This is a genomic window from Nitrospiraceae bacterium (assembly GCA_035623075.1).
In the GTDB taxonomy this organism is placed as follows: Bacteria; Nitrospirota; Nitrospiria; order Nitrospirales; family Nitrospiraceae; genus DASPUC01.
This window is the reverse complement of record DASPUC010000030.1, coordinates 1-57,671: the sequence shown is the minus strand read 5'-3', so window position 1 is coordinate 57,671 and position 57,671 is coordinate 1. Positions and strand designations below refer to the sequence as shown.

The following is a 57,671-nucleotide window of genomic DNA, read 5'->3' as shown; positions in this document are numbered from 1 at the left end:
TCCACCGGCATTGTCTGTGATCGGACCATAGGCATCGATCGCCACGACGATCCCAGCCATCGACAGCATCGACACGGCAGCTACGGCGACACCATACAGGCCGCCTGAGGCCGCGCCTCCGCAAATCCAGTAGCTTCCCAGAATCGCGGCGGCAATCACGACCACCGGAGCTGATGTCGCCTGCATCCCCACCGCAAGGCCTGCAATGATGTTGGTCGCATGACCAGTCTCGCTAGCCTTGGCAATATCCTTCACCGGCGCGTAGTTCTTGGACGTGTAGTAATCGGTAATAAATACCAAGGCCAAGGTCACAACTAAACCAAGCAGTGCGGCAATGTAATAGCTCACGCCGCTCACGCCCCCGACACCGTCCATGATTTTTGTCGTAATCGGGAAGAAGGCCACGGCCGCGAGACCGCCAGCCACAAAAAGCCCCTTGTACAGTGCCGGCATAATCTCACCGCCCGGGCTCACCTTCACGAACAGAATGCCAATGATTGTCGCAAAGATGGTCACCGCACCCAGAGCCAGGGGATAGAGAACCGGTGAGCTCTGACCTTTGAACAGAGTAAAGGCGAGCACCATCGCCGCGACCGTCGTGACGGCGTAAGTTTCAAAGAGGTCCGCCGCCATTCCGGCGCAGTCACCAACGTTGTCGCCCACGTTGTCCGCGATGACTGCCGGATTCCGTGGATCGTCTTCTGGAATCCCCGCTTCCACTTTACCGACCAGGTCGGCGCCCACGTCCGCCGCTTTGGTGTAGATGCCGCCGCCGACACGGGCAAACACAGAGATCAAGCTGCCGCCGAACCCGAGGCTCAACAATGCATGGATTGCTTTTTCTTGCCCTGCGAATTGAGCCGCGATCATATAGAAGCTGGTGATGGCCAGCAATCCCAGGCCGATAAGCAAGAGGCCGGTCACCGCCCCTCCGCGAAAGGCCACGGTGAGCGCGGCGTTCAGCCCATCATGCGCTGCTTGCGCAGTTCGCACATTCGCGCGAACCGCGATGATCATACCGACATAACCGGCGATCGCCGAGGCACCGGCACCGACGAGGAATCCGACCGCCGTCAGCATACCGAATTTGTCAGAGAAGGCGCCTGCCCCCCACAGGATCACGAACAAAACGGCCGCCACGATGCCGACGGTTTTGTATTGACGATTCATGTAGGCGCTAGCCCCCTCCTGAATCGCCTTGGAAATTTCCTGCATTTTCGCGTTGCCGGCGTCGAGCTTGAACACCCACATGGCCAAGTACAGGCCATAGGCAATGCCGGCCACGGCTGCTATCAATGCAAACGTCACAATCGCTGAGTCGCTCACGAGAGTCTCCTCCTACAGGTTGAGGGGCTTTTTATATCGCACAGTTCGCCTTGGTTTCCCTCATTAAAGTACATTAATCAAGAGGGAAAACCGCAGGGTGGTGCTGATTCAGCAGAAGCTAACTAGCCGAAAAGTCTGGTCATTCTATACAGCTACGTGCGGAGGTGCAACACAAAATCGAGAGGGACTCCTGATCAACCTCATGCGCGGGGAGGCTCACTCACGGCCTCTGAGGACCCGAGGTGGATCGGTCTATCGTGCCCTGGGTGAATGTGCGATGCTATGACACGGATTCAGATAGGAAAGTTACAAGGTGGAGTAGAGCACAGTGGCCCGAGCTTTGACGACGGAGGGGGGAGGGATTTGAAACCCTGATGCTGCCGACCGCCAGATTACTACGCGCTGAGGATCATTTAGCCAGTCACATCATTGATCTGGTTGACGAGCTGCTTAATGTCATTCAGGCTCCATTTATCGACCGTCGGATCGCCGTCGATGTTCCCATTGGCCGTCGCGGTGAACGAACCGGCGACACCAGCAGCCGGTACCACAGCACCGCTTGCAGGCCCGACCGCCTGTTCCGGCTGAATTGTTCCCCCAACCGTCGACGAGCCTGCAAGGCTGGCGAACATATCTAGGCCTTGGGCATCTGTTGAGGCAGCTGTTCCTGTGACATTCGGGCTTCGGTACGTGTAACGGTTGCTGTCGGAGGCCACGTTAAAACCGATCGTGGCAAAGTTCGAGTAGAAGTTGTTCTCCCCGAACCACGCCGTCTCCGACACGAACACCCCGCCCAGGTTGGTCCTAGCTTCAGCCTGGCGGGACCGGGCCTGGTAGGCCAAGAAGTTCGGGACGGCAATGGCCGCCAAAATCCCGATGATCGCGACCACGATCATCAATTCAATCAGGGTAAACCCCTTTTGTGCCTTCAACTGCTTACTCATTACTCTGCCACCCTTATTGGTGCCTCTCTGACAGTCCGTGGTTTGTTCTGTTGTCCGCTCTATAAACCCTGAGACACGTGCATAGATTACGACCTTAATAAATATGGGGGCATGTATCAGCACCTTCGATGCCAGGAAGACTTGTCCAGAGCCATCGCTCAAAACAAACGCTAAATCAACGCGTTCGGAAAAATCAACCCATCATTATCCCTCATTTCCCACCGCGCTCATACCGTATTCTGCTTAGAAATGCCAAAAATTGGCATCTCCACTGAGAGGTAGGTTCTCACAATTTTCTCGGTATTAAAGAGCGGGGTTTTTCTCCGGTCGCAATGCAAGGTCCCGTACAGCCTTGATAGATACGCTGGACAATTCTTCAGGGTACCGAGCGTATTGAGTGCGAAACCTAGAGGTTCATGGGGTTCCAGGTTGAGTACCTGTTGCTTAGTCCAAGAAATCTGAAGAAGGAGTCTTGGTGTCCGCGAATTGCAGATTCGCGGCTTTCAATCGCTGGTCAAGCCTTTTTCAGTTTGGAATGTTCAATTACCCTCCGGATCTATCACTATGGATTCGGGACATTTCAAGCGGTTCCTAGTCACGATCTAACGGCTCACAAGGAACTGATTTTGAATTAGCCAGTTCGATAAGCCAGATTTTTAGGGTTCAGCAACCTCACTTTAAGTTTTCCGCAAGTAGATCAATCTGTGAAATCCACCCTTTGATCTTTGCAGGGTCAGTATTGCCGCGCAGAATTTCTTTTCCAATCTGTAACTCATTTCCCATGGCTCTAATTCGACTCATCTCGTTCATTATTTGGTCAATAGCCTGCCGTACGGTCTGATTCTTCAACCACTTTCTTAACCGCTCCTCCTCAGGCGTATAAAAAATCAGTTGGGAATCCATTTCAGAGACTTGAACTCGGGGCCATTCTTCTGCAGTGGACCCGCCAAGGCGCTGCCACCAAGGCGCCCGATCACCATTAGAGATACTAAACGTAAATTGCGTGATGACCTTGCATACGAAAAGCAACTGGTCCGGACCATCACTGCCTTGTCCTGGTACGGGACGATACGTCACATAGTAATCACGGCCGTTATGGCGAAGGGAGCATACATAGTTTATGAGAAAGGACGGATCGCGATAGCATTTCCCCCCGTAATCACTTGCTAATTGCTGGAGACATTGAAAACGTCTGCGTTGTTCGACCCAGAGCCCGCCGAAGATACGAGCCGCTACAACAACGAGCAAAGATGTTATCAGTATCTCAGTCTGTGTCATTGATAGCAGAACATACTTCTAGGGTTTGTTGTTGACCTACTCTTCTCACATAACGGTCGGCCTGATATTACGCGGAGTTGCGCGATGAGTTCTAGATGGGTTATTGAACCTGGCCCATCCGGCCTCAGAGGAAAGCCGGTTTACGCCAATAATCGACTTTGCTATAGTGCGCGGCGACTCAGAGAGCCGCGAGATGGGCTTAGAACCGAACTATATTATTATTGATGGACAGACCTTCAGCAAAGCGAAGCTGGCGTTGGACAATCACGTGTATAAAAGCTGTCAGATCGACGACTGTGATATTTACTACAGCGGTGGGCAATACGAACTCATCGACACTCACATCACAAATTCCCGTCTCATCCTGAATCATCCAGCCAAGGGCATCTACTCCGCCCTCCAAATCTTTAAGATGAAGTCTCCGGGATCACGCATCATTTTTGAGTGACCCGCGGGCGAGTGGCATGAGGCTAGTGGTGAGAGGGATAGGATCTTCGCGCGAGACTCCCCGCTCCGGGCCTCTCGCCCCTTGCCCCTAGCCTCTTGCTTGTAACTGTTATTTAATCGGAATGTTCTCGGTATATTTGACGATAGTAATCGGTTGGAACACGGGGTCCTGTGACCCCTTAGGCGATTCAGCTTCGACGCGCTGGAGGAACGCCGCAGGTCCACTGATAGCAGCATAGTTGAGCGAGATCTCCACATCGAAGCTCTTCGTGTCCTTGGGCGTCGGGAAAGTGAAGGTTTCGACGCGCGTTTCTTCCGGCTTCAGGACCGTATCCTCCACCACCTTCACCGCCTCGAAATCGAAGTTCGTCTTCTGGCCCTTGGCATCCTGATAGACCCGTCCGTAGACGCGCTTGTCGGTAAAGACGGTCTTGAGGTTCTTGCCTTTGATATCGAGATCCAACACCACACTGGCCCAGGCCGGATGAGTCGTGGGCAAATTGTGCGGAACCAGGCTTTGAACCTTGACGGTCAGCGTCGTCTTGTCGCCGTCGATCTTTGTTTGGACGTCTAGCTTGGCCGCTTCCTGCCGCAACTTGCCGATGCGGCCGGGAAAGGTATGGTTGGCGACTTTGCGCTTGCTCTCGCCGTTCGCCGACTCCCCGATCTGCTCCGGCATGTGGCACGATTGGCATTCCTTGCCCGACTTCACCGCTTTACTCTGGTCCCAATTACCCAGGAGATCGTTGGTCTTTCCCAGATTCGCCGCACTCGGCACTGATTGATGACAGTTCAGACAGAGATCCGATTTGCGGAACAGATCCAGATCCATCGATTGATGTGCCAGGTTCTGCACGAAATCCTTATACGGCCCATAGAGCACCTTGCTCCCGACGTCGTATTTTGGTTCCGGCGGGTGTTTGGCGCGATCGACCTGTTTGATCAAATGGCACTGCGCGCAAGCCACTCCATCGATCGCCGGCTCGCCGGATTTGACTTGATCGAGAAAAAGCTTGGCATGATCGGGAAACTCGCGGACATGCGGCGCGTGGCAGCGAAAACAGAGGGCGTTGTCCTTCCCTCCAGAAAACTGGACATATTCATCGAGGGCCGTACGGAAGGCCGGGGAATGAATCGAGCGGGAGAGGGGCGACGTTTCCCACTCCTCGAACACCCGCTCGTGACACCGCTTGCACTTGCTCGAATTGGGAAAGGCCTTCTCGACGGTCGCCTGAGACTTGGCCGGTTCTTGTGCAAAAAGACCGGTCGAAACCAGATGTCCACCGACCAGCAGAGACAGCACGATGGCGGTTCCTACCGCAACTCTCACACGTCGAGATTGACTGACGATCACGCCGCTTCTCCTTACGTTGCCGCTACAAGGTTTTGGCTCGATAGGTCAGCACACGCGGTTGGGTATAGTCGTCGAGAATGTTCTTTGCCGCATCCCGTTCTTTGTCGTTCGCCAGTGTCGCCAGATACTTGTCGCGCAATGCAGCATCCGGCGTTGGGATCAAGGCATAACTCAGGACAGCCTCGACCGTCGCCGCCGTGGCCCCGGCAGGGATTGCTTGTGAGAACGGGACCTTTCTTGTATTTCCGCCTTTGATGAACGGATCGGGAATCGGCCCGCGCAGAATCTTGTCGTAGGGCAGTCCAAATTGCTTCGTCTCCTGACTCAAGACCTTGCCTTGAGCGTCTTTGACCGTGATCGTGAGGAAGAATTGCTTCAAGACCGGATCACCGTCCGGAAAACTGTGGGGCAGGCTTCCCACTTTGACCAAGGCCTTGCCTTCGACACCCGAGGCGGATTTGGTCGCATCGATGTCGACACGCGGCATCCATTCCGCCTGAAGATTTCTGTTCTTGAGCAGAATGCCGGGAATCACGACGCCACGGAACCAATGCCGGCCGATGGATCGCGTCATCGCGCCGCGTTTGGACGTCGAACTGCCGGTCGACGGCTCCATGTGGCAATCCTGGCAGATCGTACCTTGCAGAATTTCTCCCGGAATATCCTTCTGCGTCACGTCCTTGACCTTATCGAAATGACAGGAGGCGCAGTAGTTTGCGCCGCGGAAGAGGTCGGATTGCGTGGCCGGGTGGACGAGATTCTCTTCCGGATCTTTGTACGGGCCGTAGATCATCTTCCCTGGCTCAATTTTGAACGTTGGAGGAGGACTCGGCGCCGACTCAACTTGCTTGATCAAATGGCAGGAGGCGCAGCCGATCCCTTCGATCTTTGGTTTTCCAGCTAACACCTGCCCGACAATTTTTTCAGCATGCTGCGGAAATACCGTCGTGGAAGGCACGTGGCAGGACAGGCAGCGACGCCGCTCCTCGGCGGTCGGATTCGTCTGCATCCAGACACCCAGGACGGTGCGGAATACCGGAGACTCCAGCGAGGTGCCGTGCAGCAGCGCGGCATCGACCCGACCGAACGTCTTCAGATCGGGCGTCTGCTCCCGCATGCCCTTCCATTCTTCATAGTGCCGGTCATGACACTGTTTGCAGTCTTCCGACCGAATGAAGACTTTTTCGATCTCTGCTATCCAGTCGGCCGGTGCCTGACCGTCAGCCTTCTGCGCAATCGCGGACCCATGGTACAGGCCATTGACGGCTACCACGATGGCGAGAAAAAGTCCGACGGCTAAGCGGTGTCTGATGCGCATGGATCGTTCCTAATCCCGCTTACACCCGACGAAGTGAAAGTTGACACCCCACCCGACCGGATCGCCCGGATCGGCGGGCTCGTAGGTCCCGAGTGTAAAGTTACATTCCTTCATCGCCACCTTGATCGATCGCCCGAAGTCGATCATGTTCTTGATTTCTTTCTTATCGATTTCCTTAATGACCGATCGCACCTTAATCCCCGCATAATCGGCTCGAGAATTACCAATTACCTCAAATACCGCGACGCCCTGAGGTCGCTGCAGCTTTAACTCCTTCTGGATCTCTTCATCGACTTCCCCCACGATGACCCCGAATTCTTCGCCCAGTCGAGTCGCCTCTTCGACCGTCATGGGTTCCTGGTCGGCCGCCCATCCGTCAGCGGGCACACCTCCTCCCACCATCATAATAAGTGAAAGGCCAACGCACATAAAAAAAGCCCTCCTGTGGCGAAGGGCTTGCTGTCGTCGATCCGTCAAACCGATCTCTCCTCCAATGCCGGCGAGTACTTTTTTACATCACACCAAGAAACCTACAGTTTCGCAACCGGATCGATCACCAGCTGAAACCACGGCGCCACGGCCTTCTGCCCGTTCCGCTCCTTGTTCTCCCCATTCCAGACTGCAAACGACACCGTTTGGATTCGGCCGGGAATCAACTTGGCTTCGTTTTCCTGCTCGTCGCTTGAGAGCGGCCGCCGCATGACGACGTGCCAGACACCGTCCTTCCACGTGGCCTTGCCCTGCACCCGTCCCTGCTTTTCTTTCGTCGTCAGCGTACTGAACCCGCCGCCGATGAGATCCTCCACCGACGAGATCCGGCGAGGGATGACTTCGAACGTGCGTACTTCGCCACTTTTCTTTTCTCCGGCTCGAGCCGCCCGTCGATCGATGTCGCTCTGCCAGTCCGCCTTCCAATGCCAAATGTTGATGTAGTGATCAAGTTGGCCCATGCAAAAGAACGCCGGCGCATCGCCGAGTGGAAGTCCGATCGCGACCCCGTCTCGAAAGGTCCCGGGCGTCAGACGGTCGTTCTTTGTATTGTCTTGCCATTCCAGCAGAAACGCGATCTCGGTGCCGTTGTGCAACGACCGCACGGTCAGGGCACGGGCGGTCGGTTCCGGCCAGACCGGCCTCGTGATGACCTGACCGCTCAACGGAAGGGTCATCGGTGGCACCTTGGACCAGGCCGCATCTTCTGGGGTTGTCGGCAACTCCCCGTCAACGAGCTGCGACCGGATGATCATACCCTCTGAACTTACCAAAGGAATACCGAGGCCTCCCAACACACCTGCCACACTCAGAAGGGAGAGAAAGAAGAGCCAGAGGGGACGAGAACGGTTAGCCGTCGTCATGCGCACCATGCAGGGCCCTCGGATGACCAGTGCCTATGTCGCGAGAGGTTCCGCCTATCACACACGAGGCGCGAGACCGAACGGGACAACCGCCGGCGACGCTACCAGAGCTTCACGCGACGAATTTTATTTTCACCCCGTTCGCAGACAAAGAGATGTCCTTGAGAGTCCAGGGCGAGCCCGACCGGAGAGTTCACCACCGCCTCGACGCCGAGCAGGCCATCACCATGTTTCAGCGTACCGGCGGATTCTTTCGCCACAAATCGGGCGGCTCCGCAGCCACCCATGTTCTTGTCTTCATAGCCGCTGTCGCCATTACCAGCGACCGTGGTGATGACACCGGTCTTGGCATCGACCCGCCGGACACGGTGGTTCATCGTATCGGAGATATACATGTTATCCTGGGGGTCGAATACGACGGCTTCTGGCGCATGGAGCATCGCCTTCGTGGCCGGCTTGTTGTCGCCGTCAAAGCCGTACCGGCAGACGCCTGCAACGGTCGAAATGATCCCGCTTGGGATGTCGATCTTGCGGACTCGATTGCTGCCTTTGTCGACGACGTAGACATCGCCTTTGCTGTTGACGGCAATCCCCACAATGTCATAGAGCCTCGCCTCCGAAGCCGACTTGCCGTCGTCCAGATACATCGAGAGGTCCAGCCCATCTGAGCAGACCGGCATCAGCCAGCCGTGGTCGTCGGTGAAATCGATTCCGATCGCATCACCGGACAGAACAACGAGGTTCCTGGCCACAAGCGGCTGTTCGCGGGCATCATCCTCCGCCGTCCACGCGCCGGCAATCGTCGTGACCAGACCCGTCCGCGGATCGAACCGACGAACCCGGTGTGCCTGGGTGTCGGCGATGTACATCACGTCGTTGCTGTCGAAGGCGATGGCGGCCGGCCACGTCAGGTTGATCTCGAGTGCGGGACCGTCCCCATTGAACCCATGTTGCCCGGTTCCCACTACGGTGGTGATGATGCCGGTCTCGCGGTCAATTTTACGGATTCGATTGCTGCCGGAGTCACAGACGTAGAGATCGTTGCGGGAGTCGAACACGAGATCGAGCGGAAGGTACAGGCCCGCTTCTCCGCAGGGACCGTCGTCCCCGCTATAGCAGGTCTCGCCGATGCCGGCGAAATTGTGCAGTGTGCCTTCCTGGAGATCGATGCGTCGGATGCGGTCGGATCCGGACTCGGCAAAATAGAGCCATCGCTCCTCTTTGTCGAGCGCGGCGTGATGCGGCAAGGGAATCCCCGCCTTGACGGCGCGTTTACCGTCTCCGGTGCTGCGGGCCTTCCCGTTGCCCGCGAAAGTTTCGATGTACCCCGTCGCGAGTTGAACGTCTGTTTCCATACCTTCCGATCCTCGCTTGTGGCCCGGAACCTATCCTCGCGAGGCCGGTTGGGCGGTCGCGGCATGCTGCTCGACAACAGGAGCGGCTGGCGCCGGTGCAGCCGGTATCGCCTGCTGAGGCGTGGCCGCCGTCTGCTGCTGGGCCGCCTGAGCTTCAGCTTCGATCGCATCGGCTTCGTGCACAGACTTCTTGAAGCCCTTAATGGCCTTGCCGATCCCTTCACCCAGTTGCGGCAGCTTGCCCGCTCCGAAAATGATCAACACAATGACAAGAATGAGGATCAACTCTGTGAAACCAAGACTCCCAAACATGGTATACTCCTCCGTCTGTAAATCAAGATGATGCGCTTTCCTTGGCCCGTTTTGCAAATCGATCTTTGAGCCGCTGCCTGGTCTGTTCAGCCTGCTCGAACATCTTGCACTTGTCGTACACGTTGATGAGGTTGTAGTAGGCCAGTGGCTCGTCCGGATTTTGTTCGACGGCGTCTTCCATAACTCGGATGGCGAGATCCGTCTTTTTATGGTTGAGTGCTAAATCCATCAGCTTGAAACTGGCCTCCAGATGCTTCGGGTCCAGTTCCAGCGTGCGGAGATAGCACTGAATCGCCATATCGATAGTGTTGTAGTCCGACACCTGCGGATTATCCAACTCGACATAAACGCCCGCGATGTTGTACCAGGCGATCGGATCGTCCGGTGTGATTTCCACGAGGCGTTCGTAATAGCTCTTGGCCTCCAAGTACTGTTTCTTGTCCGCATGAAGCCGTCCGAGGTTGAACAGGGCAAGCACGTCATGCGGGAAGACTTCAAGCGCATGTTTGAACTCGGCTTGGGCCTCGTCCGCCATGTTCTTCGTAGCGTAGATCGTACCCAAGTTCGAATAGTACATGGCGAGTGAGCGATTCATTTCCGCCCGCAACCCCTCCGCCATCTCGATGGATTTCTTGACTTCGACGAGGGCGTCATCCAGCCTTCCCTTGCTGAAATAGAGTTCTCCGAGCCGGCAGCGCGCTTGAAAATCGTCCGGTTCGGCCGCCAGCATCTTTTCGAGTTCGGCGATTTCTTCATCCGGCGCCAGCGGCATATCGCCGGGATCGACTGCTGCAGGGCTCGGTTCGTGAGGAGTCGAGGCTGGTTCGTTCATACGTGATCCTATTCCAAGACGGTTACATTATACATGTCCGCTCACCAGTGTGTCGGGAGTCCCCATCATCGACGCGCTCGAGGCTGGTGCGGATTCCACCGACTCTCGTTTGACGCGATCCATCGTCAAGAGCATGACGCCCAGAATGACCATGAGCGTCAAGTTTGAATACAACAGTGCATAGCCTGCGATAAACATCAGACCGATCCCGTACCCGGCCAGACGGCCCATGGTCAGCAGCTTGATCACTGTATAGGACCAACAAATCAACCCGGCCATATAGAATGCAAACGGCAAGTAGAAGGTGTACCCCATCCCGAATTGAAAAATCCACCCGATGCCTCTTGCGCCGCTTCTGATATTTGCTGCCATCGCTGAATTGTAGTGGTCGAGAAGATAATCCAAAACCAGCATCCCCACGAAGATCGACGCGGCGGTGGTCCAAAACCAGATGGCGCGGTGCCGTTGACGCTGATTGCGCGAGCGAATCGAGACCCCCTGTCCATACGCCCAGAATACGAGCATGCTGGACAGAACCATGAGGGCCTCGCCGGCTCGATGTGCTTCGTAGACCATGGGTGGCGCAGCGACCGTGCCGAGAAAACTATACGCCGTCGAGACAATCTGGTAATACAACCATCCCCCGATCCCGAACAGATACGTGAGCCCCATTGCACGGTGAGACCATTCTTCGTGTGTGGACAGATACTCCGTCATAAGACAAATGAGCGTCACCAATGCGACCAGATTATAGAGAGAGGACCCCAGCATCGTCGGCTGGACGAAGAGAAACCCCACCGTCAACAGAAGCAACAGCGCAATACAGGGAACCGTGATCTTGTCGAATCCGTTCATGCTCCGTCCGACTGATCGGTTGAGAATCGCAACACCCAGGCCGAGAAAGAGCAAAATCGCCACTGCATTCAACAGCCACTGCCCGATCTCTGTGAGCGCCGTAAACGTTGGAACAATCCATCCGTGTTCCGCCGCCAATTTGCTGAGATGCATCCCCAGACGTGACACGAGGCGGTAGAGGACCAATTCCAGGAACGAGATCAGTAGCACCAGCTTGATCGTATATTGGAACAGGAGGGTCTGATCCCCCAATTTTCCAGTCACCCGTTCGCTGGCCGCTGTGAGTGCTGTCACGAGGATCTCCTGCTTATGGGACTAACACATCGTCCCAATCGACGAACACGAGGGGCTACACCGCCCGCTTAGGAACCGGCCGACTGTGCCACAGTCACCGGCTGTGCCTTTGCACGCGCAATGTACAGAAGGCCATCCGCCATCGAATAGTTGAACGGCAACTCGCATACGACCTCACTGATTTTTTCATACACATGCTGGTAGAGCCGTTCAGCCTGATCCGGGGTCATTCCCTCCTGCACCTCGTAAAAGAATCCTAAACTCAAATCTTCCGCGGCGGGCCGCATAATCCGACGAATTCCGTATCCGCCGGGGTCGCTCATAATCGGAGCTTCCTTCTCCAAATCGAACAAGCAGGGCTGACAGGAGAAGCCGTACGACTCGTTGAGCCGCTTGTTCTGCACGATAAAATTCATCGTCTCGAGGGCCTCCTCTTCCTTTTCCGTCGGGAATCCCACGATGATGTAACAATGGACGGCGATGCCGAGATCGACACAGTCGTCCGAAATGCGGCGGACCCACTCTTGTTTGATCCCTTTTTTCATGAAATCCATGATCCGCTGGTTGAACGATTCGAGACCAAAGACAATCTTGAGACATCCGGCATCCCGCATCGAAGCCAGCAGGTCACGCGTCAGATGCTTTTCGAACCGCATCTCGCAGGTCCATTTCACATCAAGCTGCCGCTCGATCATCTGCTGGCACAACCGCTTGGTCGGCGACAGCGCGAAACATTCGTCGGTAAAGAAGAAGAATTGCGCCCCATAACGCTGTTTCAGCCATTCCAACTCTCCGACGGTGCGGGCCGGTTCCTTTTGGCGGAAGTTCTGATGATCCAGGGTGAGCGCGCAAAACGCGCAATCTTTGTAGTAACAGCCGCGTGAGAATTGGACCGGCAGAACCGGCTCCGGAGATAAATAGCGGTTGAGTGGAAAGCCGTCGTAGTTGGGGGCCGGGAGTTGGTTGACGTTCTCCGAATAGAACGGCTGGTTCACGATGATCTTGCCGTTCTGGCGATAGATCAAGTTCGGCACCTTACTGAAGTCTTTCTTCCCGGCCAGTTGATTCACGAGCTCGAGCAGCGCCGTTTCTCCTTCGAAGACGATGATGTCGTCGGTCAAATCAAAGAGATTCTGGCAGCGGCGCAGGTTATCCACGAGCCTGGTGAAAATGCTTCCTCCGATCGTAACATGGACCTCCGGTGCACGTTCCTTGATGAGGCGGCAAAGCGTGAGGCCCGGGATGATCTGGGACGTCGCCGTAATGGACACTCCGATTAAGTCGGGATGGCCTCCGAGGATCGAGGGTAGAAACGACTCACGAAACAGGCTGATATAGGGATTTTGGCTCTCGTCCCGGATCACTGTCATCAGATCCTTGGACGAATAGATGGAATAGGTGCTGAATTGATTGTCGACGACCGTCATGCGGGTGGGAAAGTACAGCGTGGAAATCAGTTCCAGCCATTTATCGATCAGAAACAGACTTTCGCGGTAGGCCTCCATGTCATAGAAACCTTCACCTCGCAGCGTCTCTTTGGCTGGCTCGATCCGATCGATCAAATAGGGGAACCGGTCCAACGACTCCACGATGCGAGCGTGATGCTCCGCACTTCCTGGCCCTGTCTCCCCGGTCCGCTCATGGTCCAGCGCCCGGCGTTTCTCTATCAGCTGTTGATAGAGATCAGCTCCATAGGACCGAGTCAGAACATGATCCAACAATTCGATGCCGAGGTCCCGCTGGGAGACACCCGTGACCCCTGATTGCTTGAGAAATCCGGTCAGAGAGGGAAGGCTGAGGTACGGTTGGGACGGGTGCCAGGTAGGGGGAAAAAGCAGAGACACTTTCATAGGAAATCTCTACCGACCAGTATGAAATATAAGACGAAATTAAGATATAGACCTTCCATGGCTTATACACTCCGGAAGGCGCGAAAATCAACCCTGACCGTCTCGTTGGAGGCTTCAGGGCATCACTTAATCGACAGGGATGCCTCTACCTCCAAAAATAGGTGAAAAAAAAAGAAATCCCCCGGGATCGACCGTCACTCGCGCGACCGCAACCCCAGGGGATTTTCTTAGCTACTGTTGCCCTCGTCCCGAGAGACGAGAGGTGGTTTCGTCAACCACCTGTCTGCTCGTTATAGCTTGAGCGAGAACCAGGTGGAGAGCGCCTTCATCCCATTACGCTCGATGTTGTTACCATCCCATACGGCGAATGCAATTGGTACCGTCATGCCGCCCTTGAGCTGGACGTCGTTAGCATCACCGGTCTCCAGTGATCGCTTGACGACCACGCGCCAGGTTGGGCCGGAATACCCTCCGCCCTTGACGGATCCTGCCGGTTCCCACACGCCGTTCCCGATTACGTCTTGGTGAGCCTGCGTCGTGAGGGTGCTGAAGCCGTTGGCATTCAGGTCCTCGACCGAGCTCACGCGCAACGTCGGGTCAGACATGATATTGCCGGACCAGATTCCGGGATTGAAGGGTCCGAGGCTGCGCCCAATCCGATCCGGATAGGTCACACCGCCCGCAGGCTCTTCAAAGTAATAGTCCCAGAAAATCCCGGGATATTGATCGTCGACGTCCCAAATCCCGGCGCTGTCCTTACCGAGATCCTTCTGCCACTCCGCGTTCCACCGCCAAATGTTGGTGGTCCCGCCGGATTGGCCCATGCATTGGAACGGTGGCGCACCAGAGGTATTGACCGGGAACATGATGGCAACCTGGTCGCGGAAGTCCTGCGGACCAATGGTTGTATCATTCTTGGTCTGGTCATTCCATTCCAGACGCAACCCGACCTCTTTGCCGTTGGTCATCGCCTTCACAAACACCGATTTCACGGAGATGTTCGGATGCATTGGCGTGGTAATCAGCTGGCCGCTGAGCGGCACGATCACGCCCGGGACGCTCTCCCAAACCGGGTTCGCGCCATCCATCGGGATCGGCCCCTTGACGGTCTTCGCCGGAATGGTCACCGGTTGGCTGACGGCCAACGGTACCTGCCCGATCGTCAACATCACGCCGACGATCAACGCAGAGAGAAGAATGCCAAACACCACATGCTTGTTGTGTGTCTGCACTACTCTCATGTGACTATACCCTCCTCTATTAAAAGATTAAACACCAACCAATGTATGACTGCCTGCAAAGAAAAAATCCGCGACACGATAAAGACTCAACCAGCTAGGCGGTTCCGACCGGCCCCCCCTCCTCCTTGTCTTGCTCTTTGTCCTTGTGATCCATGAAATTCTGTGCACCCGTTTCGTTCAGCAACAGACTCAGTTCGTTGCCTTGATCCTGCGCACCGCATTCGTACGTTTGGCCTTCAGGGGCATTGAAGGTGGCAGGCCGATAATCGGCCTCTGAGTAGGGTTGCGCGGTTACGTTTAAAAACGCGGCTTCGAAGTCCATCCAGTCTGAGGTCATGTCCGCCACGATCTTGAACAGGCCTGAATCAGCCTTCTTCACCAGCATCCGGCAGAAGAGCGGCACCCAGCGCCCGATGTGATTCTTGACGAATTTCTTCTGGGCATCGACTACGATCTGGGTTTTCTCTGCGCTGTCATGACAGCGGGAGTAAGATTCTTTATAGGCGAGGAAATGCATGAATTCGAATTCGACACTGAGGTGATCCAGTCGTTCGTGAATGTCTTTCGACAATTCTACGCCGAACGCCTTGTAGAAGCCGGCAATGTCGCCCATGACGTGCGATTGGGCAAACACGTGGTCGTTCCCGAACAGAGTTTCGTAAGGCGGACAGTCGAGCGTGATCACATTGCTGAACACGCGTCGATGTTCGGATTGCAGGTCGGAAAGTTGCCAATTCACACACTCCGAGACGACGAGTTTTTCAATGTGGTCAAAATGCTTCTGCAAGAGCGCAATCTTCTGTTTGGCCCGTTCGCCGCCAAAACCATCGAGTGCAGCCTGCAACGCATCGAGTGCGGCGCGGCCGTCTTCGACGAATTCTCCGCATTGCATGTAATCGAGAAATTCTTCGTCCTCCGGATAGAGGAGGCTCCACGAAAGGAGGAGGTACAACTTGCTGCGACTGAGGGCTCGTTCGACTGCTGGAGAATCTTTGATTGCTGGGGGGTTAGTCATTACAGCGGCTGCGGACTGTGAAGCAGGCACTGGCTGTTTACTCGTCATGAGAATCAGCTCTCCTGTCTGGCGCGCACCACGCCGTTTTTTTCCTCGGCGCTAGCAGTCAGACCACTGCTGAGGTTCGCTATGATAGGTAAAGGCCTGGGGCATGTCAAGCCCGATCTGATCCTCGCTGCCCACAGGAAAAAGCTCTGATTCCCTGGGCTTTCTTTTCGATGTGTCTTGGTCTATATGATCACGGGTTAGCTCAGAATTCATTGGTTTTTCAGGGGTACTTCTGTGGACAAAGACGAGCCGGTGTCACTTTGATGGCGATGTGATCATTCACCGTTTTACAGACTTGCTCACATTGGCCACAGCCCACACAACGTTCAGCCGTTACGACCAGGCGTTGGACGTCAAAATCCATTGAGAGGGCCTGCGTCGGGCACTTGGACGCACAGGCATGACAACCTTGCGCCGCCGTACACAACTGATGCGACACCGTTGCGAGCCCCATCCGAATGTCATCTCGTTCCCCGACCGGCACCAAGGCTTCGGTGGCGCAGGCGGCAATACACGGCGTGTCGTCACAGAGATAGCATGGAACTTGATCCGGAAAAATTACGGGCGTTCCGTCCTGCTGATGGAAGACGATCGAGCCGTGTGGGCAGGCCTTTACGCAGTCGCTGCATTTCGTGCACCGCTCGAGAAACAACGCCTCGTCGACCGCGCCAGGAGGACGCAGCCAATCCGTGCGAAGCGGCGCGGCCGGTTTTTCAGGCGTCTCGTTGCTATGGATGGAAAATTCACGAGCGGCTTTGGCAACAGATAGGACCGAGTCTTTGAAGAAGTCGCGCCGGCCGTATTTCGGATCGGTGGCCACAGTATGAATTGTTATTCTGGGGAGATGGTCAAACTGTCTATGCAGCAAGGCCGCAGCGAGCGAAAGGTCGAGGCGTACTTTTTTCTGTACGTCGAGCCCTTGAGCGATACGAGAACGATGCTGATGGGCGGTTTCACCATCTGCGTTACATCACGCCGTCCGCTCGGAGTTTGTAGACCTCAATGCAGCGGTCACAGGCGCCGAACTCGATATCCCAACCGGGATGATTCTCGCGGATGAAATCCAACACATAGGACTCGACCTTATTGTCCATGTCCTCGACCCAGGAATAGGTGGGAAACCGGCAGAGCGGGCACGGAAATCCCGGCATGAGCATGACCTTGTTGGCCGTGTCCGGAACTTCGCCTCCTTCGACATCCACGGCTCGGTCCATCACACGCAACGTATCCGTGGCCATCTCGATCAACTCTGAATGGGTAAAGAATCCCGTCTGCCAGAGTCCCTCGAAGACGGACTTCAACTGAGGAGCGGGAATTTTCCGATACCAGGAGCGAAATTCTTTGAAGCGATCCTCCTTCGGCAACATGGGTTCTTTACCGGCCGTTACCAGGCGACTGTCCACGCTGATGCTCCAGAGCACCCGATACCGGTGGAGAATCAGTGTCTCTTCACCGGGGTTTTGTCCCACCTTCGTATCAGGATCGTACCCAAACAGCGGATCCAGCATGTCAGAGATATGCATGAGTTCGTGACGGCAATAACGAGTTAGGGCGGGATCGTAGAATCGGCGCGGAATGAGCTTGATGCCGACGCCTTTCAGCCCCTTCTCTTCAAACTGTTTGGCCAGTTCCTGCTCAACCGAGCCCCATTTTCTGAGAATATCCACCCCTTCCTGATCCTCTTTGAGTACGCCTTTGACCAGGACAATCCCGATGCTCTTCCTGAGGACCGGGTACTCGTTGAACGCATCGCGGATAATGTCTGAAAATCCCCAGATCCCGAACAGATACTGGTAGAGCTTCTTAAACTCACTTTCGCGATCGTCGAGGGTGAACTTCTCGTAAATCGGATCGGCCAATTCGTGGAATTCTTTATAATAGGTGGGGTCGCCCTCCCGTTCTGTCTTTTCGACAAACGAGTCGATGACTTCTTGAAGCAACGCGGGTTGAAAGCGAAGTTCCATACTCGTCCTCAATCACTTCCCATAGCGTGGAAGACTTCGAAAGTTCCTTGACGGACCGGCAAAACGCCCCGATCGCCGGCTTGACTTGGCGACTGGGCATCTCTTACGATCACGACTGATCGCAGCGAAATTATACTGGCCCGAATCGCCGTTTTGCAATCAAGTCAGGGCGGTGGCCGGAAGCGCATCCGTTTCGTGCAAAGGAAGATTCACCATGGCTGACCCTGTTACAACGACGCCGATCGCACCAACCCATTCCTCAAGCTCAGCAGGACCGGGAATGACCAAGCAACCGGTCGACTGTCTCGAATATTGGAAAGCCGACGCGAGGGAAATTCGAACATTCCGTGGCCACTCTCACGGAGTCTGGTCGGTGGCCTTTGCACCGGATGGGTTGACCCTAGCGAGTGGAGGCGTGGATCGTCTCGTCCGGATTTGGGAAATTGAAACGGGGCGGCTGCTCCGGTCTCTCAGGGGACATACGAACGATATCCGGGCAGTGGTCTATACGCCTGATGGACAGACTCTCGCAACAGGAAGCGACGATCGAACCATCCGGCTCTGGAATCCTCGGACCGGCGAACCATTGAAACTGCTCTTCACCCGCTATGATCACAACGTGTGCAGTCTTTCTCTGTCACCCGACGGCCTCATGCTGGCCCGAGGGAGCCACAACAAAGACATCAAGATTTGGGAAGTCACGACCGGCACCGAGCTCATGACCCTGCTCGGAAAAGACCAATATGACCACCACTGGTCGCCTTGTGTCGCGTTTTCACCAGACGGAATCCATCTCGCCAGCGGCAGCGATATCGGCAAAATTAAGCTTTGGGAAGTCCTCCCGAGTGGAGAAGAAAAAGTGCTCCACAACGGCCACTGGAAAGAAGATGAGGAAGACTCGACGGAAACACGCGGGTATTACATCGAGGACGACGGCGGCTTCCAAAAGCCGATGGATTATTGGATCGGCGCCATGACGTTTACGCCCGATGCAAAGACGCTCATCACAGGAAGTCGCGATACCACAATCAAGCTCTTCGACTTGCCGAATGTCCTCGAACGACGGACCTTGACGGGACACACGGGATGGGTCCGTTCGCTGGCTGTCAGCCCTGACGGGAAAGTCCTCATTAGCGCCAGCGACGATCAGACGATCAAGTTCTGGGATCTCTCGACCGGCCGCGTGTTCCGGACCCTGAAGGGACATAGCGGCGGTGTTCGTACGGTGGTCCTGTCATCCGACGGCACGAGACTGGCCAGCGCGGCCTGGGACCGGACGGTGAAACTGTGGGAGTGCGGGCCGGAACATCAAGAATAGCGGCGCCTCCCGGAAAGCTTCGCTCCTCATCTCCCGAAACCACCCTTCCGGACTGCCCCGAGCGGAAGCCTTCTGGAATTCTCTCCGTCACGGTCTTACCAGACCGTGACGCGTCGGTCAGTTCCAGCTTTCCCTCTCGGCACAGTCTCGTTGGGTCCCGGTTTCTCCGATGAAGGCACGAAGCTTTCCGGCAGGCACCTTTGCACAAGCTACCCGCAAGAGGAAAAAAATAGAAAGGCGACAGGCCGTTTCCAAGCCTGTCGCCTTCTTAACACTCGGCCCCGTTCAGTGGTTCGCTTCAGGTTATTGCCTTCTCCCTGCTTCAAGCGGGGATAGGCCGCTCAGCAGTTTGTCCTCGCCCACACTCCTTAAAGTTGGGGACGAGGTGGCTCACTCGCAACTGCGCACGTCCATCGGCCCTTCAGCACATAATCATCTCTTCGCGAAGCGGCCTGGTCGATCCTTGATTGCGGCGCCTCTTTGTCACCCGCCCAACCCCTGGCGCGCCGAGACGCGCCATTGACCCTAGCGAGCACCGCCAAACAGAACTTGTTCGACCCAGAGCCCTTCGATGGTTCTTGGCGACGGGATAAAACCTACCTTGGGTGCCGCGCGGGGCGCGAGCACGGTGAGTAAGCCAGAGAGTCTGCTTCTCTCGCCCGCCACCATCAATTACTCGCCTTCCTCCTCCGCTTCGCCCTTCGCCGACGGGATTTTGTACCGCTTGCATTTTTCCCAGAGAGCCTTGCGCGAGAGCCCCAGAATTTTCGACGCCGTCGTCCGGCTTCCTTCAACCCGTTCCAACACAGCGACGATATATTCCCGCTCGAATTGCTCGCGCGCTGTGGCCAACGAGGTCAAGGGCTGCGCATGCCGTCGTGTCCCTACCCCGGAAAGTCCCTCGCTGCAAAAGCCGCACGATTCCTGGGGTGCGCCACCGGCGAAGGGACAGGATTGGAACCCACAGAGATCGGATGGTTGGATTGCGTCTCGGTCCCGTCCCAACGCCACCGCACGTTCGACCATGTTTTCCAATTCCCGAACGTTCCCAGGAAACGAATAGCGCAGGAGCAGTTCCCTGGCCTGTTGCGAGAAGCCTCGCAACTTCTTGTTCATCTTGACCGAGCAGGTGTTCAGCACATGCTCGGCGATCAGCATGGTATCTTCCTGCCGCTGACGCAGCGGAGGAATCACAACATGCACGACGTTGAGACGATAGAAGAGGTCTTCGCGAAACCGGCCTTGCGCCACTTCTTTGCGGAGATCCTTTTGCGTCGCGCAGACGAGCCGGACATCAACATCGATGGTGTCGTTGCCACCGACCCGCTCAAACTTTCTCTCTTGCAACACGCGGAGCAGCTTCACTTGCACAACCGGAGAAATTTCCCCGATCTCGTCCAGAAACAGCGTGCCTTTATGCGCCAGTTCGAACCGACCCCGTCGCTGGCGAAGCGCTCCCGTGAAGGCGCCCTTCTCATGACCGAAGAGTTCGGCTTCGAGCAGCGTTTCAGGGAGCGCGGCACAACTCACTTTAATCAAGGGATAGTGGCTCCGCGGACTATTCTGGTGAATGGCGTTGGCGACCAGTTCTTTCCCTGTCCCGCTTTCACCCAGTATCAAGACCGTGGAATCGGTCGCCGCCACCAGCTTGATCTTATCGAGCACCGCCCGCATCTGGCTGTTGGTTCCGAGAATCCCGCCGAAGCTGAACTTGTCTTCCAGGGTTTCCTTGAGATCCTGATTTTCCCGCCGCAACGCGATCACCTTGCCGGCACGCTCGACGATCAGCAGCAACTCATCCATTTGAAACGGCTTGGTGATGTAGTCAAAGGCGCCGAGCTTCATCGCTCCCACCGCCGTTTCGACGGATCCGTGCGCTGTGATCACCACCACATCGGTCTGAGGAGCCTTCTCCTTGGTTGCCTTCAGAACCGCCAAACCGTCCGCGCCGGGCAAACGCAAGTCTGTGATCACAAGATCGAATTCGCGCAGGCGGATGGCCTCGATCCCCTCCGTCCCGGATGCCGCAGCCTGAACGTCATAGCCCACGGCTTCCAAAGCATCCGCCATCGAAAGCCGCATCAACGGCTCATCATCGACGATGAGGATTCTGAGTCCCTTCATGACGTCTTCTCCACGAACGACCGGTCGCGGGAAAGGGGCAAGCAAAGAGTAAACGTCGTACCTTTGCCGACTTCGCTCTCCACGAGAATTTTTCCTCCGTGGCGTCCCACAATCCCGAGGCTGACCGAAAGACCCAGCCCGGTCCCTTCCCCTTCACCTTTCGTTGAAAAGAACGGATCAAAAATTTTGGGCAGCACGGTTGGCGCGATGCCCGATCCCGTATCACACACCTCAACGAGGCACACGCCTTCCACCACAGACGTGCGAATCGTCAGAACACCGCCGCCTTTCATCGCTTGCACCGCGTTGAGGATTAAATTCATCAGAACCTGCTCGATCATATGACGGTCGACCATCAAGCTCGGCAACCCATGACCAAGCAAAGTTTCCAGCACAATCTGATTGGGAGCGAACAAATGAGTGGTCAAAACCAGAACTTGGTCGATGATCTGATTGATGTCGGCTGGTGCGAAGGCCGGCTCATGCTGCTGGGAGAAATCAAGCAGCTGTCGAACGATTTTCTGCACGCGGCGCACCCCATCTTCCATCGAGGCGACATACTCCTCTTGTCGCATCGGAGAGAGGGTGCCTTTGCGCAGATTGTAGAGACAGTTCAACATCCCTCCCAGCGGATTGTTGATCTCGTGCGCCACGCCGGCAGCCAGCTTCCCGACCGACGCCAACTTTTCTGAATTCCGAATCTGTTGTTCCAGTTTCTTGGTTTCCGTCATGTCTCGGGCGATGCCTAGGACTCCGAGGATCGTCCCTCCAACCCCGTGAAGCGGCGAGACGCTCACCATAACGGTTCTCGCCTCTCCCATACGCGTAACCACTTCCACCTCATAGACCTGCTTCGCACCGATATCGAGCGTGTTTTTCAAACGACGTCCCCGATGCCGCTTCGACAACAACGAGAGATACGGCCGCCCGATCAAATCGTCCTTGCGATAGCCCCATGCCTCAATTTTACTATTCACGTAGGTGAAGTGTTGATCCGTATCCAAGGTGTAGATGACGTCGTTCGCGTTTTCGAGCAAGTTTTCGAGATATTGTTTGGTTTCTTCAATTTCTCTCGTCCGTTCACGGACTTTGAGTTCAAGTTCCTCTCGATAGGTCTGCAATTGACGCTCAAGCAGTTTCCGATCCGTGATGTCGCGTAACTGAACCATCACCAACGGACTCTCCCCCGCTCCAACATGAATGAGGTCCATCTCGACCGGCATCTCTCGTCCAGTGGCATGTCGTACGGTGATTTCCTTGGTGGGCGCCTGCCGCTGTCCCACCATGAGGTTCGTCAGCAGCTCGCGCAGCACCTCCCGATGTTCCGGCGTCGCCACGTCAAACAGACTCTTCCCGACCACCATGGATTCCGCATAGCCGAGCGCTTGTTCTTCCCGCTTGTTCACCGCCACCACCACGCCCTCAGGATCCACCATAAACACGGAGTCGGCCACGAGATCAAAGAGAGCCTTATAGCGTGCTTGCGAGGCAACGAGCTGCTGGGTTCGCTCCGACACCGCTTGTTCCAGCTTGGTCGTATACTGTTGGAGCTGCCGTTCCAGTTGGCGCCGTTCCGTGATGTCGCGGACGAACGCGCGCGAATGCACGAGCCCGCCTCGTTCTTGGTCGAGCAAAGCCGTCGCATGAATCTCGACGTCGACCGGTCGACCATCCTTCGACACCAATATCGTCTCGATCGAGCTTTGTCCCTGGGACATGAGCCGTTCCAGGTAATTCAACACCAAGGTCTCTTGTCCCTTCGGCACAATGTCCCACAGCCGCATCGCCAGCATCTCGTCCAGGGTATAGCCCAATTTATCGAGACCTGTTTTGTTCACGTGGACAAACTGACCGCCGCGGTTCAACTGGTAGATCATTTCTGGAGAGTGCTCGATGAGGTCGCGATATTTTTCCTCAAGACGATGGACCTCCGCCATGCGTTGTTCGATCTGCGCAAACGAGACCTTAAGATTCGCCGCCATCCGATTGAACGCCTCGGCGAGATGCTCGATTTCATCACCTGTTTTGAGATCGAGTCGCTGGTCCCACCGGCCACTCCCGATTTCTCGTACACCATCATGTAGGAGTTGGATCGGACGGGCGATCCGGCGCGCCACCACGACACCGGTTCCCGAAAGCACCGCAAGCACGGCCAATCCGTACAACAACACCTTTGCCACCAGATCGGCGAGGGGCGCATAGGTCTCTCGCGGATCCTGTCGCACAACCGTGATCCAATGTTTTCCACCGATGCTGCCTGGTGCTAAGCTTTCACCGAACCGGACCGGAGCAAACCCGATCAGCGAATTGCGACTCCCATGCGAGTCATCCGAAGCAACAGCCCATCCTGATTTCGCCTGATTGATGGTCGCGATCAATTCCGGCGTGACCGTATGTTCTTCAAGGGACAAGACCGGACAGATGACCGGCACTCCGTCCGAACTAAACAACATCGCATGGCCGGTCGAGCCGACTGTGACTTCGGAAATAGAATGGAACAACGTGTCCCGACGCAACAAAATCGTGATAGCGCCGATGGCGACATGTTGTGCGTCATCCAGAATCGGGGCCGCCACGACGACCACATGGGTACCAAAGTTGGGATCAAACGCGATGTCGGTCACGTACACATGAGGAGCGTTGGCCTTCACGATCGCCTGCCACCAGGCCGTTTTCCCGTAGAAATATTCCACTTGCGGAATCGAGCTGATGACGAGGGCGCCCTGATTGTCGGTCACGAAGATGCCGACATAGTCGGCTTTCCGAATGTCGTGCCAGCGGATCAGATAATTGGTGACGATTTGGTTAATGAAGAGGGGAAATTCACTTCGTTTGTCTCGTTGCTTCCACCGTTGTTGCCAATCCTTGATCATGCCCTGGATCGTGGCAGGATCTTTGTCCTCATAGGTCCGATTGGATTCGGTTACCGCTGTCCTGAGAAACGGGGTCGTCGCCAGTTGCTGGGCTTCGCTCATCCCGCGGCTGATGTGCATCTCGATTCGACGCGACGCTTCAACCGCAACTTCCTTGAAGTTCGCTCCAGTGGTTTCTTGAAGCGAGCGCAGCTCTTCATGATAGGTCAGAGCGAGGAGGAGAGTCAGTGGCAGGAGGCCGACCATCACGATTGCCGCGATGATCTTCCGCTGGAGACTGTGAGACCGACTCCAGATCTTCATGGGTGTATGAGCAAGGCCTGACGTTGTCAGGCTCTTCGATTCCGGCCCATCCGGCTAACTGCGTTTTAACAACCGACCGGGCGTCCCCGGCCATAATAACAACAACGGGCTGGCCACGAACACGGACGAATAGGTGCCGAAGATGACGCCCCAAAGCAAGGCGAGCGAAAAATCGTGAAGTACTTCTCCGCCCGCCACAGTCAACGGTATCAACACCAGGACGACCGTCAAACTCGTTACGATCGTCCGGCTCAGGACTTGATTGACGGCATTATTGATCATCGTCTCTTCAGTGTCTCGTCTCCGCGTCCGCAGATTCTCACGAATGCGGTCAAACACGACAACTGTGTCCGTCAGAGAGTAGCCCGCCAAGGTGAGGAGCGCGGTGACGACGAGCAGGGTGATTTCCTTATCCAGGAGGTAAAAGGCGCCCAAGACGGCTAAGACATCGTGAAACGTGGCGACCGCTGCGGCAATGCCGAATCGAAATTCGAACCGGGCCGCGATATAGAGAATGATTCCGGCAAATGAAATGACGACTGCGATTAACGCATCTTCCTGAAGCTTCTTACCGATCGTCGGGCCGATCTCAGTACTAGATTCGACCACGAAGTGGTTGGAGGGGAATTCCTTCGTGAACACGCCCACGACTCGTTCGGCCACCTTTTCTTCTATCGTCGTGGATGCCTTCACGCGGATCAGCAGTTTGTTGTCTTGCCCAAATTCCTGTAGTTCAGCATCCCTTAATCCGTTTCCTTCCAACACCTTCCTCGCCTCATCAATTCGGACCGGCTGATCGAACTTCAATTGGACCGCGGTCCCTCCTGCGAAATCGATCCCCAGATTCGCCGACCCCCGAGCGATCTGAATCACCGCGATAATTCCCAGCAGCACCATGACGCCGGAAAATGTGAAAGCAATACGGCGCTTGCTCATGAAGTCGAAATTGGTCTTCCCGAGAATTTCTAGCATGCTCTCTCCCTCATAAACGCTATCAGCGTTCAGCCATCAGCCGTCAGCTTTTTACTGAAGAGCTGATCGCTGACACCTTCCGCGCTAGATACTCAACTGCTCCACTTTCTGTCGTTGATTCATGATATCGAAAATTACCTTTGTGCCGACCAACGCGGTAAAGAGATTAATGGCAATACCAAGGCACAGGGTCACAGCGAACCCCTTGATCGGGCCGGTCCCAAACAGAAAAAGCGCCACACCGGTGATCAATGTCGTGACATGGGAGTCCACGATTGTGAGCAAGGCCTTGTCGTAGCCCCCGTCCACCGCCAGCCGCACCGGTTTTCCCTGCCGCAGCTCTTCCCGGATGCGCTCAAAGATCAAGACGTTCGAATCGACGCCCATCCCGATGGTCAGCACAATGCCGGCGATGCCGGGCAAAGTCAGTGTCGCATTCAAGGCGGACAGGGCTCCGATCAAACAGACGAGGTTCAGAATCAACGCGAAATCCGCGATCACGCCGGAGAGTTTGTAATAGACGATCATAAAGACGACGACCATTGCGCCGGCAACCAACGTCGCCCGCACCCCTTTATCGATGGAATCTTGCCCCAGCGAGGGTCCCACCGTGAGGTCTTGGATGATCTTCAAGGGAGCCGGTAATGCCCCGGCTCTCAGCACGATGGCCAAGTCATTGGCTTCCTGCGTCGAAAATGTCCCGGTAATCTGCGCACGGCCTCCGGTGATACGTTCTTGAATCACGGGAGCGGAGTAGATCGTGTTGTCGAGAACGATTGCCATCCGTTTTTTGACATTCTCCCCGGTGATCCGGTCAAACTCCTTTCCCCCTTTGGCATCGAACGTAATGGACACATACGGATCGTTAAATTGGCCGATCGCCACCCGTGCGTCGCTCAGGACATCTCCGGTCAACATGACCCGCTTTTTGACGACGTAAGGGATGCGATATTCACGGCCTGTATCTTTCTCAACCACTCGCTCGAAGAGGATTTGGTCACCCTCAGGGAGCTTGGCCTCAGCCTGCTTCAGGACGTCCGCTTCCCTGTCCTTCGGGACGCGAGCCGGAAGGTCGAGCTTGAGCTGGTTGTCTTCGTCAAGCATCTTGAATTCCAGCAACGCCGTTTCCTTGATGAGATCCTTCGCTCTCTTCGGATCCTTGACGCCGGGGAGCTGCACCACAACTTGCTTGAGCCCCTGTCGTTGGACCAACGGTTCGGCCACGCCGAACTGGTCGATTCGATTCCGGATCGTTTCCAACGCTTGGTTGATCGCAGAGTCTTTGATCCGCTTTATTTCCATATCACGAAGTTCCCATACCACGGTGTTGCTCGAACCCGCCGACTCGGTGTCGGTAAACGTGGGGTAGTCATCGATCAATTTCTTGATCTGGTCCTTCAGCTCAGGGTTTTGGAAGTTGATGGCGAGATGGTTGAGCCCGGTCCGCTTGACCGACTCGATAGGAATCTTCTTCTCAAGCAGTAAATCCTGTAAGGAGACGACCGTCCGATCGAGAGCGATTTCGACCGCTCGATCTTCGTCGACCTCCATCACAAGATGGATGCCTCCCTGTAGGTCCAGTCCAAGCGTGATGCCTTTATCCGGGAACAGCTTACGGGCCCAATCCGGCACGGCCTGATACAGCGGCCTATACGTTGGCACAAAGAAAACGAGCGACACCAAGATGACCGAGCTTAGGAGCAGTAACCGCCCACCCACTCTCTTCATAGTATTTCCAACCCCTTCTTAGCTTGCAGACTACGATTCTTTGTCGTCTTCATCTCCGCGAAGACGCGCGATATGTTCCCGTTGAATTTTGATCTTCGTGTTGTCGGCAATTTGCAGCGTCACGGTGTCTTTACCCAAATTGGCGATGGTTCCCCAGATACCGGACGCCGTGATGACTTTGTCGCCTTTTTTCAACGCTTCCATCATCGTTTTCTGTTGTTTCTGCCGCTTCTGCTGAGGCAGGATCAGCAAAAAATAAAAAATGACGAAGATTAAGACGAAGGGAACCAGGGACAACAACGATCCCATTCCCCCTCCACTCCCGGTCGACCCTTGAGCCCATGCGACTGAGTGCATCACCATGTCGGTATCTTCCCCTCCCGGCTCAGTTAATCCTGTCTCGTTCGGCGGCTGTGGTCTATATCCTCCGTCGAATTCAGCACGATCTCGGTTTCCAGCTGCTCGCGAGTCCGGTAGAACTCGGTGCAAAACGAACTGAACGCCCCCTGCTCAATCGCGACCCGGATGCGACGCATCAGATCAGCGAAATACCAGAGGTTGTGAATGGTATTGAGTCTTGAGCCGAGCATTTCTTTCACATTGAACAGATGATGCAAATAGGCCCGCGAGTACCGCAGGCACACCGGACAACCACAGGCAGGATCGATCGGCCGCTCGTCACGAACATACTGCGCTTGCTTGATCAGGACCCGGCCGAAGCTGGTAAAGAGCCAGCCGGTCCGCCCGTGGCGGGACGGGACCACACAATCGAACAGGTCAATGCCTCGGGCCACGCCCTCAACAAGGTCTTCAGGCATGCCGACGCCCATGAGATAGCGTGGTTTCGAAGGCGGTAGTTCCGGCACCGTGACGTCAAGCGTGGCGTACATCTCGGCTTTGGACTCGCCCACCGACAGGCCCCCGACGGCGTAACCGTCAAACCCAAGACCGACCAGCTCTCGTGCCGCGGTCACACGCAGTTCTGCATCCAGCCCTCCCTGCACAATTCCAAAAAGCGCTTGATCGGTCCGGCGACGGCTGGTTTGGCACCGTTCGGCCCAGAGCTTCGTGCGCCGAACGGCGTCACGAAGGGCGTCGGGAGAAGCCGGGAGCGCGACGCATTGATCGAACGCCATGACGATATCGGCCCCTAAGGCCTCTTCGATCCCAATGGCTGTTTCCGGCGTGATGAAATGCGTTGAACCGTCGAGATGGGACTGAAAACTTACACCCCCGTCTGTCACGTTGCAGAACTTCGCCAAACTGAAAATTTGATATCCACCGCTGTCGGTCAGAATCGCCCCTGGCCAACCGGTGAACGCGTGGAGCCCGCCCAATTCTGCCACAACCTTGTGCCCCGGCCGCAAATACAGATGATAGGCGTTGTTCAGCATCAGCCGAAACCCGAGTTGCTGGAGGTCGTCCGGGTCAACCCCCTTGACCGGACCCAGTGTCCCGACCGGCATGAACATCGGCGTATCGATCTGGCCGTGAGCCGTGGTCAGCGTCCCTCGCCTTGCGCCGGTCAGCCGATCTATCTGTGTAACGGAAAAGCCGGTCATACGTTCGCGTCCCATTACATCTGCTCAGGCGCTGAAATCCCCAACACCCCCAGGCCGTTCTTCAGTACTTGCTGCACGCCTCGCATTAACGCTAATCGAGCCCCTGTCCGTTGAGGCGTGAGTTCCTCTTTCTGGCGTTTCTCCGTCGCCGCCAGTCCCTCCGGTGTCATGGCCAGAACTTCGCTATCCGCAGCCGGTGGGAGGATCCGATGTTTGTTGTAAAACGTGTGCAGGCCTGCGGCCAATTGCTGCAGATAGTAGGTCATGCGATGTGGCTCAAAGGCGACCGCAGCCCCTTGCAACACGGCAGGATAGGCCGAGAGTTTGCGGATCAGCCCCAATTCGTTGGGATCCGTTAAGAGTGTTAAATCCGCTTCGCTCGGCAGCGGACAGGCCACCCCTCGTGAGGCAGCCACCCGCCATAAACTTGCGATTCGAGCATGCGCGTACTGCACGTAATACACGGGATTGTCGGCCGAGCGTTGCTTGGCCAACTCGAGGTCGAAGTCCAAGTGCGTATTGGAATCCCGCATCAAGAAGAAGAACTTTGCGGCGTCGGCTCCCACCTCGTCGATGACTTCGCGGAGCGTAATGAACTCGCCCGCACGTTTCGACATCTCCACTTTCTTCCCGCCACGCAGAAGATTTACCATCTGCACCAAGACGACGCGCAAGCGGTCCTTGGGATAGCCGTAGGCTTGCATCACTCCCTGCATCCGGGGAATATAACCATGATGGTCGGCTCCCCAGACGTCGACGAGCAGGTCGTACCCACGCTGCAATTTGTCACGGTGATAGGCAATATCCGAGGCGAGGTAGGTATATTCCTCGTCCTGCTTGCGGACCACTCGATCTTTCTCATCCCCGAAGGCAGACGATCGGAACCACTGCGCTCCTTCCTGTTCGAACAGCAGGCCTTTGGTCTTCAGCTCAGCGAATACTCGCTCGACGGTCTGTGACGCGAGCAACGACGCCTCGCTGAACCATGAGTCAAACTCGATTCCGAACGCCGTCAGGTCCTGACGAATGACCGCCAGCATTTCCTGATAGGCAAAGTCTCGACAGAGCGCTTCGGCCTCGGCGGGAGGCACGTTGTCCAGGCGAGCACCAAGGTGCTGCCTCGTCCGTTCTGCGAGCGTCCTGACATAGGCACCTTGGTAGCCGTCTTGTGGAAAATCCGCCGGTCGACCGGCTAATTCTTGATACCGTGCATACACGGAGGCGCCCAGGAGTTTCACCTGCCGACCGGCGTCGTTGATGTAGTACTCACTGACAACGTCGTATCCGACGGCCTTGAGAAGTCGTGCCAGGGCTTGTCCGACCGCCGCACCACGACCATGACCCACGTGCATCGGCCCGGTGGGGTTCGCGCTGACGTACTCCACCAGGACTCGCTGCCCCTTTCCCAGGTCAGCTTGCCCATAGGCAACTCCCCGTCCTTCGATCTCTCGAAGGACCTCTTGCCAGATCAGCGGCTTGATGGTGAGGTTGAGGAATCCAGGCCGTACAATCTCCACACGGTCGAAAAGCTGTTCACGCTCGGGAAGATTGTCGACGATAATTTGTGCGATGTCGTAAGGAGCACGTTGTTCGGGACCAGCCAGCGACATAGCCACCGTCGAGGCAAGATCGCCCCACTCCGGACGCTTCGGTGCATCCAAGCTCAGTTGTGGCCAGATGTCGGTCTTGAGTTGTCCCTTCTGCTTGGCCTCATTAAGGGCACCGAGGAGGGCATTCGCTACCATCTCTTGTACAACCCCTTGAGACACGCAAACCACTCCTAAGTCCTTACCAAAGCAAGGGAAAACCAATTGGGCACTCTAACATACGGCATGAGCCGAGACAAGGCAGGTAACAACGAGATTTGAGACACGATCATGCCGCAGACAAGCGGGCTGGCGTTGAACACTACGACCGGAAACGAGGTTGACCGGGCTGCTGGGTGAACGAACGGGCTGCTTCGAGGTCTGCAGGGGTGTTGACGTTGTGAAACGATCTGGCAGTCGGGTCGATCGCGACAAGATCGGCGGCGGTCACCAAACGCACCCGTAATGCAGGCTGGCTGGCGAGATCCTGAATCTTCAGATTGCGTGCGGCGATCATCTGTTCCAGCGAAGGGAGGCACGGTTTGCCATAGACCGCGTGCATCGGATGCAACCCGTTTGACAATTTGGCCATGACGATATCGGCTTGCGTCTTCAGGTTCACGAAATGGCGGATCACGACCGGATTCAAGAACGGCATGTCACAGCCCACGACAAAGACATGGTCGGTGGACGCCTGTTTCAATCCTGTATAGAGACCGCCCAGGCTTCCACAGTCAGGAATGAGGTCCCGGATAACCGGGCTGGCTACTTGTTCGAGAGGAGCACTGTCTTGCGCAATCACAATCACCACGTGCTGAAATACTGTTTGAAGGATCTCAAGACTGCGCTCAAGCAACGTCCGCTCTCCAACCAGCAGGTACCGCTTATCCTCCCCCATCCTTCGGCTTTTTCCTCCGGCTAAGAGGACGCCGGTGACCTCTGAGATCATGCCTTTCCTACCAGCCACACAACCTCCGTCTGTTCAAGGAAAACTCCTTCATTCAGCCTACGGGACAAAACAAAGAGGGGGTGGGTTGACCCCACCCCCTCCTGATTGCAGCAATCAAAAACTTCTCGTCAACTACTAGAGAGTCTTGCCTTTTCTTTTGTTCACACGACGAGTCAGAATCCATCCTTCCAACAAGACTACTCCTCCCGCGATGACGACGGGATAGATATAGGTCTCTTTCGGAATCGGTGGCTCGAGGAAGGTGTAGTAGAAGGCTGACACAGCCATCTTTCGACCTGCATCCCCGTTGTGACCATCCCATGCAAAGAACACTGTGGGGATGTACTGCCCTGTTTCAAAGAACGTGTCCTCGTCATAGTCCTGGTCCTTCTTGTTACCAAGCGGCCTTTGGATCATGACGTACCACCGACCGTTCTTCCATTCTGCCTTGAGCACCTTGAGATTTTCCTCATAGGTGTCACGTTCTTCAAAATCCTTGTCCCAGCCGGTTCCTTTGAAGGCCCGGATCGACCCATCAGCTTCCCATTTCACGATATCGACGGGATACTGCTCATTCGAGCCGAACAGGAACCGTGGCTTAATGGGAGCCGGAAGCTCTTTCCACTTCACCGGATGCTCAACCGCAATGGCGTCGTTGTACACCTTGTACCTGTTCTGGTTCGCGGCAATGGAACCTTCCTCTCCAGTCTTAGGATCCTGCTCCTTGATGTCCAAGTTAACTTGGATCGGAGCCCAAGGCAGCTTACCTTCTGCAACACTCTTGGTCCGGTCATCCCATTCAAATAGGTAGACGAGGGATTTGTCGTTATAGAGAGCCTTGACCCAGATATCGTCGATACGATTCACGAAGTTTCTGGGCTTGTGGGTGATCTGACCACCCATGGCCACATAGCGGCGTGGGGCATTCTTCCACATGTCATTTTCGGGATCGTTTGAAATCTCTCCGCCTTCAGGCACAAGAGCTGCTGGGACCACGAAGTTGATCTTCGGCTTGTCTGTCAGAGGATCGATCGGAAGTGGCTTTCCCTCCTTATCTCTTTCACAGAGGAAGTTCACCCAGTTCGCGATATCCCATCGTTCATCAATACTGGTATTGTCTGCAAACGACGGCATGGGGGTGCCGTTCACGCCGGTTGAAAAGGTCCGGAAGATGTTCGTCACGTTGTACGGATCTTGCCGGCTCCCGCGGAAGTTCCAACATTTGTGCCAGTTGGCCGGTTGGATTGCGAAGCCCCAATCGTCTTTTAAGTTGAACGCGTTCCCATCACCACGGCCTTCCGTGCCATGACATTCGATGCATTTTTTTTCAACGATCAGTTCGGACCCTCTCTTCAGGCTCTCTTCCGAGGCTTGTTTCGGTTTGAGGTCGGCTAGCTGGAGAATAGTCTGCGTTTCGCTTTGCTTGTCTGTAAACTTTCGATCCTTCACCAATTGCGTGGTCACGAAAGAGAGCACTTGCAACCGCTGCTCTTCCGTCAAAATACCTTCCCACGACGGCATGGCAGACCCAGGCAGACCGTGGGTGACGGTCTCAAAGAGATCGTTCTGACCAGGGACCGGCTTCGCCGCGTCAAACAACGGCAATTCGCCGCTGGCCGTATGCCGAATCTTGAACGTCCCCTGATTAAAATTCCGGGGACGCGGCCACAGCCGGTCAGCCCCCGGACCGTCGCCAGCTCCATCGACTCCATGGCACCAGACACACTTCGTAAAGTAAACCCGCTTCCCGGCTTCAATCATTTCTGCCTTTGGTTCAGGCGCGAGATCGCCTTTCTTGAAGCCTTCAGGAACGGCTTCCTGGGCATGAACCCACATCCCTGTGCTCCCGGACAGCATCACAAGTCCAAAAGCTGAGGCAAGCACGAGACCTGCCTTCTTACTAACCCACCGATTCTTCATGGTTGTCCTCATAATATATCTCGTAGGTCAATATGAACTGTTGCATTGGCAGACGATTAATCCCAGGTCCGCGGATAGTAGCCTGTGTGCCAATACTCGAAGAGAATGACTTTCCAGATCTCGTCCACCGTCAGATGCTGTTCCCAGGGTGGCATAACCGAGGCCCAGGGGAATCCTTCGTTGGGCAATCCGATTCCACCCTTCGAGACGCGCCAGAAGATGAAGGTCTCCTGTAACTGTGCAATGGTCCCTGGGTCGGTGAAGTTTGCCGGGATCGGGTTGAAGGCAAAGGCGTGCAATCCACGACCGTTCAAGTTGTCACCATGGCAGAAGTGACAATTCTGGAAGAAAATCTCTCCTCCTTCACGCACATACTTCAAATAGCCTTGGCTGCTCTGATCCCAAGGATTGGCATTGGGCTTCATCAACCGTCCCATGCCCTGTTCGACGATATTCGCGTTGGTATATTCCTGATCGTACTTCCCTTCGGGATTGACGCGATAGGGATTTTGCGAGGTTTGCAACACATAGGTCTTGCCATGCACCTTTGTGCTGGCAGGAGGAGCCGGGTGCACGGTCCGTAGTTCAATGGGCTCCTCAGACTTCGGCTTCATTGCGTTGAAGGAGAATCCGCCGATCAGAATGGGAAGCAAGAACAGATAGGCGTAGCGGAGCATCTTGTTCCCGCCGCTCTGTGCATCCAACACATTGAGAATAGGCTGCTTGAACTTTTTCCAATCTTCCTCGTTCGCTGAGACCCACATAAACACGGCCACGAGCGACACGGTTCCATACATCGCCCGCACGCTGAATGGGATGGGCGGATACACGCGGTACTTGAGATAAAGGAGGATAAACGCCCAAAAACCGATTCCTTGCCAAAAGCGTGGCAACGGCATGCCCATTGAGCTGAGTAGATAGCTCAGACCCGCGAATCCCGCGACGAATAGAGCTAGCTCCGTGAGCATCTGCATCGGCATCCAGCCTTCGACCAAACGCACAGTATTAGACGGGACGACGTCGAGGATCATCCCGACTAGTAAGAGTAGGCCAACTACCCCTACGAGTGCGCCAACTGACATCAATGCTTTCATGGGTTAACTCCCTCTGGTCTAAAAGAGATAGACAGCCATGTTAGGAAGCAGGAATTGGAGGAGGCGGCGCTCCTGCTTTCACCTGCGACAAGTAGTCGACGATCTTTTTCAACGCGCCCGCGCTGAGTTTCTGGCCGAATACCTTCGGCATCAGGTTGTCAGGAAACCCCTTGACGACGTACGTGCTGGGGGATACCACTGATTCCATGATGTACTCAGGAGTGCTATGTGCGACTCCCTTGTAGGCCGGGTCCTTGATTCGTTGAGGCGCATTCGTCCCTTCTTCAAGTTTGGGACCTTGCGTACCGGTTGCTCCAGGGATTCCAGGGATCGTATGGCAGACTATGCACTGAGCCTTCGAGAAAATCTGGTCAACTGTCTCTGTCCCATCAGCAAGCAGCGCACCCCCTGCACCAGCAGGCTTGTCCTCCTGCATCTTTGGCCGCTCGGCCTCAGGGATGAATTTTTCGTAGGACTTTGTGATTTCTTCGAAGGACGGTGCCTCACGTCCTTCGCGGACGTAGAGCCACGTGTCCACCGCCGCCAGTTCAGGCAACGAAAGCGATATTGGTGGCTTATGGATCTTGGGCATCGGGCTCTCTTTATCGTTGGTGCCCTTCACCCCGTATCCTGACACGACATAGCAACTGGGACAGGAGTGTGACTCGGCAATGTACTCTTGCCCGGTCGTGGCGGTACCGCATCCGAGACATGCTTCCTTATCGACATATTCACGCTTGGCCGGCTCACCCTTGTGGTACTTGGGGTCCTCCAACCGTTCCTTCGCCGCCCGCTCAGGAATTCCCAAGAGGTTAGGAGCCCGCTCACCAAGCATACCGGCATGGAAGGCATGGCAGAGCGGGCATTGCCCCTTGCCGATAGCCCCTTGCACTTTGTTTTGGCCAATTCCGCCGAAGATGATCTTCTCACCCTCGTCGGCCAACTGTTGTGGAGTCATCGAACTGAAATCGAGCTTCTCTTCCTTGGGTGGAAATCCACCTTCAACCTGCGGCAGCCAATTCCCGTAGCCAGAGAGGGCTGCGGCGACCAGAAACATGAAACCACCGATCTTCAACAGCGCGCTGAGATTAGTAAAATACAGCGCCATCATGAAGGCAGTGCATGTAATGATTGTCAGCGAAACCGGCAACAGCCGGGACTCGCCATAGAAATTGATTTTGTAGTTGGCAATTGCGAAGAACAACAAGTACGCCGCGATGATTCCTATAAAGGTCTTGAATGTCGCGCGCCTTTTCGCAACAGGGTCGCTGATTGACACCTGAAAATAGATCAATAGCCCGATGAGTGCAGCAAAAGCCACCCACCCCATCGAGAGGGCTTCCTTCATCAGATCAACCACGGTTTTAACCTCCTGAGGTTAGGAGAGAGGAACGAAACTCATCGCCCCTCTCTCCAACCAAGCTCCAAAAGATGATTAGTGAGCAGCCGGTTGCGGTGCGCCGCCAGGAACTGCTGCCTTGGCTTCGACCGGCGCTTTCTTAGCACCCAAGCTGCCGAGCCAGAAGACGAACAGGATGCTGACCCAGAAGAACAACACGTTGAATGAAATCATGTTCGCGGCAAAGCCGACTGTATGGGTATAGGCCCACGGCGAATTGTCCCGCATGATCTCATTCACGTGCCAGAAGAGGCGGACCGATGAGCGAATATAGCCCATCAACCCCATCATCCAGGTAAATGCGGTTGCCAACATGATCAAGGCATACTGAGACCGAGCGGAAATCTTGCCCCATTCGATCGGCCCCATCTGTTTCGCTCCCTTCATCATGAACCCGTTCAAGGTAGTCATGAAGAAGAGACAGGACAGCGTCGTGGCCACCTGGGGCACAGACAGACCAACTCGAACATTGGCGGGAATGTAGTACCCGTAAATGGCCAACCAGATGATGTTGACGTAGGCAAAGAAGAAGAACACTCCCATGAAGATGTTCCCGAACTTGGACCACGATACAGTCGAGACCTTATTCCCTCGCATGTACCAGATGAAGCTCAGGACGGTGGTCGTAATGATGACGTTGATGCCGCCGTTCTTGGCCGACATCACACCGTAGTTGCCAAGGACGGGGTGTTGCTGACCACCCATCGCTTTTAACTCGGCTGGGGTCATGACCATGGTGTGCGGCGTGATGAACACCAGGAACCCGCACACCAGTAGAAAGACGAGATACTTGATATAGCGTTGATACTTCTCGGCGCCGCGCATCCGGCCGAGTGCCTGCCAGAGATAATAATTCGAGCTCAAGAAGAGGATGCCGATCATGGTCGCCTGAATAATGAAGAGCCAGGCAAGGAGGCCGCCCATGAGCGTAATTCCCATCTGTTGCCGATACGCATACACTTCCCGCATCAGCCAATAACCAGCGAACGGCAACGGGATCAAGAACGCGACACCGATCGCCATTGCGATGTAGCCCATCCAATCATAGTGGGCCCGGTCTTCGTCAGTCTTGGATGCCAGGAATCTGTAGGCGGCATAGGCAGCCACGACACCACCGCCAAATGCCATGTTTCCGAGGATGCGGTGAACGTTCAACGGATTCCACAGCGCGGTGTGCACTACGTGCCAGATATTTCCGAGGAACCGGCCCTGTTCATCGACTCCAGCCGGCGACATCATGAATCCAATCCAGGAGTTTGCCAAGAACATGAGCACGGTCCCGATCACGTTCAAAATCACGGACATGCTCAGATGCATCCACTTCAGGAAGCCTTCCTTCATCTTGTCCCAGCCATAGTAGTAGATGTAGAGGGTTCCGCTCTCCGCCACGAACATCAAGGCATAGATATGCATGACGGGCCGGAAGATGCTGGAGAGATAGCCGAAGAAGGCCGGATAGAGCGTCAGGAAAGTGAAGATCAGGATACCACCGAGAATTGCGGTCAGCGAGTAGGCCGTCAAGCTGATCTTGACGAAGTCATAGGCCAATTGATCGTAGCGTTTCGCGAGCGCCTTATCCTTGGTCACCACCCCCATAAATTCGATGATCATACAGAAGATCGGAACCGCTAGAACGAAACTCCCATAGTAGAGGTGCTGCTGGTTCGCGAACCAAAGAAGAACGCGGCTCTCAAAATTATAACGAGGATAGTCCTTGGGACTATCCGTCGTTTTCGGAGCAGGAGCACCGACCACGATGCCTTCCGTTTTGTAGTAGACGTCGCGCCCTTTCTCGACCTTTGCCTCACCTTCCTTTTTCACCGCATCCGCTGCATCCGCGCCAATGGCCAGCGACGGAATCGACACAGCAATTGGGAGAAGGAGGAGGCCAACCATCGCGCCCAGCGCCATGATTGAGAATAATTTTTTACGGGTTACGAGACCCATGGGATACCTCCTTGATGCAATTCAAATGTAAATGGAGTCATGTATTCCTCGAACAACATTGTCCTGACCAGGGCTACTTGCGGAATAAGTACCAATAATCCAGCCCCTGCATATCCATTAAAAAGTGATCCACAATCGTAAAATAAATCACGCATACGACGGTCGAAATCAGAATGTAGAAAATCGTCTGCCCCATGTCACTCCCTCCTCGCTAACGAGACATTCGCATCCTTTGTTATGCAGAATCAGTGGCCCCGATCAGCAGGGGCACTGAACGCCAGCGAACCAATAGAAGAACCACAGGCCCACCGCACAGGTAATATAGAAGATCATCTTCCCAATCTTGACCTTGAGTTCACTATCTGCAGTTGCCGTTGCCATCGATTCTCCCTTCTTCTGGTGAGAACACAAAAGAGTGGTTCATGCGGGTGAGTTTCTTGACACGCAGGTACCCGTGTGCTATTGAAAATTCCTCGTTGGAGAGCAAAAAAATCGAGAAATCCATGGATAAGAATTCAAAATTGTTCGACATTATAGTTTTGGCCGGAATGGTTGTCAATATAATTTTGGCCGTGTTTCTCATTCTCTACTACTTTGATTTTCTGTAGATTCTCCGCGGTTTTTGACCCCCTTTCCTACCTCGTTTTGCCCCTCTGAAACGGCACAGCGAAAGCCGATTGTTTCATCGCGAAAATCTGGCACCATCTTGCTCCGGCTGGTTATACGGATGTCCCCCCCAGCGGTCGTGTACCCCCCTCCCCGTAACACTCGATACACCCCGTATTCAGGTCCCTGAGAGTTCTGGTCGGACACGTCTTTGTAATAACTTTCCGAGTACCAGTCCTGAACCCATTCCATCACGTTCCCCGCCCCGTCCATGACGCCATAGGGACTCCGATCGTTCCTGAACGAACCAACTGGCGCCGTCACATCGTACCCGTCTTGAACGCGTGCCCAGTTCGCTCCATTCGCTTGCTCACTGTTGCCCCATGGCCACAGCCGACCGTCAGTGCCTCGCATGGCTTTTTCCCATTCGGCTTCCGTTGGAAGGCGTTTACCTTTCCAGCGACAATAGGATTCCGCATCCTCCCACGACACATAGACGACAGGTTGATTGATACCTCGCATCTTGCCCATGTTCTTGGCATAGCGTGAGGGCGGTCCGGCCTTGCGATGACCCGTCGCATCCACAAATTGCTGATACTGAAAATTGGTGACTTCGTACCGATCAATGGCAAAGGCGCTCAGCACAAGAGTCCGCTGAGGTCGCTCGTCAAAACCGCCCGAGTCCGTTCCGCGAATGAAGGGACCTGCTGAAATTGAAACCATGTCCTTTTGAATCGGCTTGTCATCAGCAGGTCCGGCCAATCCGGGCAGAGATGACTCTGGCGTCGCCTCAGGCGATTCCTCAAAGGGGGTCAGTTTCGTGCCACTGAGAATGCCTATGATGGGCATCGCAGCGAAGGCAAGGACGACAAGAAGAAACGCGACCTTGAATTTCGTTTCAAGCATGACTGCTTATGAAGGAAAAGGGGTGCCTCCGGCATCTGCATCACCGGCACAACGGATGCCGATGGTAATATCCGTCCGCCAGTGTTTCGCCGCAAACCGTTTGGACAGTCGGGCGTTATGCTCCGTTTCCCGCCATGAGCCCCCACGGACGACTTTCAGGTCGGCGTTGTCAGGTCCCTTGGGATCACGATACGGAGAAGTCTTGTAATAATGTTCGTCATAGGAATCGGCAACCCACTCGGCGACATTCCCCGTCATGTCGTAGATCCCATAGGGACTGCGGCCCGACTCAAATGAACCGGGCGGAGCCAAGTATTTATAACCGTCTTCGCTTCCGTCGACATTCGCATTGCCGGTGACGAAGCTGTCGCCCCAGGGATATTTCCGTTTGCCCTCGCCGCGACCAGCCTTCTCCCATTCCGCCTCCGTCGGCAGCCGCTTACCGGCCCATTTGCAATAGGCCAGGGCCTCGTCCCAGGATACGCTCATCGCGGGGAATTCCGGTTTGAGAAGCTTGGATTGATCGTCCTCAAACACTTCGATTTTTGGCATCGGTCGCTTTGTCATTTTGGCAAATCGTGCGTACTCTTCCTGCGTCACCTCTTTCTTGTCGAGAAAGAACGCCTTGAGATAAACCTGATGCTCCGGAGCCTCATCCGGATCGCCGTCTTTACCGCCCATCATGAAGGGTCCCTCCGGGATCTGGATCATCTCGCGCCCTTCATCGCCTATTTTGGTTTTGTAAATCGAGTAGTCTTGCGCTGGCGCCTTGCTGGAAGCCGAACGGCTTTCAGTCTTAACGGACTGCGCCAACTCCTTCATTTTATAGGCCTTGTTCGACTCCCACAGCATCATGCCGATCATCAGTATGAAGGAGCCGAATACAAAGATGATCGACCCAATCAGAACGCCCTTCTTTTCCATAACCGCTTACGCTCCCTTGCTCACTTTGATACCGTTCGGTTGGTCGGCCAGGAGTGAAGACTTCCTTGCTGCACGCATGTCCAACAGCATCGAAATCTGCACGCCCAAAAATCCTCCCATCGCTGCGCCGGCCCCTGCTCCGACCGATATGCGATCAAAACCAGCGACGAGCCATGCGAGTGCGCCTCCCAAGACCGCGCCGACCAAAATACTAATGAGAAACCGGCGCCCGCCGAGAAAGCCAACAACCGCACCGAGGACGATCCCAAGACCAATCGCCACCGGCATCATCCCGCCGCCCATAATCAAGCCGATAAGCGTTCCCACCGTTCCCATCACGGCGACGCCGAACAGGATGTCGAACACTTTCCATACTATGCGCGAATCGACTCCGGTTTCATTCATGCCGACCTATTCCCCTGGACTATCTCCCTGCGCTCGCAACCATGGGGCCGAAATCAATTTCCACGCCCGGCCCGGCAATGATCGAAATCCCCCAGGCCTTCGCCGCCGGTTCATGTTGATGAATACGTTTGAAATCTTCGTACACGTTGACACGCTCCTCGAACCACTGCCCAAGCTCTTTAGTTCCGCTCTGTACCACGATTTCAGACCCGCTGAACATCCCTCCCTCTGTCAACGTGCCCTCTGGTTTCGTCGCACTCCAGATGTACTTCGTGAACACCGGAATAAACATGAGATCCGTATCCAAGGAAGCATAAATCGCGGCTACCGGTTCTGCTCCATCCGGAGCCTTATGCAGCCGCCACCGCCAGGTCAGGTTAGGATAGGCCTTCGGATCCCAATCGATTTTCTTTTTCTTTATGCGCTGGCCTGCGTCTCTGGCCGTGAGAAAATTCACGCCATTTTCTGTTTGCACTTTGTACGCATCCCGGCCCTTTGTTTGACTGCGTTGGCTTTCATGATCCCAATTTAAAGGAAAACCGTCGGCCTCTTTCGCCTGAAAGTCCTCCAGCACCAACGTCTGATTTTGCGCCGAAACAATCCCCCTCCATTCTGCCTCAACGGTCAGAATCAGCCCGGCAGAGCCGATGAGCCAAAGAAGCGTTCGCATCATGTTCTTCGTATTTCCCGGCATTCACACTCCTTCATTCACGCTTCTTGTGACGAAGACGGGGCCAGCGTCGTCGCCTTCTCTTCACTCGGCTCTTCTCCCATCACCGGCTGCTGTCCTCGCTGGCACATCCAGAACACGGTGAGCACGGCTCCCCAGAACACCGCCATATTCAGCGTGACCATCTTCGCCGCAAATTCCAAATTCGGCGTGAAGGCCCATGGAGAGACATCAGCCATCACTTCATTGACATGCCATGTCAGACGTCCGGACGAACGAATATAGCCCATCAGTCCCATGACCCATGAGAAAGCAGCGGCCAACCCGAACAGACCCACCATCCCGCGCATGGAAATTTTCCCCCACTGAATCGGACCGTGCACGACGGCGCCTTTGAGCATAAGACGATTAATTATCACACTCGCCACAATCACCGTCAGAGTCGTAAAGGCCTGCGGTGTGGACAAACCAACGCGGAGCTTGGCCGGCAGATAGAACCCATAAATGGAGAGCCAGATAATATTGATGGCGCCAAGCACAAAGAGCGCTCCGATCAGGATGTTCCCCTTCGTGGCCCACGACACGACCATTGTACGATTTGCCCGCCGATAATAGATAAAACTCAACGTCGTGATAAGGATCATAATATTGATAGCGCCGTTCTTGGCCGACATCACTCCATAGTTCCCGACGACGGGATGCTGCGCGCCGCCCATAGCCTTCACTTCGCTCGCCGACATCATCACTGTGTGAGGTGTGAGCCAAATAAACAACGCGAGCGTTAGGGCTCCCAGTAAGATCTGGTAATACGTTTGGTAGCGTTCCCCGCCTCGGATCCGGGCCATGCTCTGCCAGATGTAATAGTTGATGCCGAGAAATAGCGCCCCAATCAAGAGTGCCTGCACGACGAAGAGCCACGTGAGCAACCCCCCCATCATAGTCACGCCCATGCTCTGACGAAACGCGTAGACGGATCGCATGAGCCAGTAGCCGGCAATCGGCATCGGCAGGAGTGCGCAGACCGTGACAAAGATAAAGATGTAGCCCACCCAATCGAAATAGGCTCGCTCTTCATCCGTCTTGCTGGTGAAAAAGCGATAGCAGGCATAAGCCAGCACAACCGCGCCACCCGACATGATGTCAGCCAAGAAGCGGTGGACGTTCAGCGGATTCCACAGGGCTGAATGCAGGAGATGCCACCCGTTGCCGAGAAACCGGCCCTGCGCGTCGACCCCGGCCGGTGCCATCATGAAGGCTGCCCAGGCATTGGCGAGTAGAAGGAGCGCGGTACCGAACACGTTCGTCACAATGCCAATAGCCGCGTGAATCCACTTTAACGCGGGCTCGGCCATACGATTCCAACTGTAGTAGTAGATCATCAAGAGCAACGACTCACTGACAAAGACGATCGCGTAGGCCGGCATGAAGGCTTTGAACGTACCGCCCATATACTTCATGAAGCTCGGATAGAGAGAAATAAACAGAGCCAGCATCAGGCTTCCCACCACCGCCGTGATGGAAAGCGCCAGCAGTGCGACTTTCGCGAGATCGCGGGCGAGTCCGTCATAACGAAGCGACAAGGCCGACTTTTTCGTGATAAGTCTAAGAAATTCGAGCAGCACGCAAAAGATCGGAAGTGCCAACACAAATCCACCGAAGTAGGTATGTTGTTGGGTCACGAACCAGACCAGCAGCCGGTTGTCAAAGGACCCGTAACGGGTATAGGTGGTTTCTGCGGGAGATGGTGCAGGCGGTCCCTGTACCGTCCCTGGCGTGTTGAAGTAGAGATCGACTGCATCGTTTGCTGATGAAGACTGTGCCCCTAGACTTAAGCCAATCCACAGACCAAGCACGAACAGAGAAGCAGACCCACCGAAAACTGAGAAACCCCTCATGCGCGATATCATCACACGACCTTCGAGCCAGGAGCGACGGGGGCTGCCATCATGGTACTCGGGGATTTTCCGAGAATCCCCATGACAAACGGACAACGAAGCACGGCGCCGGACAGACTCTGGCCTTGTTGCTCTTCAATGGATCGACGATACCCGAGATAGTAGCAATAGATCGCCATCATGGCGGTCACGAGACTCCCGCCGACAGAGGCTTGCACCGTGGAGATCGTCGGTTGTTTGACAAGAAACAGCAACGCTCCCACCACCACCAGATAGTAAGTCGACGTAAAGGCGAGCCCCGGCCACCACCAATATTTGACTAACTCGCCGGTTTTTGTTTCCGCGAACCCGCGCATCCAAGAAGTGGTCGATCGAAACCCGCCGAAGTACGCAAAGAGCCCGACGGCCCCACCGAGGATCGTGATAGTCGTAATCTGAACAAGCACGGCAACGTAGCTGTCCGCGATCATACTCGCCGGCCAGGCTCCAAGCGAGCCCACGACCAAACCGGCAATCAACCAGGGCCCGAGTTGGGCCGAACGATCCCCTATCATTACTCGTAGCGCGGCCCCGTCAGGAAAGGTCGGAAATGGTCGGCCAATTATCGAAAGTTTTCGCACGTGCCCGATCTCAAACGTATCGCGCGCGACGGCCGTGCACGAAATAATGATCGCCATCATCGCCGGCCCGTCCGGATGTGCCAAATAGTCATAGCCGACCAGCCAGAGGAGTGCCAGCACGAGCAACGACAGTTGCACGCCATAGACAAATCCGATCCACCCGGCCAGCCACGCCAGCAATCGAGTACCGTCCTGTTGGAGGATTGTTGGCCAGGGCTCCCCTCGACCAGTTCGATAGACCATTAACGATGTCACGGTGGCAACCGCCCCGCTGACCAGCATCAGTACAACTGGCTCAGACAATGGCAGCAGATGCTTGGCCAGTCGATAGACTCCGAACGCAACCAATCCCGGCACGAACATCACGAGGCGCTTCTTCTTGCGCACAGATTCCTCTGTGACGGTCAAGCTCAAACTGGGGAGCACTCGCAGCGCCATTCGATGCAACATCAGTTTCGTGATGCGTGACATGTGACGCGTGACGCGTCAGGCCCGCACTCCCCCGTTCGCAGAACATTCGTCACTTGTCAACTCTCTCCCGTCACGGCCTTTGAGGCGGCCATGCCGAAATACTTGGCCTTTATTTCTTCCATCAGGGCTACGGTCACGCGGGTCTCGCCACGTTCTGCCGCCGTCCGCTCCAGTTCAACTTTCGCCATGGCGCGAACCGGCGCCGGCACATTATCCAGCCGTCGCTCCGCCTCAGCGTCCCAGACAATTTGCGCTCCGGTTCGCGGCCGAAACAACGTGTCGTAGGTCACCACTCGTTCACCGCGCACCCGCACATCCTGCTCGACTTCGTCACGGAACAACGGAGCCACATAGGGAGGCAGTCGGTCAAGCCGATGGAGTGCGTCGTCCGTCCACATCAGCCTATCGACAAGGCCGTGGGTCTCCCCAGCAGGCAGGTCGATACCCACTCGTAGGCCGCACCCTCGACATTCGCTCCGAATAAACCATTGAGGCATACCCTCGTCATACGCACGTTCTTCGATCCCTTCCGTGTGCATCCAGCGGCCACACCCACAGGTCAACATGACAAGCCCCCGTGATGCGTGATGCGTGACATGTAACGAGTTGCGGAGTAGATACCCTCGCCAGGTTCCCGCGCTCTGTGCTTGTCACGCGTCACTAGTCACCCATCACTATCCGATCTTCCCGGGGTAGAGGATATACAGCATCGTGTAGGTCGTGGTGCCCGTCACAAACAGAACACAATAGATGATCATGGTGAAGCGACCAAGCGCCCTGTGCCGCCGAGCTCCATTCGGCCAGATCCGCTGGATGGCCATCTCAATCGCGAATACGATCGCGACGAGCAGTAGCAAGCCGATGTAGACTTCCAGTTTGCGCATGGAGAATCCTGCTGTCATCGCGCGGAACAAAAACAACAGGAGCACAACCGCCGTGATGCCTCCGAAGATGAGACCGATCTTTGTCCAAGAAGTCTGTAGGAGCGATTCTTTGAGCGAGCGGACTCCATCGATGACCTGCTGCGACCGGAAACCCAACACGATCATGTAGACCGCCATCACTAATCCGACAATGACCAGAATAATGTGAAGTGTAAGAATGGGGATAAAGACATAATCGTACAGCGCCTGCGAGCCACCGAAGCCTTCTTTCCCCTCAAAGGCCAACACGCCCAATTGCCGGAAAAGATAGTAACTCACGAAGAACCCCAGCATGGCCACCATGCCTCCGAGCATCAGCCAGTGGTGGGTGTCTGCCTGGCGCTTCTTCGCTTGAACCCAACCGAACACGAACAGACCGGTGAAGAGAGTGGCCATGAGTTGGCTGAGGTCGGCGCCGATCGTGGCATGAGTTCCAAAGAATCCGGGATGTCGTAGCCAGTCCATGGTGCAATTACCTCGCGGCCCTCATCCCCTGTACAACCGCTGTCCGCTCCAATTCACTTACTGAGTGGAATCCGGCTTGAGTCATCCAGTGAATGGCATCCGATGTTTTGTAACAACGACCTTGCTGTGTGTTGACCAGAATGTGCACGGCAAACGCGGTGGTCCAAGCCGGACCGGTTCCTGTTTCGTCCAGGAATCGATCCTTGATCACCAGGCGACCGCCCGGCGCCAGGTGAGAATAGACCTTCTGGACCAAGGCAGCATTCGTCGGAAAATCTTGATAGTGCAGAATATCGGACATGAGGACAAAGTCGTATGGTCCACCCAGGTTGTCCTGATTAAAATCACCTGAACGCAGCGTGATTCTGGACTCCAACCCGGCTTCCTTCACTGTTCGTTCTGTGAGCCGCAGCGTGGCAGGTAAATCGAACACCGTGGCGGTCAACTCCGGGTAGATTCTGCAGAAGGCAATTGCGTTCGTCCCGGCCCCGCCTCCCAGATCCAGCATTCGAACCGGACCGCTCAGTTGAAGTCGTTTCGCGAGATCAGGGCCGCTCTGCTGCCCGATCCGATGAAGAACGGCGAGAACGTTTCCACCCAGTTCCGGGTCGGTTTCGAACACATGGCGATCGACCGATCGCTGTCCAGTTCTGATTGTTTGCGATAACTTGCCCCAGTTCTCCCATTCTGCGTCATGCAGCAAGAGAAGATGACCGATGTATTGAGGCGAATGGCGCACCAGATGGGCGGTTGCGATCGTCGAGTTGCTGTACGAGTTTCCGTTCTTGGTCAACAACTGCATCGCCACAAGCGCGTTCAACAGCAGCTCCAACGTCTGCTCGTGAGCCCCGATTTTCCCGGCAACGTCTCGAGAGGTTTTGGGCCTGCCGTCCAATGCAGAAAAGATATCCAGCCGAACGGCTGCGAGCAGGATCTTTGTCTCCCAGTAGTAGCCGAGTTGGAACATTTCTGCGAGCGAAAGTTCCCGTGACACACCCATCCCTTCAAGCCAAATAGCTTTGAAAGTCGGCATCTTACCTAGATCGGAAAGTGAAAGGCAAGGCGGAGAAAGCTGCGCAACCAGCGGCCAAAAACACGAAGGGCAGCGGATTGCTCCGCTGCCCTTCGATGACGGGGGAAACCCGTCGAGAAACGTACGAGCTTACTTGATCTCGGCCTTGAGGTTGGCGGTTCCGCCTTCCGGCACTTCAACCTCAAACTCGATCTTTTTGCCCTTTGCGGCAAACGGATGCCAGGCCACCACCTTGTGCTTGCCTGCCGGAACATCCTTCAGCTCGAAGGACCCATCTTCCTTGACCACCGCATAGTGGGCATTCGACACCGGGAGGAAGAAGGACTGCATGAACTCGTGCTGGTCGCACTGTAAACGATAATACCCTTCCTTCTCCGCTCCACCACGGAAGGTCACCGGTTTCTCGAGCTTGTCACCTTTCTTGGCCAGACCGATGTTGAAACCGGTCGCCGACGTGGAGCCCTTCACGGTGAAGCTGTGGGGGTTGTGGAGCACACCCATTGTCGACTTGGGGTCGTCCGGATCGGAGTCGGTATTCTCGACCTTGAATGGTCTCGTGTTCACCACCACGGCAGTGTACGGGAGGAATTCGCAGAACGCCGCCGTGACCTCTGCCCCGGCGAATCCATCCATGAACGCCTTATCTTCAATGTCCGCGACCGCAACGACCGCGCCCTTCAGACCACCGTCCTTACCTACTTCGATCGTCTTCAAGAACCGCTTGTCCCCGTCCATCAGGCTCTTGTTCGGGTTCTTCGGACAGAACTTGGGGTTGGGGAACTTGGAAAACAGAAACTCCTTCTGCTCAGACTTCCCGGCATACGTAACCTTACCGGCAATGGTCCCGCCGGCATTCGCAGCGAGAGGTGCCGCAATCAGCGCCACCGCCGCTACACTCAACACCACTGCTACTACACCCTTCTTCATGTGACTGCCTCCTTGTGATGAACGAACGATGAACAAAACCGGCTGAATCGTTTTATATTATTGCTCTCTTGTCACTCTCGTCAGCCAGTGTGGAAACGAGAGAGAGCACGACCCATCCTCTTCACTCGATCGGCATGACCCAAAAGCGGCGAGGCTGGATTTTGACCGAGTGTGTATACAGCAATATACCCGCCCTCGTCAATCTCAAACAAGTGCCGGTTCTCTCTTATTTTCCGGATTGGCTCTTTTCAACCAGCAGGTGGATGAGCGCTCCTCCAGCGGTCGCACGAACGGCCTCATTGGAGTCGTGTAGCGCGTCCTTCAGAGCGGGAAAGACCTCACGGTCTCCGATATGGCCGAGAGACCGTAGCGCGACGATCTTTGGACCAGGAAGCGGGTCAGCTGTTAGACTCACGAGCAAAGACACGGCATCCTTCGCATTGGTTTTCATTGCCTTCCCGAGGGCATGGGCCGCAGAGGCACGTGCGGCTGTATCGTTCTGTTGCGCCAGTCCAAGCACAGTTGGCGCAACTGTCTCAAACGGCTCGCCAAGCTGGAGCAACGCCGCGATTGTTGCAGCCCGTACCGTCATGTTTCCATCACTCAGAGTCTTTGTTAAGGATGGAACCGACTCCTTCCCTCCGAGGTCCGCAAGGCCGGCTGCCGCCGATTCACGGACAGCAGGAACCGGATCCTTCAAGAGCTGCTCAATCCGCCCTCTGGCGTTTTTTTGTCCCAGTTGGCCCAACCCTCTGGCTGCCGTTCCACGAACGGAAGGCTGCTGATAGCTCAGCAACTCCAGCAGGATCGGAATCGCACGCGGATCTTTGAGATCAACCATGACTTTGAGAGCCTCGGCACGATCCTCCGGATTGGCTGCCTGTGCCGCCTGCTGCAGGGATTCCCACATCCCTTTCTGTCCCAACCGAATCAAGGCACCAAAGGCCGCCACCCGTGCAATGGCCATTTCATCTTTCGTCGCTGGCTCAAGAAGCGGGATTAACGACCAATCACCAGTTCGGCCAAGGGCCTTTATCGCGCGAGCCTTGACGATTCCCGCTTGGTCTTCGAGGGCAGTCCGAAGCTTCATGGATTTCCGGCCTGCCTCGGATCGACCCAGCCCTTCAACCGCCAGAACCCGGACCGGACCTGATCCATCGCTCAAACCGTCCTCAAAGTAAGGAAGAGCCTCCTCTGGATCGATTTCCTTGAGTGCGGTGTACGCGGCTCCGCGCATCTGTTCACGCATATCCTTCAACAACACCACGATGAACCCTAAGGCCACCTCATGCAGAAGAGCGGGATCCTCCCGCTTGAGCGACGCCTCGAGTTGGTCGTATTCAGTCAAGGCATCCTTGGGATTACCGAGTTTTAACAACGAACGTATCGCGACTCGACGAACATCCGGAACCGCACGTTGTTCAGGATTCAACTTCGGCAACTCATCGACGACCTGCTGGTACTGTTTGCCGTCATACGCCGACTGAATCTCTTTTGGAACGGAAGAGGAAGCTGCAAAGAGAGATCTGGGACTAGCATTCCACCCGCAGAACCAAGCAAGAATGATCACAAGAAACAAGCGTGATCGAAACGCGAGAGCGAACCTCATCAATCGACTCGTCATCAATTATCCTTGGATGCGAGGTCCAGCAGGACTCACACGTTTGATGTAACCCGGCGGCTCATCGAAATAGTACTCAGGCTGAGGAGAGACGCGGAATCGTTCGTATTCAACCGACCAATCCCTATCCTGACTGACCAACTTGAGGACTACCCCGGTCTCAACATCCACCCATTCAAAAAACCGTTCGGCGCGGCCGCGGTAGTCGGTCTGCACGTCATAGAGCTGCGCCTCTCGCCCGCTTGCTCGCGCGGCTCCTACCAGGACTCGTTGCTTTTCTCCCGGTAACGTGGGTCGAATCGGCAGGACCTCCTTAGGATCCAAAGGAGTCACGAGCAATTCTTTCTGCTGCGCCAACACATACCACGTTTCCAATTTATCAAGCCTGATGATCTCGATGGCGGCATAGCCCCGGTCTGTCTTGAGTGCGTACTTGTACTCCAAGCGAAGCCGATCGCCTTTGGCGAAAACTTGCGCTTGATGTCGATGCCCCTCGACTTTCTTAATTAACGAACCTGAGAAGTCAGGAGGGACGGTCGCATCTCCAGCCTGACTCGTAACAACTCCTCCCGCACAGACGACGCAGTATGAAACCAGAGCGGCGCGCGTCCACCACCAGACCTTGTCGCGGTGAGACACCGGCATGGGTGATCAATGTTGATGTTCGACAAGCGGCTGGATATCGACGGAATACCCCAGCGTGTCCGGCCCGAAGCGGGGGTTATCCATCACTTTGTAGGCGGAGCGGTTACCTTTCGGAGCCACAAGGGACAAGTTCTCGGTGAGCGTGCCATCCGGCTGAACCGTAACGGACTTTGTGACACCGGGACCGGTCTGAGGATGCCACACCACCAACTGGTAGGTACCGGGCGGAATATGGTCGACCTTGAACGCGCCATTGCCATCCGTCAACGCGTAATAAGGATTGTTGACGGCCATCGCCCAACTTTCCATGAAGGCGTGAAATCCACACTGCATGTAGAACGTCCGACGACCCCTGTTCAAGTAGATCGGCCCGACCAACGATTTACCCGGCGCATGATTGTGAATCGCGCGGATGTCGCCCCGCCGATGTTGGAAATTCATGACAAGCGGGGTATTGAAGAGCACCCGCGCGCCTGCTTCGATGGACGTCTCGTATCCCTGGATGTCGTGCATCACCGGGTCCATGTTGATGACTTCGACCGCATGGCCATTGCGAACGATCGTCATGAACGGCTGAAACATGCAGTCGCGAGCCTCGATCAACGGGACAGACACTTCAAACGGTTTACCCGCTTCGACTCCTTCCAGAAACACGATGGCATCCTTCAATCCGCCTTGCGGGCTGACTACAAAATCGTAGAGGAGACGCCAGCCCTGTCCATTCGAAATGCGTCCACAATAGGCCGGGTCAGGAAACGTGATGAGGTTGAACCCCTTCGGCTCCGGCACCGGGCCGCTCAGCGTCACCGTACCTTCGATCGTCCCGCCGTGCTGCACCTCGACCACGTCATAGGCCAAACCGGGACTGATTGCCAGTCCTAACAGCAACGCTTGGGCACAAAACATCAGGAGAACATTATGAGGTCCACGCATCACGCTTCACCCTTTGCGCATTACGGTTTTTGCAGCTCCAATGTCGGTCGGATATCAAGCGATTTGCCTAACGCCTCCAGCCCGAAATGAGGGTTTTCCTCGATCTCATGGGCACTCCGGTGACCTCTGGGAGATTGAAATTGAAAATTCACCGACACGGTTCCTTTCGCCGGGACGGTGACTTTCTTCTCCAGCATCGTCCCGACACCGGGATGCCACGCGACAAGGGTATATTCGCCGGGCGGAACATCGGTGAGGGAGAAACGTCCATCAGCAGTCGTCAGCATGTAGTACGGATTATCCACTGCCATGCCCCAGCTTTCCATATAGGCATGGAATCCACACTGCATCACAAAAATCCGTCGTCCTTTGGTCATATGAATTTCTTCACTCATGGGTTGACCGGCAAGGTGCTCATGACTGTCGGATCCGACGCTCCGCTTGTGATGAGGATTCATCGGGAGCGGCGTATTGAACAAGACCCGCGGGCCAAGGTGAGACGTTTCGTAGGCCTGTATGTCATGGAAGACCGGGTCCATGTTCACGACTTTCACCTCAGCCCGATCCTTTACCACGTTCACAAACGGGAGGAAGCGACAGTCTCGCGCTTCGATTGTCGGAGGTTCGAACTTGAACGGCTTCCCTTTGGCGACATCCATCAGCAACACCACCGCATCTTTGAGGTCTCCATCAGGCGACACGGAAAATTCCTTGAGGATCCGCCAGCCGGTTCCAGTCGATATACGCCCGCAGTAGACCGGATCAGGAAACGTGATCAGGTTGAATCCTTTGGGAATAGGTTTGCCTTCGGTGATCGTCACTTTGCCTGTGATGGTACCACCATCCGAAACTTGGATCTCTTCATAAGCGAAAACCGGTGCCGCTCCGAACAAGAGCGATCCACATAGAAACACCACGGCCGCACGCATATACCCTCCAGAACGAATTAGACCGATTGATCGGTGCAAAAGATTTTCAACATGGTATCAAATGAGCCGTACAAAGAAAAAGGGGAAGCCTTTCGGCCTCCCCCTCTCTCTTCCTCCCACACCCCGTGTGATGCGGGGGCGTCCGGCTTTACTTAACCGCGATGGGAATGACTTGCGCCGGCTGTTCGACAGCTGCGCTCTTCATTCCAGCAGCACTGCCGGCAAGAGGCAACAACCGTTGGTCACCGGCAGGCATCACTCGGAGATAACCCCACTGCCCGGACTGGGAGTACGGCAACCGCTGATTGCTGTAAACATAGTCGCCAGGCAGTCGATAGGGTCCCCCGGCGGACGGGATGAAGGCATCCAACACTTCCGATCCGGAGAACTCCACGACGCTGATCTGATCGGCGCCGCGCATGAAGGGCTCGATCGGCCACTCATGCTTTTCGATGCTAAACATTCCGTTCTGCTCATTGCTCGCCCCAATCACATGAATACGGACCGGATCGCCAGCATGTGATTCAATGATCGGAGTGGCCGGATCTTCCGGCTTATCAGCTTTGCAGGGCTGGAACACTTTGCCCAACGAGCAGCCTTGCTCTTCGCGATACTTATAGGGTTCCGACCGGTAGTTCACACCGGTCAAACCCGCGACATTCTGCACATACGGCATGAAACTCGTGCCGATGATGTTGTCTTCGTCCTGGAAGAACAACGCGACGTCACGATAGTTCGGTCTCGTCTCGTTCCCTGGGACCGACCGATCGATAATGACATCGGCGGCCCAGGCATTCTTGGTGGAAATGTCCGCACCGGTCTTGGGGTCGCGGTACTTCGAGCCCTTTGGCCCGATCACCATAGCGCCGAACAGTCCGTTGCGCGGATTCACCATCACGTTGCCCCAATCCCATACCAAGGATGTGGTTTCCCCAATGAACGGATCCGCATAGTACGTGTAGGTCCGTTCTCCGCCCGGAGCGATCGTCTGATCGCCCTGGTTGTTCCCCACATTGGCTCCCAACGAATCTTTCGGATCGAAGGCGAGGCCGATGGCGGAGAACGAGGCACGGCTGTCTTTCATCTTGTTCTTCAGGCTAACCTTGATGCAATCTCCGACGTTCGCACGGAGGGTCAACGGCATCGGCTGCGCCGCAGTGCCAACCTTCGCCGCGTCCTCTTCCAACGCGTAAATCTTCGCCTCGGGATTCGTGATCAGGATCTTCCGCTCGAAGTCCACCTCGATCGCCTCGGGTGCTTTCGCGTTGAACTTCATCGCAGGGTAATCCATCGCCACGACGTTATAGGTCTTCACCGGAGCGTCGGCCGGACAGACCGGCAATGCCTTCGGCATCTCACCCTTGATCGAGAACCCGGCCGGCAGTTTCTTCAGGTCGGCTTGATCCTTGTCGTAGACGCGGATGATCCCCCACGCTCCCTCTGAGAACTTGGAGGACCGGCCGTTGAAGTGGATGTAGTCGCCGGCCTGATGCCTCGGCCCGCCCGCTTCCGGCACGACAAGATCGTACCGTTCGGCGATGCCGATGTGCATCGAGTTCTTCCGGTTCGCATCGCCTGCATACCGCTCGGACAAGAACGTATGGCCGGAGATCGTCCAGGTCATCGTCTCGTTCATGAGCGTGTGCAGAAGCCGGAATACCATCGTATCGCCCACGTACGCGCGCAACAGCGGCGTATAGGGGTCTCCATGAATGGCGCTGTTGAAAATCTGAGACGCTTCAGGGTTCGTCGCCAATCGCTGTGCGATCGGTCCCGCCCTGAAGTTCAATCCACTGCCGGTAGTGTGCGTCCCGCCGTTCAAGAACGGCATCGGCGTCATATAGATCTTTTCCGGCATCATAAACGACACGGTCTTGCCTGCTTCGAGCGCCACTTCAACCGGCTGGCCTGGCGGATTGCCTGCGGTCACGATGTTGACGGTGTGGGGCACCGTGTCGTGCACCTGCACCATCAATTCACGGAAGCTGTTGTTCACGCCATGACCCACCGGTTCGGCCGTCCGAATGTCTGCAATCGGTCCGCTCCGAATGAGCTTCCCGGTCTTCGGATCGTGATAGGTGGACCCGACCGGCTCGGCGATAAAGGTGCCGAATCCCCCGTGAGGCCAAGTGGTGGCGCCGAACGCATGGTCGTGCCAGAACACCGTTCCCACGTCAGCATCGACCCAGAACCGTTGCCGGACGAATTCGACCGTCACGATGTCGTTCGCCGGATGGTCGTTCTTCAATCCTTTGGAGAGCGTGATGGTGTTGCCCTTGATGTCCTTGATACGGACAACCTCGTTCCCCTTCACGTTATCCGCCCCGACCAGAATCAGCGTGCCGACGTGATATTGGCCCGCATTCTTGACGGTGAGCGCGCTCCCACCTTTCTTCGCCGGTGCCGTGAGCACCGTGTTCATTGGAAGCGGCAAGCCTTTCTTATTTTTCTTCTCAAGCATCGTGAACGGCCGGACCGACTGCTCGTAGGAGAAGCCGGTAATCACGCCGTCCGAGGCCTGGTTATCAAACTGCAGGAAATGCCAATGCGTGTTGATCTTCGACGACTGGAAGTTCGTATAGTCATCGTCGTCCCACTCGCTCGTCAGCATCCAATCGACGCAGTCATAGATGTTGCCACGCACGACCAACGGATATTTCAGATCGTCGTTGGCACGAATGGCCGCCTCTTCTTCGTGAAGTACATAGATCAATCCGTTCGGATCGATCACGGGTGGCTCTTTGCCCTGTGCCTTGGCAATCTTGATCGGGAGCTTGATGAAATGGACATTGTAATCCTTCCGTCCGGCGTTCTCCGGACAGAGACTCCACACGCCGTTCTCACCTGGCCTTGCCTGATCGTTGCTCTCGTCGCCGCTGGCTTCCCGACGGATCATCTCCAACCAGGGTGCACCCACGTGGTTCGGCGAGAACATCACGCGCTTGCCGAAGTGCGGCGTGAGGTGGGGCCACGCGACTTTCCCGGTCAATGCTTCAAACATGATCGGATGCCGCTTGCCTGGGTGCGTGGACTTGTATTTGGGATTGTCTGTCGTGCTCTCCTTCTCGCTCATCGCACGATTGCCCTCCCACGTCCAGTCCAACACCGTCGCGTCGTAGGAGACAATCTGGCCTTTCTCGTCGTCCTTGTGACCAGGCTTCCCCGGCGTCGGCAACTGCATCGACACCCAATCCTTGACGGTAATCGTGGCCGGGTTCGTGTTCCAGTTGCTCTTGCCCTTTTCAATGATCGTGAACTGCTTGCCGAACCAATCGACGGTCTGGCCGATCAGCTTGTCGGAACTCACTGGCGCCTTGATACGACCTTTCCGATCCGGCAGCTCGCGCAGGTCCGGCATGACGTCGTTCCGCATGTCACCGACTTGCAGCGTGTTATAGACACGCCAGTAGCCCCACATGCCTGCGACATAGTGGTGCGCGACATGGCAATGGAACAGAAAGTCGCCCGCCAATTGCTGGCAGAGTCCGGAACCGCACTCGGTCTCGAGATCCAGCGCTTCGGACGGTCCGATGACTTCGACGTCAACACGGTCGGTCTTGGCACGGATCACGGGATACTTCACCGGGCCGTTCACCGCTGTGGCCCAGAGATTCATATCATCGATCGCCCGCGGGCTGCGCGGCCATCGGATGGTTCCACCATGAGGATGGTGCGAATGAAAGACTTCCGAGCCGCCGTGAACCAAGCGGAACTTGGCCGGGTCACCCATATAGGAACGGGGAATCGTCGGGGACGGGTCGCCGAAGGTATAGGAGCTGTAGCCCATCGACTCGTCTTCAAAGCCGAAGTATTCGTGCTGCACATGCATGTTGTTGATGCCGAACGGCTCGCTACGATAGTTGATCGCACGGCCGCCGGGACGATAGGCGTCGGTCAACGGATCGCGCTGCGGCAAGAAGTCGCCCTTCTTGTTGACCGGGCGGAAGGCTTCGTCGCCGACTTCGTGATAGATCAGTACGAACTCGCGGAAGTCCGGACCGGACCCGTTCTTGATCATGACCTGCCAGCCGCTATTGGCGGGGGCCGCATCACCTGAACCCAATGGCTCCAGATAGCTTGAACCCCGCGGTTCCACGACAAAGGCTCCGAACAGGCCCATCACGGTCAATTCACGGTCCTGGCTATAGGTATGGAACTGGCGAACTCCTTCCTGCGTGGTCGGACTGATGTACCACTCGAAATCGACACTCTTCTTTTCGTCGACGATCGAATCGGGGTTGGTCGTGGTGGCAGCCGCGCCGGTGGCGCTGACTACCATGCTGGAACCGTGGATATGCAAACTGACTGGTCCACCGCCCTCTTCGAGCTTGTTGGACAGCTTGATCTTGACGCAGTCGCCCTGATTGCCGCGGATCACGAGCGGTTGAATCCACTGGGCCTGCACTCCAGGAATTACGGCACCTGGATCGTACCCTTCCTTATCACGGGCTTCCTTGTTCTTGGTCTCTTCTGCACGAGCCTTGTCGAGGTTCTCGTCGAGCACGTACATGTACCCGGGATAGAAGTCGAGCCATTGATTCAGAGTGATCTCGACGTTGATCGCGGACACATTGTATTGCTTAACCGGGGCCGTGGCTGGGCACTTACCGCCATTCGTCGTGGACACCGGTTCAACGCGGGGATCGGACACAAGCAGCATGTCCTGCCCGCCGGCACCATACTGGTGCATCATGGACTGGGTGTTGTACATACCGGTGTTGACGCCCTGCACCTGCGGGTCATGGGTCATGTGCTGCATGACGCGCTGGTGCTGCTGCTCGACCATCGCGGCACGATCGCTCTTTCCCGCCATCGTGTCCTCGATGATTGTCTGTCCCTTGAGCTGCTCCGCCCAGCCAGGAAGCTGGTGATTCATCGCCACATGCTGTGGGATCGTCGCCTGCTCCTGGTGGGATGTAGTTTCAGCCGATGCAAGCGGAGCCCAAAGCAGGGCCACAGCTGCCATCGCGCCGAGCGTACGGGTGGAAACACAAACCCTTTGTTTGTGGTGGGAAAACATGGACCGGCCTCCTTGATGTAAAGAGTGAAACGAATCCGAACCCGTTGAACCTAGATGACGACCGAAGGATTCCTCGATGAAGGTACAGCCTTCGTCATATGGACGAAGAGGTATTTTTTTCAATAAACGGAATAGGGAAGATACTCAAGTTCCGAGACTCTGTCAATCCCCTGGAAATCCGCACCTACCACCAATTGGTGGCATGCCGACACGCCCGCAGCACCTCTGGAAAATCTCCCCAAACAGTCACATTGCCGGCTTTCTCGCCTGAGCCTTTTGACCCATAGTTCCCGAGCCCTCAATAATATTCACGAATATTCACGTAATCGCGCGGTTTGTGCGATAATCTTCGCATGCTCGTCAAGCGTTGGCTCGTCGGGAACCCTCTCAAAACTGCTCAGGCGGTGCACGAACGGCTCTCAAAACGCCTGGCTCTCGCCGTATTTTCTTCCGACGCCCTGTCCTCGGTCGCCTACGCCACGGAGGAGATTCTCCTGGTGTTGATTCCAGTGAGCTTGGCCTTCGCTCATTTTTCGATCCCTATCAGTATGATGATCGTCCTCCTGCTCGCGATTTTGACACTGTCCTACTCCCAAATCATTTTCGAATACCCAGAAGGCGGCGGCGCCTATATCGTCTCGAAATCGAACCTCGGCGAATGGCCCGGGCTGACCGCCGCTGCGTCGCTGATGATCGATTATGTCCTGACCGTCGCCGTCAGCGTCGCCGCCGGCATTGCGGCCATCACCTCGGCCATTCCTGCGCTGTTTCCCCATCGGACTGCGCTCGGAGTCTTTGCCATTTTGATCGTGTTGCTCGTCAACTTGCGGGGAGTTCGTGAGTCGGGAAAGGTGTTTGCTGTACCAACTTATTTATTTATCGGCTCGCTCCTATTGATGTTAGGAGTTGGAGCCTATCAATTCCTGTCCGGCCGGGTGAATCCGGTCACTCCACAGAATGTCGATGCGCAGGCTGGAGTTGAAACCGTCTCGTTGTTTCTGCTGCTGAGGGCGTTCTCCTCCGGTTGTACGGCGCTCACTGGGGTAGAGGTCATCTCGAACGGAGTCACGGCCTTCCGTCCACCGGAATCGAAGAACGCCGCTCTCACGATGGCCGGC

At 55.7% G+C, this 57,671-nt stretch carries 48 protein-coding genes (1 of these 48 running past the window's edge); 3 read left to right on the top strand and 45 right to left on the bottom strand.

From position 1 onward, the window contains the following. The 3 genes from VEI50_10925 to VEI50_10915 form a co-directional block, all read right to left on the bottom strand. Nucleotides 1-1,326, bottom strand: the 5' portion of a protein-coding gene (locus VEI50_10925) for a sodium-translocating pyrophosphatase (GenBank protein ID HXX75632.1). The gene continues 732 nt to the left of window position 1, outside the view; the window shows 1,326 of its 2,058 coding nt (coding positions 1-1,326); its start codon is at nucleotides 1,324-1,326; the stop codon falls past the left edge of the window. 413 nt (nucleotides 1,327-1,739) lie between these two features. After that, on the bottom strand, nucleotides 1,740-2,270 hold the full coding sequence (locus VEI50_10920) for a prepilin-type N-terminal cleavage/methylation domain-containing protein (GenBank protein HXX75631.1): 531 nt from the start codon (nucleotides 2,268-2,270) through the stop codon (nucleotides 1,740-1,742). Nucleotides 2,271-2,942: 672 nt separating this feature from the next. Continuing rightward, on the bottom strand, nucleotides 2,943-3,548 hold the full coding sequence (locus VEI50_10915; protein ID HXX75630.1) for a hypothetical protein: 606 nt from the start codon (nucleotides 3,546-3,548) through the stop codon (nucleotides 2,943-2,945). A gap of 193 nt (nucleotides 3,549-3,741) precedes the next feature. Here VEI50_10915 and VEI50_10910 point away from each other — a divergent pair, with 193 nt between their 5' ends. Beyond that, a complete protein-coding gene (locus VEI50_10910; GenBank protein ID HXX75629.1) occupies nucleotides 3,742-3,996 on the top strand; it encodes a hypothetical protein in 255 nt (84 codons plus the stop codon). A gap of 108 nt (nucleotides 3,997-4,104) precedes the next feature. On the opposite strand, the gene VEI50_10905 is transcribed toward VEI50_10910, so the two are convergent. The 13 genes from VEI50_10905 to VEI50_10845 all read right to left on the bottom strand — a co-directional run bounded on the left by VEI50_10905 (nucleotide 4,105) and on the right by VEI50_10845 (nucleotide 17,785). Continuing rightward, the gene (locus VEI50_10905) at nucleotides 4,105-5,349 is read right to left on the bottom strand and encodes a multiheme c-type cytochrome (protein HXX75628.1); all 1,245 of its coding nucleotides are present in this window, start codon (nucleotides 5,347-5,349) and stop codon (nucleotides 4,105-4,107) included. A 22-nt stretch (nucleotides 5,350-5,371) separates the two neighbouring features. Then, the gene (locus VEI50_10900; protein HXX75627.1) at nucleotides 5,372-6,667 is read right to left on the bottom strand and encodes a multiheme c-type cytochrome; all 1,296 of its coding nucleotides are present in this window, start codon (nucleotides 6,665-6,667) and stop codon (nucleotides 5,372-5,374) included. Between the two features lie 9 nt (nucleotides 6,668-6,676). Then, a complete protein-coding gene (locus tag VEI50_10895) occupies nucleotides 6,677-7,096 on the bottom strand; it encodes a PDZ domain-containing protein (GenBank protein HXX75626.1) in 420 nt (139 codons plus the stop codon). 101 nt (nucleotides 7,097-7,197) lie between these two features. After that, nucleotides 7,198-8,028 carry an ethylbenzene dehydrogenase-related protein gene (locus VEI50_10890; GenBank protein HXX75625.1) on the bottom strand — a complete coding sequence of 277 codons (831 nt, stop codon included), beginning with the start codon at nucleotides 8,026-8,028 and terminating at the stop codon, nucleotides 7,198-7,200. Nucleotides 8,029-8,120: 92 nt separating this feature from the next. After that, complete coding sequence (locus VEI50_10885; protein ID HXX75624.1) at nucleotides 8,121-9,374, bottom strand: hypothetical protein; 1,254 nt, start codon at nucleotides 9,372-9,374, stop codon at nucleotides 8,121-8,123. A gap of 30 nt (nucleotides 9,375-9,404) precedes the next feature. After that, nucleotides 9,405-9,686, bottom strand: a complete 282-nt coding sequence (gene tatA, locus VEI50_10880; GenBank protein ID HXX75623.1) for a twin-arginine translocase TatA/TatE family subunit — start codon at nucleotides 9,684-9,686, stop codon at nucleotides 9,405-9,407. Between the two features lie 22 nt (nucleotides 9,687-9,708). Then, a complete protein-coding gene (locus VEI50_10875) occupies nucleotides 9,709-10,518 on the bottom strand; it encodes a tetratricopeptide repeat protein (GenBank protein ID HXX75622.1) in 810 nt (269 codons plus the stop codon). A 27-nt stretch (nucleotides 10,519-10,545) separates the two neighbouring features. After that, nucleotides 10,546-11,667 carry a hypothetical protein gene (locus tag VEI50_10870; GenBank protein ID HXX75621.1) on the bottom strand — a complete coding sequence of 374 codons (1,122 nt, stop codon included), beginning with the start codon at nucleotides 11,665-11,667 and terminating at the stop codon, nucleotides 10,546-10,548. Nucleotides 11,668-11,735: 68 nt separating this feature from the next. Then, nucleotides 11,736-13,517 carry a radical SAM protein gene (locus VEI50_10865; protein HXX75620.1) on the bottom strand — a complete coding sequence of 594 codons (1,782 nt, stop codon included), beginning with the start codon at nucleotides 13,515-13,517 and terminating at the stop codon, nucleotides 11,736-11,738. 290 nt (nucleotides 13,518-13,807) lie between these two features. Further along, the gene (locus VEI50_10860) at nucleotides 13,808-14,758 is read right to left on the bottom strand and encodes an ethylbenzene dehydrogenase-related protein (protein ID HXX75619.1); all 951 of its coding nucleotides are present in this window, start codon (nucleotides 14,756-14,758) and stop codon (nucleotides 13,808-13,810) included. Nucleotides 14,759-14,852: 94 nt separating this feature from the next. Further along, nucleotides 14,853-15,821, bottom strand: a complete 969-nt coding sequence (locus VEI50_10855) for a molecular chaperone TorD family protein (GenBank protein ID HXX75618.1) — start codon at nucleotides 15,819-15,821, stop codon at nucleotides 14,853-14,855. A gap of 220 nt (nucleotides 15,822-16,041) precedes the next feature. After that, a complete protein-coding gene (locus VEI50_10850; GenBank protein HXX75617.1) occupies nucleotides 16,042-16,641 on the bottom strand; it encodes a 4Fe-4S dicluster domain-containing protein in 600 nt (199 codons plus the stop codon). Between the two features lie 145 nt (nucleotides 16,642-16,786). Next, nucleotides 16,787-17,785 carry a hypothetical protein gene (locus VEI50_10845; protein HXX75616.1) on the bottom strand — a complete coding sequence of 333 codons (999 nt, stop codon included), beginning with the start codon at nucleotides 17,783-17,785 and terminating at the stop codon, nucleotides 16,787-16,789. Between the two features lie 214 nt (nucleotides 17,786-17,999). Here VEI50_10845 and VEI50_10840 point away from each other — a divergent pair, with 214 nt between their 5' ends. Then, nucleotides 18,000-19,103, top strand: coding sequence for a WD40 repeat domain-containing protein (locus tag VEI50_10840; protein ID HXX75615.1), 1,104 nt, complete (start codon nucleotides 18,000-18,002; stop codon nucleotides 19,101-19,103). Nucleotides 19,104-19,775: 672 nt separating this feature from the next. On the opposite strand, the gene VEI50_10835 is transcribed toward VEI50_10840, so the two are convergent. The 29 genes from VEI50_10835 to VEI50_10695 form a co-directional block, all read right to left on the bottom strand. After that, complete coding sequence (locus VEI50_10835; GenBank protein ID HXX75614.1) at nucleotides 19,776-21,227, bottom strand: sigma-54 dependent transcriptional regulator; 1,452 nt, start codon at nucleotides 21,225-21,227, stop codon at nucleotides 19,776-19,778. Further along, nucleotides 21,224-24,403 (bottom strand): PAS domain S-box protein, encoded by a 3,180-nt coding sequence (locus tag VEI50_10830; protein ID HXX75613.1) that lies wholly within the window; start codon nucleotides 24,401-24,403, stop codon nucleotides 21,224-21,226. The genes VEI50_10835 and VEI50_10830 overlap by 4 nt, the downstream gene beginning before the upstream one ends. A 54-nt stretch (nucleotides 24,404-24,457) precedes the next feature. Continuing rightward, complete coding sequence (gene secF, locus VEI50_10825; GenBank protein ID HXX75612.1) at nucleotides 24,458-25,375, bottom strand: protein translocase subunit SecF; 918 nt, start codon at nucleotides 25,373-25,375, stop codon at nucleotides 24,458-24,460. An 84-nt stretch (nucleotides 25,376-25,459) separates the two neighbouring features. Further along, nucleotides 25,460-27,103: a protein translocase subunit SecD gene (gene secD, locus VEI50_10820; protein ID HXX75611.1), complete on the bottom strand. Its 1,644-nt coding sequence runs from the start codon at nucleotides 27,101-27,103 to the stop codon at nucleotides 25,460-25,462. 30 nt (nucleotides 27,104-27,133) lie between these two features. Beyond that, nucleotides 27,134-27,412, bottom strand: coding sequence for a preprotein translocase subunit YajC (gene yajC, locus VEI50_10815; GenBank protein ID HXX75610.1), 279 nt, complete (start codon nucleotides 27,410-27,412; stop codon nucleotides 27,134-27,136). A gap of 80 nt (nucleotides 27,413-27,492) precedes the next feature. Next, complete coding sequence (gene tgt / locus VEI50_10810; protein ID HXX75609.1) at nucleotides 27,493-28,680, bottom strand: tRNA guanosine(34) transglycosylase Tgt; 1,188 nt, start codon at nucleotides 28,678-28,680, stop codon at nucleotides 27,493-27,495. Further along, the gene (gene argS, locus VEI50_10805; protein HXX75608.1) at nucleotides 28,680-30,434 is read right to left on the bottom strand and encodes an arginine--tRNA ligase; all 1,755 of its coding nucleotides are present in this window, start codon (nucleotides 30,432-30,434) and stop codon (nucleotides 28,680-28,682) included. Before argS ends, tgt begins: the two co-directional genes overlap by 1 nt. A gap of 139 nt (nucleotides 30,435-30,573) precedes the next feature. Then, on the bottom strand, nucleotides 30,574-31,218 hold the full coding sequence (locus VEI50_10800) for a molybdenum cofactor guanylyltransferase (GenBank protein ID HXX75607.1): 645 nt from the start codon (nucleotides 31,216-31,218) through the stop codon (nucleotides 30,574-30,576). A 117-nt stretch (nucleotides 31,219-31,335) separates the two neighbouring features. Then, the gene (locus VEI50_10795; GenBank protein HXX75606.1) at nucleotides 31,336-33,120 is read right to left on the bottom strand and encodes a c-type cytochrome; all 1,785 of its coding nucleotides are present in this window, start codon (nucleotides 33,118-33,120) and stop codon (nucleotides 31,336-31,338) included. A 56-nt stretch (nucleotides 33,121-33,176) separates the two neighbouring features. Further along, the gene (locus VEI50_10790; protein ID HXX75605.1) at nucleotides 33,177-34,214 is read right to left on the bottom strand and encodes a cytochrome c; all 1,038 of its coding nucleotides are present in this window, start codon (nucleotides 34,212-34,214) and stop codon (nucleotides 33,177-33,179) included. 40 nt (nucleotides 34,215-34,254) lie between these two features. Then, entirely contained in the window at nucleotides 34,255-35,574 is a 1,320-nt protein-coding gene (locus VEI50_10785) for a c-type cytochrome (GenBank protein HXX75604.1), read from the bottom strand. 75 nt (nucleotides 35,575-35,649) lie between these two features. Beyond that, complete coding sequence (locus VEI50_10780) at nucleotides 35,650-37,560, bottom strand: cytochrome ubiquinol oxidase subunit I (GenBank protein ID HXX75603.1); 1,911 nt, start codon at nucleotides 37,558-37,560, stop codon at nucleotides 35,650-35,652. Nucleotides 37,561-37,633: 73 nt separating this feature from the next. Then, nucleotides 37,634-37,756 carry a hypothetical protein gene (locus tag VEI50_10775; protein ID HXX75602.1) on the bottom strand — a complete coding sequence of 41 codons (123 nt, stop codon included), beginning with the start codon at nucleotides 37,754-37,756 and terminating at the stop codon, nucleotides 37,634-37,636. Nucleotides 37,757-37,818: 62 nt separating this feature from the next. Beyond that, nucleotides 37,819-37,941, bottom strand: a complete 123-nt coding sequence (locus VEI50_10770; GenBank protein HXX75601.1) for a hypothetical protein — start codon at nucleotides 37,939-37,941, stop codon at nucleotides 37,819-37,821. Nucleotides 37,942-38,139: 198 nt separating this feature from the next. Beyond that, nucleotides 38,140-39,072: a formylglycine-generating enzyme family protein gene (locus VEI50_10765; protein HXX75600.1), complete on the bottom strand. Its 933-nt coding sequence runs from the start codon at nucleotides 39,070-39,072 to the stop codon at nucleotides 38,140-38,142. A gap of 6 nt (nucleotides 39,073-39,078) precedes the next feature. Next, nucleotides 39,079-39,996: an SUMF1/EgtB/PvdO family nonheme iron enzyme gene (locus VEI50_10760; GenBank protein HXX75599.1), complete on the bottom strand. Its 918-nt coding sequence runs from the start codon at nucleotides 39,994-39,996 to the stop codon at nucleotides 39,079-39,081. A 6-nt stretch (nucleotides 39,997-40,002) separates the two neighbouring features. Beyond that, nucleotides 40,003-40,401 carry a hypothetical protein gene (locus VEI50_10755; GenBank protein ID HXX75598.1) on the bottom strand — a complete coding sequence of 133 codons (399 nt, stop codon included), beginning with the start codon at nucleotides 40,399-40,401 and terminating at the stop codon, nucleotides 40,003-40,005. Nucleotides 40,402-40,420: 19 nt separating this feature from the next. Further along, complete coding sequence (locus tag VEI50_10750; GenBank protein HXX75597.1) at nucleotides 40,421-41,095, bottom strand: DUF3047 domain-containing protein; 675 nt, start codon at nucleotides 41,093-41,095, stop codon at nucleotides 40,421-40,423. Between the two features lie 14 nt (nucleotides 41,096-41,109). Continuing rightward, nucleotides 41,110-42,966: a cytochrome ubiquinol oxidase subunit I gene (locus VEI50_10745; protein ID HXX75596.1), complete on the bottom strand. Its 1,857-nt coding sequence runs from the start codon at nucleotides 42,964-42,966 to the stop codon at nucleotides 41,110-41,112. 11 nt (nucleotides 42,967-42,977) lie between these two features. Next, nucleotides 42,978-44,057 carry a hypothetical protein gene (locus VEI50_10740; protein HXX75595.1) on the bottom strand — a complete coding sequence of 360 codons (1,080 nt, stop codon included), beginning with the start codon at nucleotides 44,055-44,057 and terminating at the stop codon, nucleotides 42,978-42,980. A 56-nt stretch (nucleotides 44,058-44,113) separates the two neighbouring features. Then, nucleotides 44,114-44,623 carry a PCP reductase family protein gene (locus tag VEI50_10735; GenBank protein HXX75594.1) on the bottom strand — a complete coding sequence of 170 codons (510 nt, stop codon included), beginning with the start codon at nucleotides 44,621-44,623 and terminating at the stop codon, nucleotides 44,114-44,116. Nucleotides 44,624-44,731: 108 nt separating this feature from the next. After that, entirely contained in the window at nucleotides 44,732-45,445 is a 714-nt protein-coding gene (locus tag VEI50_10730) for a DUF420 domain-containing protein (protein ID HXX75593.1), read from the bottom strand. Between the two features lie 7 nt (nucleotides 45,446-45,452). Then, nucleotides 45,453-46,478, bottom strand: a complete 1,026-nt coding sequence (locus tag VEI50_10725; GenBank protein HXX75592.1) for a methyltransferase — start codon at nucleotides 46,476-46,478, stop codon at nucleotides 45,453-45,455. 129 nt (nucleotides 46,479-46,607) lie between these two features. After that, nucleotides 46,608-47,405, bottom strand: a complete 798-nt coding sequence (locus VEI50_10720) for a hypothetical protein (GenBank protein HXX75591.1) — start codon at nucleotides 47,403-47,405, stop codon at nucleotides 46,608-46,610. Nucleotides 47,406-47,631: 226 nt separating this feature from the next. Beyond that, nucleotides 47,632-49,029, bottom strand: a complete 1,398-nt coding sequence (locus tag VEI50_10715; GenBank protein HXX75590.1) for a HEAT repeat domain-containing protein — start codon at nucleotides 49,027-49,029, stop codon at nucleotides 47,632-47,634. 3 nt (nucleotides 49,030-49,032) lie between these two features. After that, nucleotides 49,033-49,671, bottom strand: coding sequence for a hypothetical protein (locus VEI50_10710; protein HXX75589.1), 639 nt, complete (start codon nucleotides 49,669-49,671; stop codon nucleotides 49,033-49,035). Between the two features lie 6 nt (nucleotides 49,672-49,677). Further along, on the bottom strand, nucleotides 49,678-50,604 hold the full coding sequence (locus tag VEI50_10705; GenBank protein HXX75588.1) for a carboxypeptidase-like regulatory domain-containing protein: 927 nt from the start codon (nucleotides 50,602-50,604) through the stop codon (nucleotides 49,678-49,680). Between the two features lie 20 nt (nucleotides 50,605-50,624). Then, on the bottom strand, nucleotides 50,625-51,533 hold the full coding sequence (locus tag VEI50_10700; GenBank protein ID HXX75587.1) for a carboxypeptidase-like regulatory domain-containing protein: 909 nt from the start codon (nucleotides 51,531-51,533) through the stop codon (nucleotides 50,625-50,627). Nucleotides 51,534-51,681: 148 nt separating this feature from the next. Continuing rightward, a complete protein-coding gene (locus VEI50_10695; protein ID HXX75586.1) occupies nucleotides 51,682-56,553 on the bottom strand; it encodes a multicopper oxidase domain-containing protein in 4,872 nt (1,623 codons plus the stop codon). 353 nt (nucleotides 56,554-56,906) lie between these two features. On the opposite strand from VEI50_10695, the gene VEI50_10690 reads away from it, so the two are divergent. Further along, nucleotides 56,907-57,671 (top strand): amino acid permease (locus tag VEI50_10690; GenBank protein HXX75585.1); only part of this gene is annotated, 765 nt, incomplete at its 3' end.

Bases quoted from the DNA above. Each gene is read 5' to 3' on its own strand.
- VEI50_10920 (HXX75631.1), bottom strand. From the start codon at position 2,270: ATGAGTAAGCAGTTGAAGGCACAAAAGGGGTTTACCCTGATTGAATTG.
- VEI50_10915 (HXX75630.1), bottom strand. From the start codon at position 3,548: ATGACACAGACTGAGATACTGATAACATCTTTGCTCGTTGTTGTAGCG.
- VEI50_10910 (HXX75629.1), top strand. From the start codon at position 3,742: ATGGGCTTAGAACCGAACTATATTATTATTGATGGACAGACCTTCAGC.
- VEI50_10900 (HXX75627.1), bottom strand. From the start codon at position 6,667: ATGCGCATCAGACACCGCTTAGCCGTCGGACTTTTTCTCGCCATCGTG.
- VEI50_10895 (HXX75626.1), bottom strand. From the start codon at position 7,096: ATGTGCGTTGGCCTTTCACTTATTATGATGGTGGGAGGAGGTGTGCCC.
- VEI50_10890 (HXX75625.1), bottom strand. From the start codon at position 8,028: ATGGTGCGCATGACGACGGCTAACCGTTCTCGTCCCCTCTGGCTCTTC.
- VEI50_10885 (HXX75624.1), bottom strand. From the start codon at position 9,374: ATGGAAACAGACGTTCAACTCGCGACGGGGTACATCGAAACTTTCGCG.
- tatA (HXX75623.1), bottom strand. From the start codon at position 9,686: ATGTTTGGGAGTCTTGGTTTCACAGAGTTGATCCTCATTCTTGTCATT.
- VEI50_10875 (HXX75622.1), bottom strand. From the start codon at position 10,518: ATGAACGAACCAGCCTCGACTCCTCACGAACCGAGCCCTGCAGCAGTC.
- VEI50_10865 (HXX75620.1), bottom strand. From the start codon at position 13,517: ATGAAAGTGTCTCTGCTTTTTCCCCCTACCTGGCACCCGTCCCAACCG.
- VEI50_10860 (HXX75619.1), bottom strand. From the start codon at position 14,758: ATGAGAGTAGTGCAGACACACAACAAGCATGTGGTGTTTGGCATTCTT.
- VEI50_10855 (HXX75618.1), bottom strand. From the start codon at position 15,821: ATGACGAGTAAACAGCCAGTGCCTGCTTCACAGTCCGCAGCCGCTGTA.
- VEI50_10845 (HXX75616.1), bottom strand. From the start codon at position 17,785: ATGGAACTTCGCTTTCAACCCGCGTTGCTTCAAGAAGTCATCGACTCG.
- VEI50_10840 (HXX75615.1), top strand. From the start codon at position 18,000: ATGGCTGACCCTGTTACAACGACGCCGATCGCACCAACCCATTCCTCA.
- VEI50_10835 (HXX75614.1), bottom strand. From the start codon at position 21,227: ATGAAGGGACTCAGAATCCTCATCGTCGATGATGAGCCGTTGATGCGG.
- VEI50_10830 (HXX75613.1), bottom strand. From the start codon at position 24,403: ATGAAGATCTGGAGTCGGTCTCACAGTCTCCAGCGGAAGATCATCGCG.
- secF (HXX75612.1), bottom strand. From the start codon at position 25,375: ATGCTAGAAATTCTCGGGAAGACCAATTTCGACTTCATGAGCAAGCGC.
- secD (HXX75611.1), bottom strand. From the start codon at position 27,103: ATGAAGAGAGTGGGTGGGCGGTTACTGCTCCTAAGCTCGGTCATCTTG.
- yajC (HXX75610.1), bottom strand. From the start codon at position 27,412: ATGGGATCGTTGTTGTCCCTGGTTCCCTTCGTCTTAATCTTCGTCATT.
- tgt (HXX75609.1), bottom strand. From the start codon at position 28,680: ATGGGACGCGAACGTATGACCGGCTTTTCCGTTACACAGATAGATCGG.
- VEI50_10795 (HXX75606.1), bottom strand. From the start codon at position 33,120: ATGAAGAATCGGTGGGTTAGTAAGAAGGCAGGTCTCGTGCTTGCCTCA.
- VEI50_10790 (HXX75605.1), bottom strand. From the start codon at position 34,214: ATGAAAGCATTGATGTCAGTTGGCGCACTCGTAGGGGTAGTTGGCCTA.
- VEI50_10780 (HXX75603.1), bottom strand. From the start codon at position 37,560: ATGGGTCTCGTAACCCGTAAAAAATTATTCTCAATCATGGCGCTGGGC.
- VEI50_10775 (HXX75602.1), bottom strand. From the start codon at position 37,756: ATGGGGCAGACGATTTTCTACATTCTGATTTCGACCGTCGTATGCGTG.
- VEI50_10770 (HXX75601.1), bottom strand. From the start codon at position 37,941: ATGGCAACGGCAACTGCAGATAGTGAACTCAAGGTCAAGATTGGGAAG.
- VEI50_10765 (HXX75600.1), bottom strand. From the start codon at position 39,072: ATGCTTGAAACGAAATTCAAGGTCGCGTTTCTTCTTGTCGTCCTTGCC.
- VEI50_10760 (HXX75599.1), bottom strand. From the start codon at position 39,996: ATGGAAAAGAAGGGCGTTCTGATTGGGTCGATCATCTTTGTATTCGGC.
- VEI50_10755 (HXX75598.1), bottom strand. From the start codon at position 40,401: ATGAATGAAACCGGAGTCGATTCGCGCATAGTATGGAAAGTGTTCGAC.
- VEI50_10750 (HXX75597.1), bottom strand. From the start codon at position 41,095: ATGCCGGGAAATACGAAGAACATGATGCGAACGCTTCTTTGGCTCATC.
- VEI50_10745 (HXX75596.1), bottom strand. From the start codon at position 42,966: ATGAGGGGTTTCTCAGTTTTCGGTGGGTCTGCTTCTCTGTTCGTGCTT.
- VEI50_10740 (HXX75595.1), bottom strand. From the start codon at position 44,057: ATGTCACGCATCACGAAACTGATGTTGCATCGAATGGCGCTGCGAGTG.
- VEI50_10735 (HXX75594.1), bottom strand. From the start codon at position 44,623: ATGTTGACCTGTGGGTGTGGCCGCTGGATGCACACGGAAGGGATCGAA.
- VEI50_10730 (HXX75593.1), bottom strand. From the start codon at position 45,445: ATGGACTGGCTACGACATCCCGGATTCTTTGGAACTCATGCCACGATC.
- VEI50_10725 (HXX75592.1), bottom strand. From the start codon at position 46,478: ATGCCGACTTTCAAAGCTATTTGGCTTGAAGGGATGGGTGTGTCACGG.
- VEI50_10720 (HXX75591.1), bottom strand. From the start codon at position 47,405: ATGAAGAAGGGTGTAGTAGCAGTGGTGTTGAGTGTAGCGGCGGTGGCG.
- VEI50_10715 (HXX75590.1), bottom strand. From the start codon at position 49,029: ATGACGAGTCGATTGATGAGGTTCGCTCTCGCGTTTCGATCACGCTTG.
- VEI50_10710 (HXX75589.1), bottom strand. From the start codon at position 49,671: ATGCCGGTGTCTCACCGCGACAAGGTCTGGTGGTGGACGCGCGCCGCT.
- VEI50_10705 (HXX75588.1), bottom strand. From the start codon at position 50,604: ATGCGTGGACCTCATAATGTTCTCCTGATGTTTTGTGCCCAAGCGTTG.
- VEI50_10700 (HXX75587.1), bottom strand. From the start codon at position 51,533: ATGCGTGCGGCCGTGGTGTTTCTATGTGGATCGCTCTTGTTCGGAGCG.
- VEI50_10695 (HXX75586.1), bottom strand. From the start codon at position 56,553: ATGTTTTCCCACCACAAACAAAGGGTTTGTGTTTCCACCCGTACGCTC.